Genomic DNA, 57,671 nt, shown 5'->3' with positions numbered 1-57,671 from the left:
GTCTATGCGGCGACTAAAGCGTTTGCTGAATCTATAGAGAAAGAAGGGGTTCCTTTATGAACACGCGAAAAATGGTTATCATGACGATGTTTGTTGCAATAGCAGTTGCCGGCTCGACATTCGTTTCATTCCCCGCAGGCATAGCACGCGCGTATCCAGTCCAGCATGCTGTAAACGTAGTTGCAGCCATCTTGTTAGGACCGATTCCCGCAGTTGTTATTGCATTTTTGACGGGACTTATTCGAGTATTGACTGGCACAGGGTCATTACTCGCATTCCCCGGTGGCATGATCGGTGCGTTATTGGCAGGTCTATTTTATAAACAGTTTGGTAAAGCGTGGCTCGCTGGGATTGGTGAAGTGATTGGTACAGGCGTGATTGCGTCACTTTTGGCAGTACCTTATGCGAAGATTTTAATGGGTACAACGGTCACTGCCTTCTTTTTCGTTCCCCCATTTTTGGTTTCAACGGTGAGTGGCGCGGCGCTTGGGCTAATTCTTGTTGTCCGGCTGCAGCAAACTTCAGCGTGGCATAAAATCGAAAGTGTCGGTGGGCGATTGTAAGAATACGTTTGGTCAGAGGAAGTTAGTTCAAGTGTGAGCGTGGTTCGAAAGTCTCGATATGGTGATAACTTTGGTTATCCGATCGATAACTTTGTGAACTCGATTGATAAGCAAGTCTATTCAATCCATAACTTTTTGAGTCGTAAAAACCGCTCCAGCGATTAGGCTAGGAGCGGTATATGATTTTAGGGAAGCTATTATCGCCAACAATGGTAGCTAGAGGGATGGTATCCAGTTGTACGGTCGGCAAGTATGTAACTTCGACGACTCTCTTTTTGATGCGTTCATTTCATTCAAAAACATGGTCGGATGAATGAGACTCTTCTAGAAGTTCCTCCCGCCAAATTCGCTCTACGTTTGCACCCGCTTCAGTTACATGCACCCGGTACACATCGGGATTTGTCAGTGCCTGCCATTCTGCAAAACCGACGTGTTCGTCATAACATCTTAAGAGGAGCGTCATCAGATTTCCATGTGTAACGAGCACCGTTTTGGAGCCATCTGGCAACTCTTCGACCACATTACATACACGCTCCATCGCTTCGTGTGATGACTCGCCACCTTCATATTTCAAATGGACATCGAGAAATGAATCCTCTAATTTCAACAACCAATCCTCAAAATCATACGAACTTAACGTCCGTTCCGCCAATCGACTATCCTCTTCGAAGTACAATCCTTTCCGCTCTGCTAAAGGTTCAGCTGTCATGCGAGCTCGGACAAAAGGACTTGTAACGATACGGTCCACTTCTACCTCATCAAAAAATGCTGCCAGCTTCTCCGCCTGTACAATTCCTTCCGCTGTCAAATCTGCATGCGGTGATTGACCTTCAGCTGAACAATGTCGAACAATATAAATCACTTTTTCCACTTCGCACACCTCCTACTTATTATTTTCCCTTGCTAGATGAAAAGAAACCTTCCTATCACAAAACATATTTGTGGTGATCCCGTTTGATGCTGTGTAAAAGAATAAACCAGTTCCCCCGACTTGCATGGAGGAACTGGTCGTTCATTTCATATAACGATCGAGAAAATGACCCATTTTCTTTCGATACGTGTCACCTGCTAGTGCATACGCTTCACCATGATTGGCGTTGGCAACTAGAAACAGCTCTGATTCGCTAGCTGTTTTCTGGTGCAGTTCTTCGGCCATTTCGGTCGGAACGAAAGTATCACTTTTCCCATGAACATAAAAGATCGGGATTTCTGTCTTCTGCACTTCTTTTAAAGCGCTTGCTTCCCGGAATGAATAGCCTGCTCTAATTTTCGTGAGCGCACTTGTGCCATCCAATAATGGAAATGCCGGCAAGTGAAACATGCGGTTCATCTGGTACGTGAACAATTGATAGACAGATTTGTATGGACTGTCTGCGATGATTGCTTTCACTTGAGCGGGTAAACCGTCTTCCCCGCTTGCCATCAAGACCGTAGCAGCTCCCATCGATAACCCGTGATAGGCCACTTCCGTATTTGGACCGAGTTTTTGGACAAACATATCCGTCCAGTCAATCAAATCAAGGCGATCCGGCCAACCGAACCCATAGTAGTCGCCTTCACTTTTGCCATGCCCTCTCGCGTCGGGCATAAATATGTTGTAATTCAATTCTTCGTGATAATACTGTCCAAAAAGCCCCATCTGTTTGGCATGACCTAAATAGCCATGTGTCAAAATGACAAGCTTATCCGTTGGCTGTGCAGCAGGTAAGTAATAACCGGACAATTGCAGTCCATCCCGTGACGTTAGGCTCACTAATTCAAATTCCTGATTAGCGACCCATTGCTTCCAATGTCCATTCGTGTACAGTTGCTTCGTTTTCTCTGAGACTTTTAAATCAGCGTTGCCCTGCAAGTATTCTTTCGGACCACGCTTCACTGCCAAGTCATAGAAAAAGAAGCTCCCCGCCACTTGGATCACTAGAAAAACAACTGAAAAAAGCACCAACAACTTCTTCCAATGAATCTTAATCGTACTCATTCCCCTTTTATCTTCTATCTGCGGGCACATCACCCTACTACAAGTATACAAGATAAACAGAGCAACATGTATGGAAATTTTTTAAAAATAATAAGAATAGTAAATTAGTGATTGAATAATGGGAATAGTTCCGGTGCCTGTCCCCAAAACAATTGCGAATTGTTTTGGGGACAGGCACCAAAAAACCGTCAACCTTGTTGGATGACGGTTTATTATCTATTGTTGTTTTTTTACTGCGTCTTGGGCTTCTTTTTTTATGTCTTCAACTTGTTGTTCAGCTCGTTTTGCAGCATCGTTTGCTACTGCTGAATCTCCTTCGCTTACTTTACGATTTTCATCTTTATCGCCAGCATAGCTTTTTGTCATACCGTTTCACCCCTTTGCCGTTACATATAGTATTCCCGAGTGCTAGTAATCCAAACAAAAAGGTATTACGTTTATCAAACTTGATCGTTAGGGTACTCAAACAATAAGAGAGGATGAGTCGCATGGAACTCTTTACAATCGGGCACTCTACACACACACAAGAAGAATTTATCAAGTTGTTGCAGGATGCTGAAATTGAGATGGTGGCGGATATTCGTGCATTTCCAGGGAGCCGCAAGTTTCCGCACTTTCATGAAGATCGTATGAGCGAATGGTTGCCGAAAGCGGGTGTAGACTATGTACATATGAAGAAATTGGGTGGTCGACGGAACAAATCGAAAGAGGTTGATGAAGAAGTGAATGACGCGTGGAACAATCAATCTTTCCACAATTATGCAGACTACACGTTGCAACCGGCTTTTCAAGAAGGTCTTGAATGTCTGAAAGAATTCGCTTGTACGAACCGCGTTGCGATTTGCTGTTCCGAGCGGCATCCTGCACGTTGTCATCGTTTGTTAATTAGCAATTGGCTCGCTCTGAACGGTTGGACAGTGTGCCATATAGTAGACGGTCCAAAAGGAAAGACACTTATCGAACAACACGAACCAGGTAAATGGGGTCCGCCTCCTGAATTACAATTGGACGGCACAGTGGTCTATCCGGAGAAATAGGTAAAGCCACAAACGATTGCAGGGGGAGTCGAAATCGTTTATGGCTCTTCATAATTATGGTCGATTTTTTATATTTTATTCGCGAACAGAGAAAAATTTTCGTAGCAAAAAAGACGAAATTGATCGATAGATTGTGAATAGTGATGGATAGGACTGGAAAAGTGATTGGTAGACTGGATAAACTGATCGTTAATACAGCAAACGTGATTAATAGAAAGACAAAACTGAGGACAGGTGCCTATTACGTTTTATTAACGCGCAGTAAGATTAGCTATCGCGACTTATGTGTTGTCCTATACAGACTGCGGAACGTTGCGTATAGTAAAAGCAGGTGATGATATGAAAATGAAACGATACAAGACGAACGAAAACATTATTGCAGGGACGACATTGCGGGATAGAGGACAAGCGGAAGACAATAATATGGCGCTTCACGCTTGTGTTAACCATGAAGCAGTAATTGAAAACCGAGGAAATTTAGCGACCCAGGTGGATTGTGCACTTACTAATTTTGTTTGCGCGCATCAAACACATAGTGCGAACGTTTATAAAGTGACGCACGCAGACAAAGGCCGCGGCGCTACGCAAGCACATACCGCAATTCCCGACGTCGATGCATTGTATACTGATGAGCCGAATTTGTTGCTATGTACGTTTACAGCAGATTGTGTTCCCGTCATTTTCTACAATGAAAACAACGGTATCATCGGAGTTATTCACTCAGGTTGGCAAGGTACTGTCAAAGAGATTACACGAAAAGTGTTTGAACAGCTTGCGAACGAAGAGCAATGTTCCACTGCAGATTGGCATGTACACATCGGTATGGCACTTAGTCAGGAAAAATTTGAAGTGGATGAAGATGTGTATACTAAATTTCAAGCGCTCGGCTATGCGGATGAATTCATGTATTTTAATGATGCTACAAATAAATACCATATTGATAATCAGCGTACTGTGAAAAAACAATTGGAGCTTGCAGGCGTACCAGCTGAACGAATTACAGTCGATCAAACATGCACATACGTAAGCGAAGATGGCTTCTCCTACAGACAAGATAAGAAAGCCGGTCGCCATTTAAGCTTTATCATGCGAAAAGAATAATACCACCTACCGGTTCATATTAGATGAACCGGTATTTTTCTGAATTTTTTTGGGGACACGCACCAAAACGATTACGAATATTCCGCCACCACCTTCTCTTTTTAGCTGCGAGGAGGATTTTTCCGATTCGTGTCGAATAGAAGCGAGTAGTAGGGAAATTCAGACAGTTGAAGGGAGAATGGATATGAGTAAGAAAGTGTTGATTGTAGCTGGGGATGCAGTTGAAGCTTTGGAGATTTTCTATCCGTATTATCGTTGTTTAGAGGCAGGATTTGAGACGATAATCGCTTCGCCTTCCGTGAAAAAGTTACAGACGGTGAGTCATGACTTTATCGATGGAATGGAGACGTATGTAGAAAAACCTGCGTATGGGCTGGATTCAAATGTTGCATTTGCGGATGTGAATCCTGCTGATTATGACGGCTTGATCATTCCTGGGGGACGTGCGCCGGAGTATATCCGATTGGATGAATCGTTGCCGGGCATTGTGCGTCATTTCTTTGAAGAAGACAAACCGGTTGCAGTCGTTTGCCATGCTGCTCAAGTGTTATCAGTCTTGCCAGATCTCATGAAAGATCGCGAGTATACGGCATACATCGCTTGCAAACCAGACGTCTCGGCAACGGGTGCAACGTATATCGAAAAAGACCTTCATACGGATCGCAATCTCGTTTCCGGACATGCTTGGCCAGACCTGCCAGGGCTCATGCGGGAATTCATGCGACTTATGGACTAAAAAATGGGTGCCTGTCACCAACACAATTTTGGCAATTCCGAATCGTGTTGGTGGCAGGCACCGTGAATTTTATGTGCCGCAGTAGGTGAAATAGGGAGTTTCCGGGTCTGCGGGTTGGATGTATGGTTTTTGGTCTTCGGTGTAGGCGTATGGATTTTCCAAGGCTGCCAAGAAGTGTTCCATGACCGATAAGTCGCCTGTTATGGCGGCATCCAATGCTTCTTCCATGCGATGGTTTCGCGGGATGATGTTTGGGTTATTGTTTTTCATTAATTGCGACACTGCTTCTTCAGATTCCTCTTGTCGTGCACGTCTTTCTTTCCAACGACTGTGCCACGCTTCAAATTTTTCACTTGACGCCATTTGCAATTCACTGAACTCACCAAGTGTTAATGCACGGAACGTATTGGTGAAGTCCGCTTTGTGCGCCTGCATGAGTTGCAATAGCTCTTTTATGAGTTGACCGTCACCTTGCTCTTCATTGAACAAACCGAGCTTGTTTCGCATGCCGGCTAGCCAATGATGATGGAACCGTTCGCCAAATTGGGACAGCAACTGTTCGGCAATGCCAACAGCCTTTTCCGTGTCCGCATCAAAAAGTGGCAAGAGCGTTTCCGCAAATCGTGCGAGATTCCACTCCGCTATGCCGGGTTGGTTGCCAAATGCGTAGCGGCTTTGACGATCAATGGAACTAAAGACAGTTGCGGGATCATACATATCCATAAACGCGCACGGCCCATAGTCAATCGTCTCCCCGCTAACCGCCATATTATCGGTATTCATGACACCGTGAATAAATCCAACACATTGCCATTTTGCAAGCAACTGCGCTTGGCGATCCATCACTTCTTCAAAAAACGCAACGTATGGATTCGCCTGACTTACAACAGTTGGGTAATGCCGCTCAATTGTATAATCAGCAAGTGCTTGCAAATCTTCAACAACTTGCCGTGCCGCTGCATATTGAAACGTGCCGACTCGGATATGGCTCGTCGCCACTCTCGTCAACACAGCACCTGCCAAGATTTCTTCGCGGTATACGGGCGATCCAGTTACAACAACCGCTAAACTGCGTGTTGTCGGAATGCCTAACGCATGCATCGCTTCACTCATAATGTATTCCCTAAGCATCGGTCCGAGTCCTGCACGACCATCTCCACCACGTGAAAATGGCGTTGGACCACCACCTTTTAGCTGTATATCCAAACGCTCGCCGGTTGGTGTCAACTGTTCACCGAGCAACACCGCTCTGCCATCCCCAAGCATCGTGAAATGCCCAAACTGATGACCTGCATAAGCCTGTGCAATCGGTTGTGCGCCATCAGGGATTTTATTGCCTGCAAGCTCGTCAACCCCTTGTTCGCTTTGCAATGCATCTACGTGTAAACCGATCGATTTCGCCAACGCGTCATTGCAAATAATCAACGCTGGGGATGGGGCTTTTTCCGGCAGGACAGTTGCGTAAAACACGTCAGGTAAGCGCGTATAACTATTGTCAAATTGCCAGCCACTACCGTTCTTCGTCATTCTCCCTCGCTCCTTTTGTGTTCCAGTTGCACTCCAGTGTACACTACATCTTGCGAGGATTCACGTTTCACAATTCTACCGTTTTCATTGAGATGAAATTATCCGTTCCAGCCGGGGGCGATTGTATCGTTGGATGATAATGAGGGGCACATTGAATAGAACGGCATACAAGACATTTAGCCATGCCGCCCACAGTGGATTCCACAAGAAAAACAAAAAGCTCGGCACAATCATGAGCCAATGGACATATTCGGCACGGCGCGACTCTAGCAAAAACAAACTGAGCGAAGTGGAATCACGCCCATGCAACTGCCGCTTATTAAAACCATCGCGAACAAACAACGTGCCATCAGGAATATAGCCTTTCCAACGTTTCACCTTACAGAACCGTTGCCAAAACGCACCTTCCCTTTCCCATGCAAATTGAGTAAACCATCGCTCATGTCGATTAAAGAAAGCAAGTGGAATACGTTGGACAGTGAAAGAGAGCACTAGATGCACAACAAACCAAGCTAACACATCCAACACTGCCACCCATGCTAACGGGAGATCAATAACGGGCATCTTGCATGCTCCTTTCTTGGATGAATCAATTTCCTTTTCACACCTGAATATCTCTGCCGCTCCACCTCACCCGCTTACGCCATTTGGCCAAATAGAGCGAGTACATGAACACACCGATGAAGAAGAGGAATAAGACCGGATACAAAGGAACTGTCCAAAAACTGAAATTCCCAGCCTTACGAATGGCTCTAGCAACGGATGCCATGTAACAGATGACAAGGGTTCCTGCTACTAACAGAAAGCCCACTTCCCCACTGAACGCTGCGAATAGTAACAACAACAACGGACTTAGCACGCCGCCGACAATCCATGCATTTATGAGCAACATGACAAGTGGATGTGTCGCTAATGAACCCGAAGCCATACTTTTGGAATACCCTTGAATTAATTGCCGAAAGCCTCCAGGATACATGCGTAGCCATGCAATTCCACGGCCGCTATAACAGCGGACGGGCAGTTGCTTTTCTTGAAATTTCTTTCCGAGAGCAAGGTCGTCCATGACAGCTCCTCTCACGGATTCATGGCCCCCTACCGCTCCATACTCATCTTTTCTACAAAGTACACACGGCCCAAAAGACCCTGCACTTTTTACCGCATCACCAACAACCGTAAAGACGTTCATTCCCATCATGACAACGACTGGAAAAATCGAGGCGAGTTGCTCATACCATCTCTCGGCTTTGTGATCAGGTTGTAACGAGAGTATGCCGATCCCACCCATCTCCTCGTACTCAGATAGATAGGCCAATAAGCTCGTTGGCGAAGAAAATACCGTATCTGCATCTATGAATAAAAGCAAGTCACTGTCAGCCGCATTGGCGCCAGTCCAGCAAGCCGCCGATTTGCCAATCCATCCGTCCTCTAGTGTTTCATTTGTCAATACGCGCACGCCAAACGATTGAGCAACTTCTCGCGTACAATCTGTGGAATGATCATCTACAACGATTGTTTCAATTCGAACGCCTTCTTGAAGAGCTATCGATTCCAATAAAGGCTGTATCCGTTGTTCTTCATTCCGCGCTGGGATGATAATTGTTACTGTCGATGCTAGTTGGAACGTCGGAGGTTGGGTTGTTCGCAAAGAGGGCACTCTCCAAAATACCACCATGCCGGACAATAACCCAATACAAACGACAAGCGCACTTCCAATGAATAAGATTGACACGTCACCCACCTCTTTCGTCATTCTAACGCCACGACTAGTAACGTAATTTCAATCCATCCCGTTTCATAATTGCCTTACACACTTGCTGACCACTTAACGTAACCATCGGCATGCCGCCACCTGGATTGACCGTACCGCCTACGAAATAGAGATTGTCAAAACGATCACTATGTTTTTTATGTTTAAAGCCTTTGTTCTTCTTTTTGTCCGACAATGTTCCGTAAATTGACCCACGATGTGAACCGTACATACGCTCAATATCATGAGGCGTCCACACGTCACGTGTTACAATATTGTCCCTTAGCCCTTCCAGTCCCATTCGTTCAAGCTTAGCAAGTACCCTGTCTTCGAGTTGAAGGTAATCAGAAGCTGTGAAAGGTACATTTTGAATATGCGGAATGTGCGGAAGGATTTTCAAATTTTCATGACCTGGAGGTGCTTGGGAAGCATCTGTCTTGTTTGCATTCACAAGGTAGATTGTCGGATCGTCCGGCAATTCATGGTGTTTAAACACTTTATCCATTTGCTCTTTCAAGTTCGCTGAGAAAAAGAAATTATGATGATTCAGTTGGGGATACGTTTTCTTTACGCCTAAATGTAAAACAAGACCCGAACTGGACGGCGGAAATTTCCGTTCCAACTTGTCAATCTCTTGTCGATCCGTCTCGACCATCTTTTCATAAAACGGAATCACTTCCATATTGGATATAAAATAATCTGCTTCAACTATCGTTCCATCCGCCAACACGGCACCTGCCAATTCCTTCCCTTTCGTCAACACATTGTTGACAGCCACCCCTGTATGGAGTGCAACACCGACCTCCGTTGCCAACGTGCGCAACGCATCCGCTAGCCGATTCATACCCCCAGGGACGTACCAGCATCCTTGTGCATGTTGCATGTAAATCATCATATTAAGGACAGCAGGCGCATCGTAAGGAGACGAGCCGACGTATTTAATGAAATACGCCAACATATCGCGCAAATGAGGATAGCGTATCCGTTTGTCAATCGCTTCATACATCGTTGAAAACAAGTCAAACCCTTTGAGCGAAGCGATGACACCATGCTGTTTGAGGACTTGACCTGTCGTGTCCAGCCCAACTTTGAAATACCCTTCCTCCGTCATGTCATACAAGCCTTTCGCATAGTGAAGAAATGCGGCGTATTCCTTTAAGTCAGAACTCGATAAAAACGGATTTTTCTGCTCCATCTTCTCCAAATCTCCGAACAAATCCAACACTGTTCCATCTGGGAAAAAGGATCTCCACTCCTTTTGCAACCGCACAATCGGCACATAATCAGCCATTCGTTTGCCACTGCCCGCAAACAACCGTTCAAAAATATGCGGCATCGTTAAAATCGAAGGACCTAAGTCAAAACCGAAGCCATCCTGCTCAAGTCGATTCAATTTCCCCCCCAGGTGCGCATTCTTTTCGTACAATGAAACCGCATACCCTCGTTGCGCTAACGATATCGCAGCGGATAACCCGCCTAGTCCACCGCCGATAACGACGACTGTTTTCTTCGTTCGTGACATCTTTGCACCTCTTTCTTCCCGCTCCCCTTCAAAAAGAAGCTTGTGCTGCGATTTTCATCATTTCTAGTTTGGACACAAAATTTTTCTTTCGAAAACAGTCGTAGCCATTCTTCCGGACGCTATCTAAAATGCCTCGATACACCCGTGCAGAAGTAATTACAGCAAACTTACTATCTTCGTCAAACCCTTCACTTTTGCGGATAAATCCCTCATACAATGCCTCAGCCCTTGTCGCTATGTGCTCCCATAACTGAATAAATTCCTCCGTAATTTGTCCATCAGCCAATTGTCTTTCCGTGTAACCAAAAGACGTCATTTCATTTAGCGGCAAATAAATTCTACCTTTGTCAACAAAATCCTCCCCGACATCACGGAGAATATTTGTTAGTTGCATTGCAATCCCTAACTCAACAGCACTCCGTTCGAGCTCTCTAACAGAACCCGTCGCGATAATCGGTAGCAACATTCGACCGACAGAACCAGCTACATACACACTGTACGCTTCCAAATCCGCCAGTGAGCGAGGCGACACAAAATTGATGTCCATCCGTTGCCCTGTAAGCTGGTCAAAAAATGGCTGAATGTCCATATCATATCGATTAAAAACATCTCGAAGTGCCCGCCATAACGGCGTATCCTTCTCCATCCCATGGGCAAAACAGTTCAATTCATGCATCAATTGATCAAGCGCACGCAATTGTTTACTAACCGTTTTGTTTTCGTCTACGCTATTGTCCGCCAACCGGCAAAAAGTGTAGATTGCGTAAACCGCATTCGCCTTTTCTTGCGGCAAGGTTGAAAAGGCATAGTAAAAGCTTTTGGAATATTGCTTAATGACCGTTTCACAATACTGATAATCAGCGGCTAGAGACGACTGATGATTTATCAACATAAACCCCTCCTTTCATTTCGTGTGAAATAAAATGCCTTTGTCATCATGGAGTAACTCCTCTGTCGCAATGCGTGCAGATAACAATACAATGGGAACGCCAGCTCCAGGATGTGTACTACTTCCTGTAAAGTAGAGGTTTTCACAATGTGTAGCTTTGCTTTGTGGGCGCAAATGATTGCTTTGACGTAACGTAGGCTGCAAACCGAAGCAAGCGCCATTGTAAGCATTGAACCGCTCCTCAAAATCTTTTGGTGTAACAAACGTCTCACTGACGATTTCATTCTCAACATTTTCAAAGCCTTTGATCTTTTTCAATGCATCAAGGACGTACGAACGATAATGTGCAATGGTTTCTTCATCCCAATCGTACGTTGAACACGATTTATCCGAAACGGGGACAAGTATATACAAACCATCTTTTCCTTCCGGTGCCAATGAAGGGTCCAATTTTGAACCGATATACACGTAGAATGAAGCATTATCAAGCTTCTCTCCCGCAAAAATGCCGTCAAGATTTTCTCGCAAATGTTCGTTGAAGATAAAATTATGCGCAGTCGGTACCTCATCGTATTTACGATCCATTCCTAAGTACATGAGGAAACACGAGCAGGAATATTCATGCTGTCAATCTTGTCGTCCGTGTATTTGCCTTTTGCTTTTGGTTCTTTGACAAGGTTTTTCATCGCATACGGAAAATCGGCGTTACACATGACATAGTCGGAAGGGATGTATGTGTTGCCCATTCGAATCCCTCTCGCCGCTCCACCTTTAATAACAATTTCATCGACCGGGGAATGATAATGGACAATTCCTCCCAACTCTTTGAATAACCGTTCCAACGACTGTGCCATCGTGTACATGCCGCCCTTGATGAACCATACACCGTAGAGGAATTCAATCATTGGAATCATTGTGTAGAGAGATGGTCCACTGTAAGGAGAAACCCCAATGTAGAGGGTTTGAAAACTGATCATCTGTTTGAGGCGTTCATTTTTAATATATTTACTAATAAATTTGTCCGCATTGTCGAAGGTTTTTAGTTTCAATCCTTGGCGCAACATCGTCAGATTATAGAAATCAGAAGGTTTCCGGAAAGGCCTTTGCAAAAAATGTTCTTTCGCTACAAGAAAGCGCTTGTAGATTTCTTGTAGGTAATCCAGCAATCCTTGTGCATCTTCTTCGCTAACACTTTCAAAAACAGAAACCAATTTTGTCATGTCCGAAGAAATCTCATAGTGGTCACTCGGTTGATCACCAAAAAACACACTATACATCGGGTCAAGTCGCTCCATTGGAATATAATCATCCGGATTGCGGCCGCACAACTGAAAAATTTCCTGATACAACTCCGGCATCATGACAATTGTCGGTCCAAGATCGAACGTATACCCATCTTTTTGAATCTGGCTCATCTTGCCGCCGGGAACAGCTCCTTTTTCATACAGTTCGACGTCATACCCTGCATGTTGGAGTCGTATTGCACTCGCGAGACCTGCAACGCCTGCCCCGATGACAATCACTTTCTTCTTCATGAAGCTCCACCCTCTCCGGTCTATGATTATACAAAACGTTATACAAGTGATAAAATAAAAACAACTAACCTTATACAATCCTTATACACTATTTTTATTGGCAACACAAGTAAGAGCTTACTTGGAAACTAGAAAACAGAAAAATACCCCTGACTCGATTCAGTCAGGAGTAGCAATGGGTACGAATTCAATTTCTTTTTCTTTTGCCTCTTGTAAATAGATTGCGAGCTTTTCTATCATATAGGCAGGTGCATTCTCGTCCGCTCCTGGGTTCGTTCCATCATCGTGAAGCAGTACGATTGACCCATTATCCGGTACATTGCGCAAGCCTTCCAATAAACCATGTTGGCAATGATGGACTTTCCAATCTTTAAACACATGAGACCACATAATGATCCGATAAGGACGTGACACGGAGAGTGTTGCAGCATTCATGAATCCCCACGGCGGACGGTACAACGTTGGATGTTCACCAATGACGTCTTTTATGGCAGCGTCTGTATCTTGCAATTGTATATGGAGCTGCCTAGGGGATAATAACCAACTAGATGTATGCTTATAATGATGAATGCCAATTTGATGGCCTTCTTCTTTCATTCGCCTGACGATGTCGGGGTAAGCCCTCACTTTTTCGCCGACAACAAAAAAGGTTGCTTGAATGTCGTGTTCCTTCAGCAGATCTAGCAATCTCACAGTGTACAGGGGATGCGGTCCGTCATCGAAAGTAAGTGCAATCCCTTTTCGTGCAGGGTACTTTTTCATGACACGGGGACTTGTTATTCGAATGAAGGCTGTCGCTAACATCCCATACGCAATGGGAATGAAGAGAAGCATTCCGATGAGCCAATAAATTTTATTCCTATTCATATGCATCGCTCCATTCAACTTTTAGTAAAGTACAACTAGCATACAATTTATTGCAAGAGAACAAAAATGATAGAATTTGATTACCATACAATTGGCAAGGAGGCCGCTAGACATGAAACGATCCATCTTACTTATCCTAATCACCTGTTTGCTTGCTGCTTGCAATTCTCAACCTTCTACAACAACAGCAGATACGCCTGTCGTGAATCCAGAGGAAGTAGAGGGTTATTTATTGCAAGATGATGTGAAAAATATTAATGAGCATCTCGATTATACAGCGAGCGAACTAAAGACGATCTACTTTGCAGGCGGTTGTTTCTGGGGTGTAGAAGCGTACTTTGCGAGGATTTACGGCGTGGCGGACACCGTGTCAGGTTATGCAAACGGAACAGGTGAAAACCCTAGCTACGAAGAAGTCATTCAAGGTGACAAAGCATTTGTTGAGACAGTGAAAGTGACGTACGACCCTGAACGCGTGTCGCTGGAGGAATTAATCGAACACCTCTTTTCAGTCATTGATCCGACTTCTAAAAACAAACAAGGAAACGATGTCGGCATCCAGTATCGATCCGGTATTTATTACGACGAAGCAATGGATGCCACTACTGTGGAGGAAGCTATAAAGAAGGAGCAACAGCAGTACGACAAACCGATTGTCACGGAAGCGGAGCCATTGCAAAACTTTTACCTAGCAGAGGAGTATCACCAAGACTATCTCGTGAAAAATCCAAATGGGTATTGCCACATTAATCTCCAAACGTTAGACACACTACCCATCAACCCGATCGCAAAAGATGAAATGATTGTTCAAAAACTGAGCAAATGAGGGTTTGACAGCTATCGATTGCTATTTGCAAACTAGGTAGCTGTCAATAGAAAGGGGGGTATCATGGGGAAAATAGGAACCATTCTACTCGTTTTACTGAACTTACTTACAACAATCCCCATATGCATTGCAGTGTATCTGATGACAAGCGCTTCACCTGAAGGCGCGACTTTTCAGGTCATCGTGTTCTTAATTGTCATCAGCATTATTGAACTATTGAAATGGGTGGCTTTTTACTTTTGTATTTTTAAAGAGGCAATGCGGCCGCTCATCTTTTTCGCTTTGTATGCATTCGCATTATCAGTCGCCTATCCAGCATTATTTCCAGTTTCTATCCTTTACGGAGTAGCAATTTTTCTCATCTATCAACGTAATGTGAGTGAAAATGTATAAAACTCGTTTTCATCTCAAGAAAGCAGGAATAGTGGAATGACCGAAAGAATATAGTTCGAGAAAGGAGGATTTGATGAAATCCACAAATAAACGAGTATGGTTGAATACAGTAATCGTTCTTACATATGTCTTAATGATCGGCACCAACGTATTGGCGAACGTCTTACCCATTAATGGCCAAACGACAGGGGAAGTTTCAGCGAAATACGGTAATTTATTTGCTCCTGCAGGGTTTACATTCTCCATATGGAGCGTCATCTATGTCTTACTCTTATTACATGTCTTCTACCAACTCGGTTTCTTTCACAAAAAGCTAAAACCTTCTACAGCACGTCTATTAACACAAGTCGGCATCTACTTTTCAATTTCTTCAATACTGAATACCCTTTGGATACTCGCATGGCATTATGAAAGGCTATTCCTATCCGTTATTCTCATGGTCGGATTGTTACTATGCCTAATCAAAATCAACAAATTGACCGCAGAGGCTTCCCTCTCTTTAAAAGAGAGCTTTTTTATCAAACTTCCGTTTAGTATTTATTTTGGCTGGATAACAGTCGCGACCATTGCCAACATTACTGCTTTCCTTGTCTCCATTGGATGGGACGGATTTGGTCTCTCTGACGTGACGTGGACAATTCTAATTTTGATTATCGGAACGGTCATTAGTGTGGGTACTATGCTTCGCTTACACAACCCTGCATATGGTTTGGCGATATTATGGGCTTATTTCGGCATCTATTCTAAACACACATCAGAAAGCGGGTTCAACAATCAATATCCCGCCATCTCATTGACCGTCATCATCTGCATGATTATCCTCTCGCTAACCATACTCCTTGTCGCCATAGGAAATCGGCGAAAGCCCAATACCTAAGCTGCTAGACTTGGCAAGGGGTAATGATGTTTTTTTGAGAGAATGAGTGATGCATGGCAGTTATGTTGAGGTGCTAGCCGTTTTTGTTGTGTTTACCGCTATTTCCCTTAAAAAAAAGATGTTCCACATGAGGAAATTACGGGTAGACTACGGTTAAAAAGGATGTATGCAAGTAATGATCTATGATTGTGCAATTATTGGCGGTGGGCCGGCCGGGTTAAGTGCGGCACTCGTTCTTGGCAGGGCTCGGAGAAAAGTGATTATCTTTGATGACAATCAACCGAGAAATCGAGTGATTCGGGAAACCCATGGATTTATTACGAGAGATGGCATATCACAAACAGAGTTTAAGCGACTGGCACTTCGCGATCTCGCCCAATACGATTCAGTAGACATTCGAAATGAACGTATCGAAGTCATTCGGAAAAAAGATAAAACCCATTTTGAATTGGCAACAGAGGACGGCACCCTGTTTACTAGCAACAAACTCCTATTAGCTACCGGTTTAAAAGATGCTCAACCAAACATTCCTTCAATCGAGCGGTTTTACGGCACAAGCCTCTTCAGTTGTCCGTATTGCGATGGCTGGGAAATGCGAGACCGACCACTCGCGGTCATCGCGGACAAAAATGTATACAAGCTAGCAAAAGAAGTGTATACGTGGAGCCAAGATGTAGCCGTTTTTACGAATGGTGAAGGACGATTGGAAGAGGACGAACGTAACCAGTTGCTCGCTCACGGCATTCAAGTTTACGAAGACATCATTGCCGGATTGGAAGGTGAAAACGGTCAGCTGCAAAGCATCCGGTTGGAAGACGGCACACTCGTACCCCGAACAGGCGGGTTTGTCACCCCGCTCTGGAGCCATTCAAATGCATTCGGCAAAGAACTCGGCTGTGAGATCAATGAAAACGGCGGGCTACTAACTGATACATACGGAAGAACAACTGTCTGGAATGTGTACGCAGCAGGTGATGCAGCCCACATCGTGCCCGCCCAACTCATTATCGCCGCCGGAACCGGAAGCGCCGCAGCCATCGGCATAAACGGCGACCTCACAAACGAATACTTTAGTAATAAAACGCAATAAAAAAGAAATGACAACCAAACAATTTAGAATTATGGCAATTGATCGGGTGCCTGTCCCCAAAACAATTGGGAATCGCCAAAATTAATCGGGGGACAGGCACCAAAACAATTCTGAACATTACCCGCTATATTCAAAAAGCCAACGAAGGATTGTTCGTTGGCTTTTGGTTATGGTTGGACCGGCTTTGTTTTGGCCCAGAAGAATGTGAGGATGGAGCCGGCGATTAGGACGATGGTGGCGAAGTAGAACGGGTAGTCTACATCGAAGTCAAATAAGTATCCTCCTAAAATCGGGCCAAACACCGTACCAATACTCGTGAACATGGAATTCATGCCGCCGACAAATCCTTGTTCGTTGCCAGCGATTTTCGATAAATACGATGTTGCCGCTGGTCGAATGAGGTCAAAGCCGACAAAGACGATGATCGTTACAAAAAGCACGCTAAAGTACGAATTCACAAGCGTCATCGCACCGACCATCACGGACGAAAATATCAAACTGACTAAAATCAATTTCTTTTCACCCATCAATTTTGTTAACCGATCAAATAACAACACTTGTGCCAATGCACCAACAAGCCCACTGCCCGTGATAATGATGGCGATATCGGTTGGCGTAAAGCCAAACTTGTGGTCGACGAATAGACTGAACACCGCTTCAAACGAAGCCAATCCGAAGGACAGCACAAAAATAATGACGAAAACGATAAAATACATCGGCGCAAAGATCCGCTTGAACCCAGGCTTCTTTCCACTCGCTGTTTCTTCATATTGCCGTTTCGGTTCCCTTAGCATAATTAAAGAGAATATCGCCGCAAAACAGGCAAGCCCAGCCGCGAAGAAGAACGGCACCCGTGTACCGTAACCTGCAAGAAACCCTCCAATTCCCGGTCCGATGATGAACCCTGTAGAGATAGCGGCTGACATATACCCTAACGCTTTCGAACGTGTTTCATTGGTCGTCACATCTGCAATGAACGCCGTCACCGCAGGCATAATGAACGCTGCACTTACCCCACCTAAAATTCGGGATATAAACAACACAAGTAAGTCCTGTCCAACTGCAAACAGCAATTCAGATGCACTAAAGATGAATAACCCGATGACAATCATTATTTTCCGCCCAATTGTATCAATCAATTTCCCAGCAATCGGCGAAACAATAAGCTGTGCAATTGCAAAAAACGCTACCATGTATCCGACAACAGAGCCCGATATGTCCAGTTCATTCATCAACGTTGGCAACACCGGAATAACGAGCCCAATCCCTAAAAACGCAATAAACAAATTGGTTAACAATAATACCAATGTAATTGTTTCTTTTTTCATCTGTAATCTCCTACTGAAGCAAAATCCTTCTTTCTAATATTTCACATCATACCAAGGCCTATCAGAACTTACAAGACGCGAGAACTTGGGGTATTTTTGGTAATCATTTTCGCATCGTCCACCCGCAAAGAGATACGACTACCATGTTAAGAATATGTAAATTCACAGAAATCACACTTACATCATGTTATATTTTTAGTATCGTAACGCAATATCGGTTTTCGTTATCAAGGAGGTGTCTACTGTGGAAGACAAAGTATTGCGTAAGCTTTTTCTCGGTTTCATTCACATCCATATCCTTCACCACGCAAAAGAGCACCCTGTTTACGGCGCGTGGATGGTAGAGGAACTGAAAGAACATGGGTATTCCATCAGTTCAGGAACACTTTACCCCATTCTTCATTCAATGGAGGCAGATGGTTTGCTCGTCCGGGAAGATCGGAATGTTGATGGGAAAATCCGAAAATATTACACGACAACCGAAAAAGGGGCTTACATTCTAACTGAAGCCCGTGTGAAGGCATACGAGCTGTTCAAAGAAATCAAAGACTACTAACAAAGGAGTTCATGATGAATCAAAAAAACGAAAAAAGAGGTTTCCGATCACTTTTAGAAATTCTGTTCGTTTCAACTCGACTTGGTTTAACTTCTTTCGGTGGACCGATAGCGCATTTAGGCTATTTCCACGAAGAGTATATCCGTAGACGCAAGTGGATGAGCGAAAAAAACTATGCAGATTTAGTCGCCCTCGCACAATTTTTACCTGGACCGGCGAGTAGCCAAGTCGGCATCGGTATTGGGGTAATGCGAGCGGGTGTAGTAGGTGGGATTGTTTCTTTCATCGGGTTTACACTTCCATCTGTAATTGCACTTATGATTTTCGCCATGCTGTTACATGAATTTGATGCAACAAATGCAGGATGGATTCATGGATTAAAAATTGTCGCTGTCTCTGTCGTTGCCCATGCAATCATGGGAATGGCTAAAAACCTGACTCCTGACAATAAACGAAAAACGATTGCACTCCTTGCACTTATCGGGACACTCATTTGGCAATCCGCCATGACCCAAATCGGCGTCATCCTAATCGCCGCCCTGCTCGGCTTCATGCTATACAAACGGCACGATGCGGAACAAGAAACAAGTTCACACTTTCCCATATCGAAGAAAGTGGCCACCATCTGTTTGGGACTCTTTTTCACGTTACTTTTTGCATTGCCGGTCATACGAGAACTAACAGGTTCCTATTGGGTCGCAATGTTTGATAGCTTTTACAGATCCGGCTCATTAGTGTTCGGTGGCGGACACGTCGTACTACCACTACTTGAACAAGCCTTCGTGCCGACTGGATGGATCGACGAAGAAGCCTTCCTAGCGGGTTATGGTGCTACACAGGCCGTCCCCGGACCTTTATTCACATTCGCAGCATACTTAGGAACGGTCATGAATGGTTGGTTAGGAGGTCTAGTTGCCACAGTGGCAATTTTCCTACCCGCATTCCTACTTATTCTCGGTGCATTGCCTTTTTGGGATCAATTACGCTCCAACCCGAACATTAAAGGAGCAATTATGGGTATCAACGCGGCAGTCGTCGGTATTCTCATTTCCGCTTTCTATTTCCCAATTTGGATAAGCTCCATCGCGGCACCGATTGACTTTGCACTCGCCGCCGTATTATTTACTATGCTGGCGTACTGGAAACTACCACCTTGGATTGTCGTCGTAACCGGCGCGATTGGCGGCGTACTGCTCGGTCTTATTTAAATAAAAAGCAGAGCCCCCATTATTAAAGGCTCTGCTTTTTCAACGATTCACATCGACTCCATTAACACCGTCACCAGAATCCCTAAAACCATCCCTACCACAATCGCACCCGCAAACAATAAGCCTCTCTTCAATACCTCATCCTTTCCAACCCTTTCTACATTGTATTAATGTGTCGGACAAGATATGAAATAAAACGGGGACAGGCACCAAAACAATTCGGAATTGTTTTGGTGCCTGTCCCCTTATCCAAGTATTTATTTATCCATCATCAATTTTAAGATCCATTCATCAGTTTGACGTGTACCTTCATTGCCTAGTGTACAGAAAGCGTCAATGGACTTTTCGACGTCATCATGAATGAAGCCATCCGTCGATTGAATACCATGATCGGACAACGCCAATAATGCAGATTGAACCGCGACGTTCGAATTCGTGGATACTTTCATGGCACATCCCGCTTTTGCACCGTCGCAAATCATACCGGACACATTGCCGATCGTGTTTTGAATTGCCGCTTTCACTTGCTCTAACGTTCCGTCCAACAAGTACACAATCGCTGCACTCGCGCCCATACCTGCTGTTGTTACGCCACATAATGCTGATAACCGACCAAACTTCGACTAATATGAATCGTCACCAAATGGCTGAGTGCCACTGCACGGATCATTTTTTCATCAGCGACTTGCAACTTTTCTGCCACACCGACAACAGGTAATGTAACGGCAATTCCTTGATTCCCACTACCTGTGTTCGCCATCACCGGTAACGTCGAACCAGCCATCCTCGCATCAGAACCCGCCGCCGCTAACGACATCGCTGCAGTTGCCAAATCATCCGATAACAGACCTCTCTCCACATTTTGGCGGATCGTTTTCCCGACATTTAAACCATAATTCCCTGAAAGCCCTTCAATTCCAATGATGCGATTCAGTTCAATACTTTTCTTAATTAACCCGAGCTCTTCAATATCGACTTTACAAACCCAGTCATAGATCTCATCAATAGACAATTCATCTAACTCTTCTTTGGATGATTTCATGCCGATGTTCTCGCAACCGCCCTTGAACAGCGTTTCCCCGTCCACTTCAATCAACGTAATATTACTATGATTATCCGCAATAATAACACGCGCTGTATGAAGATCCGTTTTGACGATCACTTCAATATAGAGCAACTTTGGTATATCCGCCTGACTCGCTTTCACTTTACCTGCTTCAAGCAACTCCTCCGCCAAACGCTCGTCCTCCGCTGTAAGCCCTTTCAACACTTCCAAACCATAACTCGCATTCCCCGCAACTGCTCCGATCGCAGCAGAGAAATCCAACCCTTTACCAGACATCCCAGGAATCCCAACGGACTTCGCGTTCTTAATAATATTGCCACTTGCACTTACAACGAGCTCCTCAATCATCCCAGGCGCATGACTTCTCGCAGTCGCCGCTGCATACGCAATTGCAACCGGTTCTGTACAACCAAGTGCAATGACAAGTTCTTTTTCTAATATAGCTGAAATTTTATCGTTCTTCATATCGGGTACCACCTTTATTGTAGAATTTTCAGTCTTATCAATTGATAAGCATTCACTGAAGCGAATGTACCTTTTTTAGACGGAGAACTCAATACGTTCTGGCTATTTTGGCACTTTTCAGCACTATTCAGGTTGAAGGTGGAGGGTTAATCGGCAAAATGAGATGTAGTTGTGTGCGTACTGATCAGGGGGAGTGGGGATCATTGAATAGGAAGAGCGTTATCACCGATTTGGAGGAGGTTATCACCGATTCGAGTGGCGTTATCACCGATTCTGAGAAGGTTATCACCGATTCGCTGGCCGTTATCACCGATTCCGAGAAGGTTATCACCGATTCTGGACACTTTATCACCGATTCTCTCTTTTCCGCCTAAATTCTTTACATGTACATCATCTCAAGTGTGAAACAGCGGGTCCCATTGTAGAACTTCGACGTTCCCACGGCTTTATCACAATTCCAAACAGCCCCAGACGCGTTACCACCGATTTAGAGTACTTTACCACCGATTCGAAGGAGGTTACCACCGTTTCCAAGCACTTTACCACCGATTCGGAGGGTGTTACCACCGTTTCTGAGCACTTTACCACCGATTCGCCCCTTTTCACCTATTTCCCCTTGCATTCCAAACGGTCACACTTGCAGGATTTTTGTTTATCACCGCTTAGCTACAGTTTATCACCGCTTGTCGGCCCTTTATCACCGCTTATTCGCCATTTATCACCGCTCAACATCATTTCATCACCACTTACCCATATAATGGATCTTAACTCACCCTAGATAAGTAAACATTACGACAAATCCGCCTCTATGCAAGTAGACATCTCCCCAACTCCACCCCCTTCAATCTTTTACGCTGTATAAATCAAAACCGCCCCACTCTTTTCGCCAATCAAAAAACGACCTCCTGATACTAGGAAATCGCTTGTATATTCCACATACCTATTTCAAATAAAACGACGAGCCATCAATCACTTCCACGTCCGCTCTCCGCCCTACTTCCTTCATCAGCTGAAAGAGTGCTGCGTCCTTCAATTTCGCTTCAATCATGCAATCTATTTGAGGAACAGTCCCTTTGATTTCATTCAAAAACTGAAAGAACATATCGACGTCCACCGTATCGGCGTGGTGGCGGAAAGCGGATTCACTTTTCGGACTGGAAATGTGCATTTTAATGGGTAGCGGCGAAGTGTCCCAAGTCGCAACAACCCTCCCCCAATCCTCAACCCAGTTTTCGTTACGATGATGCGCCAAATGATGATGGTAATCAAAGACAAGTGGAATGCTGAGCTTCTCACAAAGGTAAAGTGTGTCTTCCAGTTTGAACGATGTATCATCATTTTCGAGCATAATGAGTTGTTGTATAGCACGGGGGACTTCAAGCCAATTTGTAGCGAAACGCTCCAACGACTTTTCCGTATCTTTATAATTTCCTCCGACGTGTAAGACACAACGATGGGTCGCATCCATGTTCATTCCTAGAAGCAGTTCTTCATGCATCCGTAAAGTGGTTAAGGAATTCTGCAAGACATCTTTTTTCATGGAATTGAGGACGACAAAATGGTCTGGATGAAAATCAATCCGCATGTTGTGCTTCTTTACAAACTCGCCGATTTCCGCCAACTTTTCAGTTAACGGCTCCATATAGTCCCACTCGCTCAGCTCCTCATGATTTGCCAACGGAATGAGCCGAGAAGTTAACCGATAAAAATGAATTGCATTGAACACATTATGCTTCAGCAACCGATGTGTGTTTTCTAAATTTGCGAGCGCAATGCGTTCCAATTTGCGAATGGCCGCTTCCCGGTCACCAATTTTTTGAAACTGCGCAAATGTCATTGTTTTGGATGGTGATGCATTTTTCAACTCCATGCTCATCGCCACATACCCAAGTCGTACAATCGTCATATGACCACCTCAGAGATAGTATGGGGCGAACTCGGAGTAAGTAGACATTGGCAGTACACGAATTCAACTCATTTAGAACAACAAGTAATCTATGAACCGATTAGTCTCAACACAACTTTCTACCTACTGTAAAATAATACCTCTATTATCCTATTAAATAATAAACTATAATTAGTAGATTAAACATTAACATCATAGGAGGATGCTACATTTTATGAAATTTAACGTAGGAAAAAAATTATGGATTGGCTTCACATCCACTTTAGTTATCATGATGTTGATAGGCATTTCTGGATTATTCGCACAATCATCTATTGATAAAGAATACCAATATTTAATTAATGATAAAATAAAAAAGGTACTGTTGTTTGAACAATTGTCTGCTAATCAAAATCAGATCGCTAGCTTTCTTAGAGCATACATGTTGTATGATGACGTAACGTATCTGGAAGGCAAAGATAAGATTCTTACTACAGGTGACGAGATTCTAAGTGAACTGGATCAACTAGTCCGCACGGAATCCGCACGCGTCACACTTTCCGAGATTGTACAAGGTAGAGAAAGTTACAATGAAACAACCAAAAGAATGATTCAAGAATTTCAAAATGGTAATCAAGAAGAAGCATTGGTAATTGCAAAAGAATCTGCGGTTTATCAAAATCAGATCTCAAATAATATTGAAGAACTCATCCAACATCAAGTTAGCCAACAAGCCGTTACTGAGCAAGATTTACAGAACTTATTGTCTACAATCCGAATGATTACGATAGGATTAATGATTTTTGCTGTTATCTTGAGCATCGTTATTGCTCGTCTCATTAGCCGTAGTATCGCTCGCCCAGTCAGTACGATGACAACTTCATTGCGACAAATTGCAGACGGGAATTTCGCGATTGAACCTGTCACGATTAAAAATCGAGATGAGATTGGTGACATGGCCAACGCTTTTAATGAAATGGTAATGGATTTACGTGCAATCATTACAAATACACGAAATTCAGCGACACAACTTGCTGTTCAAGCTGAGGAACTTTCAGCGAGTTCAGAAGAAAGCCTAGCCGCTTCGGAAATGGTTGCTGAAATTGCGGAGAAAAACTTAACTGCTAGTGATTTGCAAGTAAGCATTGTTAATGAATCGACGACCGCAATGGGAGAAATGACATCAGGAATCTTGCGCATTAACGAAGAGAACGCAGAAATGATGCAATCCACTGAGAAAGTTACGAAGCTCGTTCATGAGGGGGCGACGTTAATGAAAGACTTCTCTGAACAAATGCTCTTAATTAGCAAATCAATGGAACATTCCTCGGAAATTATCGGTGACTTGGCGACTCACTCAGAGCAAATTCGTCGCGTAACCTCTGTCATTACGGCTATCGCAGAACAAACGAATTTACTAGCATTGAATGCGGCAATTGAAGCTGCACGGGCAGGTGAACACGGAAAAGGATTTGCAGTTGTCGCTGAAGAAGTTCGGAACCTTGCAGAGCAATCTAAACAATCAGCAGTCGAAATCGGCCAAGTGATTGACATGATGATTCAGAACGTAGGAAAAGTCGTGACAAGTACGACAGATGGCAATGAACGTGTAGAAGCAGGTCGTGTCGTGACAGAACAGACGAGAGATGTATTTGAGAAAATCGAATGCGCCTCCACTGAAGTGAGTACGAAAGTGACAACAGTTTCTGCCGCGATTGAACAGATTCGCGTGATGACTGACGAGGTATCCGGTGGTGCTAAACAAGTGCAAGAACTTGCTATACAAGCTGCATCGGAAGCTCAATCTACGAGCGCAGCTACTGAAGAACAACTTGCGGCAAATGAAGAAATTTCTTCAAATGCACAAACGCTCTCTCAATTGGCCGAGAACTTGCAAAGTGATATGAGTAGATTTACGGTTTAACTTCCCTAAGGGGACAGCGGATAAAAGAAATAGAGGTAATCGGAATAACCCATCAGAGCTACTCTCCGATGGGTTATTTTTCGTTTATACACTAAAAATTGGCCTTGCTCGGTTTAAAGTCCGTCACCCGTCCAACAACCAAATCGAAAATAGCGAAATGACAAAACTGAAAATGAAGGCCATGCCCCAATCCACCTTACGTCTTTCACGAAAGAGGAAACTTATAAAGCTACATAAGAGGAAATTGATTACGATGAGTACACCTAATGTTAGCATTGTCGCCACGAGAACCCCTCCTTATCAACTTCATTTCCTGGGAAACTACACACGTTAGTTCATCCCACTAATCAACACATACAAGCCTAACGGCGACACACTTACAGCAACTAATCCAACGACCATCCACTTTCCTTTCACCATCCGAACAAAACTATTAAACAAGTTCACACCCATGAGCAGGAATATAAGATAGAAAAACGCATCATTAAAAGTAGCAGGAATGATTAATGCAAAAATACCAATGATTGTTCCATAGTGAATGAATCGCTGAAGCGCAGTATGGTTACCTTTATTCATTCCCATCACTCGCTAGTAACTTTCTCGCAAACACCAACGCCTGCTCCGTCGAATGAATCAAAGCCACATCCCCTTTCTCCATCCTTAACGTCAACGCTCGCCGAAAGCACTCCATCGCTTCGTCAACCTTATGCATTTCCAACAAGCACTTGCCTTTATGTTGCAAAACAAAATCCCTATAAATCGTATCATCCGTTTCTTCACATCGTAACGATGCACGATTGAACATTTCCATTGCTTCCTCATGCCGAACATCGTATTTCAAAGCCTCTCCAAGGCGAATCAACGTGACGATTTCTCTACGAGCAGATCGAGTATTCACAGCATCCCGTAGATTCAATTTCAAATAATGAATAGCCATCTTCGGCTCTCCAAGTATCCGATATAAGTTTCCTAGTGTCCCGTATAGAAAAAAGCGTTCGTCTTCATTCGACTTTACCGCTTGTTCTGCAAGGTCGATGACACGACGCAACTGTAACGGATCAGAGGACTGCTCACGTAAAAAATTCTGTTCGTCAAAATAAATCGTCTCTGTTAGTGCAGCAAGTTCTTCTTTCACCGTTTGGATATCCATGCTTATTCCCCTCGTTCAAGTTGGTCTGCAGACAACCGCTTGCTATCGAGACAATCAAATTGAATGAATTCACCGACATACCCCCATAATTTCTCTCTATCACTCCACTTAGACTCACCACACGAATTACCACTTCATACAATATTATCCAACAATGCAACGGAATTCAATTGAATTTTTAGAATTAAAATCTCTTTGCCAGGAACTATTCAACGTACTCCTTGACCACCAAGACACAAAAACCTCCATGATTGTCACATCCCATTGAAAATTATGTGAAAAGTACGTATGTTACAAGTAGCGAATTACCATGTCTCGGGAATAAAAGGAGAGCGGATTATGCACAACTTATATGAAACGGCATTGGATATCGAGGAAATCGATATCATCCTTCACTTAAAGGAAGAACCTGTAGTTGTACAAAAACGGATGGCGGAAATGAACGGCACCCCTTTCACAACGGAAAACGTAAAACAAATTGAAGCTGCAGTGCACGTCCAACAACAGCAAGTGTTCAACGCAATGAAGTCTATGAACATTCCCTTTAAAAAGTTCCATTCATTTAACACCTTGTTAAATGCCATTGCGACAACCATTCCATCAAAAGATGTAAAGAAACTTTGTAACATACAAGACATCCAATTGATTGAATCAAACTTCAAGGTTTTGGCATCAGGGGCGACTTCGACAGAGGTAGAGTCATCCTTGGAACATGAAATGGACGTCATTTATTCAGAAGTAAAAGCGCTTTGGGCGGAAGGGATAGAAGGACAAGGGGTCAAAGTGGCTGTGCTGGATTCAGGGATTGACAGACACCATCCTGCCATTCAACATGCCTATCGTGGCGGGATGAACTTTGTTGATCAATCAGATCCTGAAAAATACGCACGAACGAGAGATGAAAATGACCCTTCCGAAACATCCCCAGACGAACGTCCTACAGGCGCTCCTGAAAAAGCATCGACGTCTGGCGCACGCTTTGAGACGTATCACGGAACGCACATTGCAGGCATTATTGCAGGTAAAAATGCATTTGGCGTAAAAGGGGTTGCACCGAGAATCGACTTGTACGCCTACCGTATTTTTGGATCCTACACGAGCGGTGACACATCAACCATCTTACGAGCAATTGAAGAAGCAGTCGCACAAAGAATGGATATAATGAATCTTTCATTAAGCGATAATAGCGACATGGAAAACCACGCATTGTCGATTGCCGTAAACAACGCAGTCCTCGCTGGCGTCGTTGTCATTAGTACAGCCGGCAATACCGGATCAGTTCGTGGGTCCGTCCGTGCGCCAGGAACAGCTCGTCTCGGCATAGCAGTCGGCAACTCAACCATCCATGACGAGATTGACAGCTCCAGCTCACGAGGACCGTCACGACCGAATTTTGACATTAAGCCTGATATTTTAGCACCTGGAACAGACATCCTTTCCACGATGCCAAGATACCGTCAAGCAGACGATTATACAGATGCTTATAAACGCGAGACAGGCACATCCCAAGCAGCACCCTATATTACAGGCGTCGCTGCACTCTTAAAGCAAGCCCATCCTGATTGGACGCCATTTGATATTAAAGTGGCCATGGCAAACACTGCAAAAGTACTCGATACAAAAGTGTACAATGTGTTCGACCAAGGGGCAGGCCGCGTTCGACCATATGCAGCGGTTCACCCTACCATTCTTGCTTATGCGCTTGAGGAAATCGATGCAACCGGCGAGGGAGAACTCGTTGAGAATCAAAAAGGGGCTGTGACGTTCGGAGCTGTAACATTATCAGAGGCGATCACCCTTACAAAACCTGTGCTTGTGAAGGATATAACAGGAACTGGTGGGCATTACGACGTAGCCATACACGTCACGCAACCGTTTGACGGTGCAACAATAACTGTCGAACCGCCTTCATTCACACTAGACGGCGAGCAACTGCTCCATGTCACCTTAACAGCTGCCAAAAACGAACAGACGAAATACCGAGATGAGATTCTAGGCTATATCCATATTACGGACCGCGAGCAATCGGTGGACGTATCACTGCCCTTTGCCGCAGACTTTAGCAACGGCGCAACCGTCACGCCAGCCATTGAGGAACTGAGCATAACTCAAAAAGATCTATCGTTTGGCAATGAAGAACAAGCACCTCCAACTGAAATCACATTGTCCATTAACAGTGACTTGTCCTACCCAACCCTAGAAATTACCGACTACTTGTCAAAAGCACCAGTAGACAGCTTGTTCTATGACAACGGATTAAGCCTAGGCACACGCAAATTCCCACTTCTTCACAAGTACACGTCCAGTTGGACAAACGAAGAAGCAACGCTAGCGGACGGCATCTATTCCATCGACTTCACCGGAATGGCCAACGCCGAGCCACTAACCGCAAGCATCGGGCCGATTTTCGTGAAATCGACAAAGCCTGTAATCACTGGAGCAATCCAAGGGGCGACAGTTACTGGACAAGTAACCGACCCATACATCGACTTCGCTAAATCGCTCGCTGAACGCGATGAAGCATTTGATGTGAATGAAAAGTTGAATGCGTCTTATCAATTGATGAAGGATGGCAAACTTGGTAAGCCTGTACCGTTTTTGTTGAATGAAGATGGTACGTTTGAAGTTGAGTTGGATGTACTGGAAAGTGTAAGGTAACGGTTGTGGATGCTGCGGGGAATAAGGGAGAGAGTTTGTTGGAATAAGGGGAAAATGTATGAACTGAAAGAGACCGTACGTAGTGTCAACATTGAATGACTAATGGAATAGAAGGTTACCAAACGAAATTGGCATTGAATAGAAACAACCCATCCTGAGTGAGTTGATCACTTGTGGATGGGTTTTTCATCATAAAATAACAACTATAGCTAGTCAGGCTGAAAATAAAAGAAATGAGAAAAAACATGGCATTTTAACAGAATTATATATCGCACATTATAACTCTTCTATTCCCAGGACTTTACATGGAGACTAGCCAGGATTATTAGTATAGATAAAAGGGAAATTATTACAAAGGTTTCAAATAACCTTTCCCGAATCATCTTTGCCACTATGTTTAACTCTTCACTAAAGATAAGGAATATAAAACTTATTAACGTTGTAATCAGTATGCTAATTATGACTTGGAGATACATTTGGTTTCTTTTCATACAGACAGCCCCTTCCCAAGCGGTAGTACTAACGAGAAATGAGACTCTTCGTCTCTTATATTATTGTAACTTTAAATATAAATAAGATCAAGATCATATCTCTGAAATTTTAAAAATTCTTGTTCTAGAAACTACTAGGAAGATTTAAAGGCAAAGATTTAATCGTGGCTGGTATCATATCCAATAACAATAACAATAGAAGAAGCGGAGAATAAAATACAAGCAAACTCAATACTGATTTCTTCACTTTAGTAATTAAATTCTACTTTTTATGAGGGCATGTAAATCATTAAAGGGTAAATATAAGTCCTTAGAAGAATAACAGCTATCACTAACAATAAAACTTGAGACAAGTAGAATAAGAACTGATAAAAATTAATGATGATTTTTAGATATTGGATCTTGATCTTTTTGTCGAAATAGGTTATAATAAAGAAAATAACCGAAAGGGTGTTCGAAAATGTCTGACAGTAATTCTCTAAAGGTAATTGAATTATTCGCTGGCGTAGGCGGGTTTCGAAAAGGATTAGAGCAAGCCAACTCCCGTCTTTTCGACGTCGTTTGGGGTAATCAATGGGAACCTTCCCGTAAAGCACAAGATGCATTTAATTGTTATGCTGGCAACTTCTCTAGTGGTGAACACAGCAATCAAGATATAGCTACAGTACCAAATGAATTTTTTCAAGATGTTTCTCCTGATTTAGTTGTCGGAGGGTTTCCTTGCCAAGACTATTCTGTAGCCAGAACATTATCTGGAGAAAAAGGAATACAAGGTAAAAAAGGAGTACTCTTTTGGGAAATCAAAAGAATACTGGAAAACGGAAATCCTAAATATGTACTTCTGGAAAACGTTGATAGACTGCTCAAATCTCCATCTTCACAACGAGGAAGAGATTTTGCTGTCATGCTTGCAACATTCCGTGATTTGGGATATGTCGTGGAATGGCGAGTAATTAATGCAGCTGAATATGGTTTAGCACAAAGAAGAAGAAGAGTTTTCATTTTTGCCTATAAAGGCGGTATCCCTTTTGACATTAACCAACGTGAATTGGACAAAAATGAAATAATTTTCAAGGAAGGATTTTTCGCAAAGTCATTCCCGGTAGAATTGGAACCTTACAAAGAGCGCATTTCTGCAGACTTCCTTCCAGAAGATATTATTGAAATCTCTGATGAGTTTTCATTCAATTTCCATACAGCCGGAATCATGAGAGATGGCAAGATATTTACTGCCCATGTCGCACCCATGCAAAAGAAACCCACTGTGCTGAGGGATATCTTAATTGATGAAGAACTTGTAGAGGAAAAGTTTTATCTGACACCAGCCGAAGAAGAAAAGTTCAAGTATTTAAGAGGACCAAAGAAAATTGAGCGAACGTCTGCAGATGGTCATAAATATAACTTCTCTGAGGGCGGAATGTCTCCTACTGATGATTTGGACAAGCCCGGAAGAACAATGCTAACAAGTGAAGGCTCTATCAATAGAAGTACTCACATTGTCGAAGTGAACGGCAAGAAACGATTCCTAACACCAATTGAATGCGAAAGGCTGAATGGATTCCCAGACAATTGGACTGCCGGAATGTCTGATCGTATGAGATATTTCTGTATGGGAAATGCCCTTGTCGTAGATTTAATTGAAATTATGGGACAACGAATTGAAGAAATTGAAATAACAAGTCAACCAACTGATATACAATTAAACTTTTCTTTTAGCTGATACATCTGTATCAGCTTTTTCTTTATGGTAGAATACTGGTAAGAACTACTGGGGGGGATAAGAATTGTTATATCAAAGTGAAAAAGAATTGTTATATAAGGCTCAGCAGGCCGAAGGAAAGACATTTGGCGAAATAGATAAGAGCGGGAGAGTTCAAAATGAACGCTCTAAAGGACACTTAGGTCAAATTATCGAGGAAAGTTTTTTTGGATATCAGGTAAACTCTAATAGCGAAGCTGATTTTGCAGATTTAGGTATTGAGTTGAAAGTCACACCAATCAGGAAAAATAAAAATGGGACGCTATCTGCAAAAGAGAGATTAGTTTTAAACATTATTAACTATATAGAGGAATCCAAAACTACCTTTGAAACTTCTAGCTTTTGGAGAAAAAACAAAGAGTTATTGTTAATGTTTTATGAATGGATCCCCGAATTAAAAAGAGCTGATTATAGAATTATTAAAAGTCATCTTCATAGATATGCTGAAGAAGACTTAGAGATTATTAAACAGGATTGGGCAGCTATTAACGAAAAGATAAAAAATGGCCTTGCTCATGAATTGTCGGAAGCAGATACCAATTACCTTGCTGCAAGTACTAAGGGTGCTAATAAAAGTTCATTAAGAGAACAACCTCACAATAGCGTCCTAGCAATGCAACGTGCTTATTCCCTTAAACAAAGCTACATGACCACACTCATTAGAAAAGTCATTTTAGAGGAGGACTTAGTAAGAATCACATCTCCTGCTGAACTCAAGAAGAAGACATTATTGAAAATCCTCGAAGAAAAATTTCAGCCATTCATTGGAAAGTCATTGGATGAAATTTCAGTAATAGGTCAAATAAAAGTGAACCACAAATCGAAAAGTTTCCTTCAACTCTTTATCAGCAGTCTCCTAGGTATCAAAGGTACGAAGCTTGAACAAATTGAAGAATTCGCGAAAGCAAACATTCACCTTAAAACCGTACGACTGGAACCTGATGGAGTCCCTAAGGAACATACGTCCTTCAAGAATGTCGATTTCGTGAAATGGGCTAATGAAGAATGGGAAGAAAGCTGGCTCAAGGAATACTTCACGGAAACAAAGCTACTATTTGTGGTTTTCCGATACAAGGAAACAAAAAAAGAGAATCCGAATAGAAAACTATATTTCGAAGGGATTACTTTGTGGAATATGCCAATGACAGAAATAGAAGGCAGGCTTAAAGAGTTTTGGGAACATGTTCAACATTTGATTCGAGATGGCATTAGACTTGTACCTATACAGCAAAAGGACAGGGTAATTGTGAACAACAATCTCCCTAAACCTAAATCTAATGGGCTATGTCACATCCGTCCAAAAGGAAGGGACGGAAGCGATCAGGTTCTGTTGCCCGACGGTCGAATGATTACGAAGCAGGCATTTTGGTTGGATAGGGAATTAATTGGAAAAATTATAAATAAGGAGAAGAAGATTTATTAATTTTACTCAATAATATGATTTACCTGTAATATATTCACTATCTTGAAAGAGGCGAAATGTTAATGGAATTTGATGTTTATTCACATCGAAATGGATTATTGGTGATGACACATGATGCAAGTTGTCTTCCATTATGGAAGGAAATAATAGATATTATAGATAGTATTACAGAAAGAGATATTATAAATCTTCATTTCACTAAATATATCAACAAGCAAAAGAGTATTTCTATGGCTTTAAATTATCTATTTAAACAAAGATTTTCAGCAAACAATTGGTTAAAAGAACCTTATATTTTTAATGACAGCAGATATATGAATAAGAATTGGAGACTAGACTTTGCTAAAGAGCCTGTTTCAGTAGAAGTTGCTTTTAATCACTCTGGGAGCGCAGCATGGAACCTTATGAAGCCTGTTATCGCCAGTGAATTGAATCATGTGCAAAAAGCAGTTCAGACTAAAATAGGGGTAATAATTTGTGCAATGGATGAAATGCGAAGTGTAGGTGGGTTCGACAATGCAGTCGGTACTTACGAAAAGTATATTGATTATTTAAAACCATTGAGAGTACAGCTAACAACTCCTTTGGTCATTATAGGATTGAAAATGCCAAAAAGTTTTGAAATAAAAACATATAAGTTATCAGTCAATAAAACATTAGGAAGGATATATCTTCTTCCAAAGAATGTTGAACTAAAAAGAATCACAAGAAACGGTAAATATGTCGTAAAAAGTAAATTTAGATATTATCAAGGCTCTTTGACACCTGTATTATTCATGCCAATGAAATATAAAAGATTACTTTAGAAAAATGCGGAATTAATCGTCCTTGGCAAAATAGATAAAGTGAGCATGAAAATTTCCGCAGCAACTAAGGCCCTCTAAGCTTACGTGTTTTTTTAGTTTAACATTAGTAAATAGCATCGCGATAAGTAAATATAATGCCGATTCATATTCCAATTGCGGAGGTAAATTATGCGCAGTTAAAGATGTTGATTAAGATATCAAAAGCGTTTTGATTGAGTAGGTTGCTTAAGTGAGTCAGGTGCATGAGAAAAATGTGGGTTGGAATGATTGAGGGCTGTCTTTAGGATAGTCCTTTTTCGATAGATTTATTATGTTTATCTACCTTTGGGCTACTCCAGGGAACGTATACTAGTGGGGTATATGTATTTGATAAATAGAGGATTGACTTGAGCCAAGCAAGAAAGATATATGAAGAATTTAAGTTCTAGTGGTAAGAAGAAAATTTTTCGTTTATGAATGGCATTCAATTATAAGTTGATATCATAATCAGCATAACGCATTATTATTGACATTTTCCTACGTACCAATACCGATTTTTATTTAGCTATGCTTCAACTGTTAACTATGTAAAAAAAAATTGTTCACACAATACTCCGTTTCATATTCATGCTTTTTGTGACATGTATTGCACACATATACTTCCTAATTTGTTTCCATGATAACCCTCCTGGAATTCTTGAAAACTTCAGACGAAATTCTTATTTCCATTATATCACCAACTCTTATTTCTGCAGCATAACAATAAAACATTTTAACGTTCTTTCATTTTAATTCCTGCTACATTGCACTTCTTGAGCTATCGTCTTACCATTTCTTTTCCATATTAAGTTAGGCATTCTATCATAATTAGACATTATGGAAAATTCCTATCTATTTGACTTATTACTATGTTATTGGTAGTATGAAAGCGCATTCAAAACTAGGATTGGGGGAAGGATTATGGCAAAAACGATGTATGCGTTGGATTTGAGTAAGCCGATGGAGGAGCAGGCACATCCGGGACACAATCGGTGGCATCCGGATATACCCGCAGCTTTTTCTGTAGACCCTGGAACGTCTTTTAGGATGGATTGCAAGGAATGGACCGATGGACAAATTCAAAATAACGATAGTGCGGAAGATGTACGAACCGTTAATTTGACGCGTGTCCATGTATTAAGTGGTCCGGTGTATGTGAATGGTGCAGAGCCTGGTGATTTGCTCGTTGTAGATATTTTGGATATTGGAGCACATCAGGGGTATGAGTGGGGTTTTAATGGGATTTTCGCAAAGGAGAATGGTGGTAGTTTCTTAGTCGATCATTATCCAGAGGCGGCTAAATCGATTTGGGATTTCGAAGGGATTTATACGACTTCCCGTCATGTGCCTGGCGTTAAATTTGCAGGGTTGATTCACCCAGGACTCATTGGGGTTGCGCCTTCTATGGAACTATTGCAGAAATGGAATGATCGCGAGCAGAAGTTAATTGATACAGATCCAAACCGTGTTCCTGCTCTAGCAAACGCACCTACTTCTGAAAGTGTCGTACTCGGAAATTTAAAAGGCGCTGAATTTGATCGAATTGCAAAAGAAGGTGCCCGGACAGTGCCGCCTCGTGAAAACGGTGGAAACTGCGATATTAAAAACCTATCAAAAGGTTCGAGAATTTACTTCCCGACTTTCGTTGAAGGAGCCAAGTTATCTGTTGGGGATCTTCATTTCTCACAAGGGGACGGGGAAATTACGTTCTGTGGCGGAATCGAGATGTCCGGTTGGATTGAGCTAAAAGTAGATATTATTAAGGGTGGCATGGAAAAGTACAAGATTGAAGAGAATCCTGTATTCCAGCCTGGTCCTGTTGAACCAAATTATAATGATTTCCTTGTCTTCCAAGGAATTTCTGTAGATGACCGTGATGGCAGTCAACATTATTTAGATGCCAATCTTGCTTATCGAAATGCTTGTTTAAACGCCATTGAGTATTTAAAAACGCTCGGGTACACGGGCGAACAGGCGTACATGTTGTTGAGTACCGCACCTGTTGAGGGGCGCATTAATGGGATTGTGGATATTCCAAATGCGTGCTGTACAATTGCGATCCCGACACAAATTTTCGATAAAGACATTCGACCTAAGTGATTGAATGAGGAGGGTTAACCTTGCCTAGTTATACATTCCGATGCGAGGACTGTGGAGACTTTACATTGTTTTTCAAATCCATGTCTGGCAATAAAGAAACGGCTGAATGCCCTCATTGTCATGCTGTTGGATCACGGGTATTTTTGGCACCAAATCTCCACAAACTTTCTAGAGCCGTCAGTTCTAGAATTGAAAAAGGAATGGAGCCCCAACGAATGACAAGGAGCGAGTTAGGTCCTAAGCAGCCTAAAAAGAAGAAAAAGCTAAATCGGCCTTGGCAAGTGGGTTGATTGGACAAGCTATTGGAAATCCACGGAGCATTCGTTTGCTCCTGTGGATTTTTTGTTTATTTCAGAAAGGTTGCTTGGTTTGTGGTAAAATGGAGGCAAACTTGAGGTGGTGAATTGGATGACGGAGACGGACTCTACACATAAATTCATGATTAAGGAAGTCAGTCACTGGGATGGACAATGGGAACTGATTGATGGTGTTCCGTTCAATATGACACCAGCACCATCAGCGACACATCAACGGATTGTGGGCGAGTTGTTTTTTGCTTTGCGAAGTTATTTTGGTACAGATGGATGCGCAGTATTTATCGCTCCTTTTGATGTACAATTGGATAAATCAGATGATTATACAATCGTACAACCTGATGTATCTGTATTTTGCAGGAGGGAACTGATTTGTGAGCATCGGGCAATTGGATGTCCTGATCTACTTGTTGAGGTTCTTTCACCTTCTAGGGCGCTCAAAGATCGAAATCAAAAATTCAAGTTATTTGAACGTAGTGGCGTTCAAGAGTTTTGGATAGTCGATGCGCACAATCAAACAGTTGAAGTATATGGTCTGTCTGACGGTCATTATCGTGAGCGTGCAGTTTTCGGACATACTGATACATTACGTTCCTTCCAATTCCCTGATTTACAAATTGAGTTAAAGCGTATTTTGTTTGCTTGAGTTTGTATAGTCTACACCGTCCTGGACACGCTAACCGTAAACAGGATAGGAGTGGTGGATGATGATGCCGGACCGTGTGCCGCTTGCAGAGTTAAATGCTGAGCAGTTGAAATTGTTGAGTGATTTTGAGGATGAATTGGGCGTAACATTAATCGCCTATGAAAGTTCCATGCATGAGACGAATCATATTGTGGAATCGGATGTTTAATGAGCAAGGGCTATCAGTTGGTAGCCCTTTTTTGTTGATCAACAAGAAAAGTCGATGTTTCGTTTTTCGCATCACAGGTACGGATACAGTTATCACAGGTTTCTGATCGTTTATCACCGATTCGGGCACTGTTATCACCGATTCTCGGCCCTTTACCACCGATTCGGACGCTGTTATCACCGATTCTCGACCAGTTACCACCGATTCGAACATTTACACCAACTTTCCCGCTCCTCTTCTTACAGTACTTCATTGCAACTAAACGACTAAAAAGTTCCCAATCACGCTTTCCAATGAAACATTTTTCTAGCAGCAATCGTTTTAATTATTAGATAATCCCTTTAGAAGGCGTGAGAGAAATACATACGGCACTACTCTATTATAAAATACATAAAATGACGGCAGAACCGAATGATTATGTTTGTTGGGCAATTGGCCTAATTGAAAACAACCAAACTTCTCCCTCTTTACTTATGCTCGCTTCTTTACGTACACCGCTTAATCCGTTTGAAGTGGAAAACTACTTTCATCGGGCCGTTCGTGAATTAGCGATACAACGCCCCTCCATTGAAGCATGCAGTATGCAGGTTACGCGTTGTTTATTATCAAAAGTTGTTGAAGAAAACGAGAAAGCACTTGACCATGCATACACGCTCTATCAAGTCTTGCGTGATGATTTTCCTGATGCTGATTCTGCTACTTGGTTTGCGTTGAGCGAACTCATAGATGATTACCGTTATGGGGATAATATTGAGAAGTTGACGGAAGATGAACTCATTAGAAGGATTGTCGAGAAAGCGAAAGAACAGTTAGATGCAATGGATAGTGAATGAAAGGAGTGACTGATCGTGAGAAAGATTGTGCTATTGTTAGCACTGATAACCGTCGTCATTGGTGTCGTTGTGTATATGAATCGGTTTCCAGCTCTCCCCTTTGAAGGAGCGAAAGGAAAAGAGGTTATAGAAGCACTTGAACGCTCCGAAGATCGATTGGTGAAGGTCGGTGAGGATGAAGCTAATTTTTGGTATATGACACGATATGGAGATAACGGAATGGCCGGTGTCGATGCAGAGGTGAAGGTGTTGCTTGAAAGAGATGGTTGGGAATTCGTTGAGAAAGATGGCAGCGGTCTATTTTTTACGAAAGACGATGAACGCTTAATCGCCACGACTCAAATGTGGACGAGTGATTATGTACTTGTGAAGATACCGAACACATTTCCGCAGTAAACCAATAATCGCCATCATACTGTAACCCGCGCGAAGCTACAACTTTCCGCGGGTTACAGTTTGATTCATTTGTCATTCACGTTCTAACGGCATTGAGCAACACCGAAAAGAGCCTCCGGATTTGATAATTTCGGAGAAGTCAATTTCGATGACTTCAAATCCGTGAGCGCGCATCGCTTTGTTTACTTCTTTGTTTTGAGGCTGGCTAAACACTTTGCCGTCCCCGATGGATAATACATTTGTACCAAGTGTAAACTGTTCCTCTTTTGACACTTCAATGCATGTGTATTTCTCCGTAAGCATCTCGACCATTTCTGCTGGCAAGGCTTCAGGGAAAATGAGTGCTGTCGTTGGTGATAGAATGTTGAACACGCAATCCAGATGCAAGTATTTTTCATCAAATGGTACGCGGATAATTTGGTGATTGGGCAAATCGCGTTGTAGATTGCGGACAGCTTGGTCAGATGTACGACTGCTAATGCCTACGTACACCTTGTCGCGATCAACAATCACATCACCACCTTCTACCCGATCGACTGTTGTTTGGTAGTCAATATTTTCTTCTTCCAGAAACTCTTCTAACGCTTCCTCTTCGCCTTTTCGGATGTCACTTGCCATCTCGGCAACGAACACTTCATCACCGACTGTGAATCCGATATCACGCGTGAATACTTGTTCCGGGAATTTTTCGGATGCGGGCAGTGTAATGACTTCCACGCCATGCTCCCGTAACAGTTTTTCAAATTCTTTATGTTGTTTCATCGCAATTTCGACGTCAATGTTTTCGTCTTTGTACTTTTCTTGTACGTCATTGATGACGTCTTCTATTGCCATGTATTTTGGTTGGCATATGATCACTCGCTTTAATGCATCATACTCTGTGTTGCATTGGGTTGCTGATTTATCTTCCACTGGGGAGCTCATCGTTTCATCCTCCACATCTATTTTTCTCTCCATACTGTTATTCCCTATCCAGATTGAAGTAAACGTTTTGAATCCATTTAAAAAGGACCCCAAGCAGAGGTCCTTTCAGCGTTTATTTCTCTTCACGTTCCAACTCTTTGTAGTAAGTGTCTACGATTGGATGAATGTCTGGATTGGTGTCATAGTAGGTGTCCCCAATTTGATGTAAAGTAAATTTGAATTCTGTTTGACCGTCAATAAGCGTAATCGCATAACGCCAGCCAACGCTGCCTTCTTGGTTTTCTTGAGGTGAATACTCAATAATTTTTACTCGGGATAGGAAATCATCAATTTGCTGTTCGTCAACCAATTCTTTTGAGTAGCCCGTCGAACCGTCTTGGATGATGACTTTATCGACGTGTTCAATATTTGCGTCTTCAAAGAACGCTCCTAGCTTTTGTGTTTTTGCATCTGAACATGCTGACAAGAGACATAAGCTTAACAAAAGTATGGCTAAGACATCATTTTTCACACGAGCACCTCCAGCATACGTACTTAATGAGTAGACGAATGATTGCGGAATTTCGTTACAGATTCTTTACGTTGCTGGAAGAGATGAAAGTTGAGCTTCTGATGGCACTGTTAGACAATAATTTTTGTTTTCCGTAAATTATTTCCCTTATCTTGTCGATTTCCCGGGAAATAGCGATTATTTCCTGCCAATTCCGTAGTATATATCCATTTCGGTTTCTGGGACCATGCTTCCGCCTGTTGCCCATACGAGATGGGTCGCTGATGATGAAGCAGCATTTTGTATGTCGTTTTGTATTGTGTGAATGGGGCCTGTCATGCCCGCTAATGCAGAAGGTTCTAGGCGGATTCCCTCTGTATCTGCCGTCATTGTCAGAAGTTTGAACATCGTGTCGTCTGAAATGGTGTAGCAACCTGCAAGCAGCGGTTCCATCTTTTTACCGACAAATCCTGACGGTGTGCCAACAGCGAGTCCATCCGCTGCAGTATGATTGTCTAATCCGAAATCTGCGACAGAAACTTTATCGTGAAGCTGTGTCATCATTCCGATTGTCATGCATGGCGCGTTTGTCGGCTCAGCAAAGAAGCAGTGGACATTGTCTCCAAATTGCAGCTTTAATCCGAAGGCAACGCCTCCAGGTCCTCCACCAACTCCACATGGCAAGTAGACGAATAGTGGATGATCCGCATCTACAACTCTTCCCTGTTCTTTTAATTGCGCAGCTACCCGTTCCCCCGCAACCGCGTATCCAAGGAACAAGTCGAGCGAGTTCTCATCATCGACGAAATGACATAAAGAATCCGATTCCGCTTGGCGTCTACCTTCCTCAACCGCTTTACTGTAATCGTCTGCGTATTCGACAACTGTAACTCCTTTTTCACGCAATAAGTCCTTCTTCCATTGTTTTGCATCTGCGGACATATGCACGGTGACATTGAAGCCGAGCTGCGCACTCATGATACCGATGCTCAATCCAAGGTTACCTGTCGAACCAACGGCAATTTTATGTTTGGCAAAGACATTACGGAATGCGGGTTCTGCGAATTTTGCGTAATCGTCTTCCGGTGAGATCAGTCCCTGTTCTATGGCAAGTGTTTCAGCATGTTTCAACACTTCGTAAATCCCGCCACGGGCTTTAATAGAACCAGAGATAGGCAATGCATTGTCTTGTTTGATCAGTAACGTACCTGGTATATCTGTGTTATACGTATGGGCTAGCGCTTGTTTCATTTCCGGAATTGCCGTTAATGGCGATTCAATGATTCCATGTGCTTCAGTTGTTTCAGGAAAAACCGCTTGTATGTAGGGGGCAAACCGTTGTAAACGATCACTTGCCTCTTTGACGTCTTTGAATGAAATGCCGGATTGCTCAATACCTTTCGCACTGTTTCCGTTTAAAGGGTTTACCCAAAGGACTTCCTTTTTATCGACGATTTGTTGAAGAAGCGGCAATTTCTTAATCCATTGTTCGGTTTGTAGCATGTTATCGACCCCTTTGCTATGTGAATGATTTGTTTCAGTATAGCATGCAGCGGCGAATTTTTTATTTATTCAACACATATGAATCAATTAATTCACGTGTTAAATCAAATCGGGGTGTCGTCGTGTCTTTACCATCCGCTTCGACACCGATGACGACGGTAATAATGCGCTCTCCATTAAATATTCCGGTACTCGCAAAGCACGATTCGGCAATTTCCGTGTAACCTGTTTTAAGTCCATCCAAACCCGGCATTGCTTCAGGCATCCCAGGAAGCATGAGGTTTGTAGACCATCTCTTTACACCTTCATCAGTTGTGAAATCGGTCATACGTGTGAACTCCAGAATCTCCGGATGCTCGTTGAGTACTGTTCGGGCAATAGCAGCGACATCTCGTGCAGTAGCTTGATTGGTCTCGTCTGCATCCAACCCTGTCGCATTGACGAAGTGTGTGTTTTTTAAACCTAACTGCTTGGCACGCTTGTTCATCTCAACGACAAATGCTTCTTCAGAGCCGCTAACCATTTCTGCGAGTGCTATTGTTGCGTCATTTGCGGAAATGACCGTCATTGCTATGAATAATTCTCTCACGGTGTATGTGGAGTTTGTGTCCATCCCCAATTTCACGGCATGCCGGTCTTGGTTCATTGCTACTGCGGACGGCTCGTACTTGTCATCCCAAGATAGATCGTTATTGGCGAGTGCCTCTAAAATAATATATTGTGTCATCAGTTTTGACATGCTGGCGATAGGAAGTGCTTGTTTGCTGTTTTTTTCATACAATACCTTTCCTGCTTCATTCATAACAATTGCAGCTTTTGCATCGTAACTTAAAGGAACTGCTTCCTTTTTCGACGTTTTGTCGTTCATGAAAAACAATGCCGCTCCCAAAACGGCTAGTAAAATGAGTACTCGTTTTTTCATAGAATCCCACCTTTTTCGTAGTGTTTTTATTGTCTACAATGAAGATGAAGATTTATGCATCTTATTTCTGAAGAATTACTGAAGATTTTCATTGCTAGGCATGCAGTCTAAGTGCACACACCACCTTGCCTCATGCAGAATATTCTAAGTATACAACGTCAATGATGGTGGTGATTTAGTATTTCCAGTCATCATAATGGTGAAACGATACTATATTGTGATGAGGACCAATTTATTTTTGATAGATGGTTGTAGGGAACGCTCATTTAGTAAGACTGGTTGGAATTTATCCGCAAACTGGCGCAGTCCATTGTTCGCCTTGCTTTTTGTGAAGTAAGTGCGAGCGAGCAGGCTTTGTGCATAGTGGGCAATCCAAGGTTGGGGCAATGAGTCACAACGGTTCGGGGAGGGGTTCCTACAGTCGATGAGAAATCATTTCGACGGGTTCATTGCTAACTAAACTGAAAATGGAGGTTTTGGCCAATCCGGCTGTGGTTCTGTAGATTGGTAATTCGTAGCGCCCACACAGCGAACTGCGCTATCTTTAGTAATACCATTGTGTTAAGAGACAAGGCTCTGCCAACGGAGTGAGTTGGTGGAGTTTTTTGTTTGGAGGGGTATGCGGCGTTTGGCTGGGTTATGCGGCGTTTGGCTGGGTTATGCGGCGTTCTGCTGGGTTATGCGGAGTTCTGGAGAGTTATGCGGAGTTCTGGGGAAGTATGCCGCGTTTCGATGATATATGAGCCGTTTGAAAGAAATTTGCGGCTTTATAAAGAGTTATGCTTAGCTTGATGAAATTTGCTTGTTTCGCGGGTAAGTGCTTCTACCGAATTGTTTTTGTCGCGCTAAATGCCTTTCACACTTTAACGGGCTGCTTCGAGGGATAGGCCGTTCGTAACAAATTGTTTATTAGAATTGTGAAAGTGATTGATAGACGTTAGAAGGTGAGCAATAGAACGCAAATGCTGTACTTCTCTTTATTGCAACGCAATTTCTAACACAGAAATCTCCTTGTCACTATTACCTGTTAGGCTTACATAACAGAAGCTGCCGAGATGACATCGGCAGCTTCATTGATATATTCATAATTTTGTTCGTACGTCCCATAGTTCAGGGAAAAACTGATGATCCAGTACAGACTTCAAATAATTGACGCCTGAGGAGCCGCCTGTGCCGGCTTTGAATCCGATGATACGCTCCACCGTCTTCATGTGGCGGAAGCGCCATTGCTGGTGGCTGTCTTCGATATCGACGAGTTTTTCGGCGAGTTGATACAAATCCCAGTATGTGTCGACATCACGGTAGACGTCGAGCCATGCTGCCGCAACCGTTGGATCCCCTTTGTAAGTAACCGAGAAATCCCGGTTCAACAAGTCTGGATTGATGGCAAAGCCTGCTCGTGAGAGGGCACGGATGGCAACATCATAAATCCCGGGTGCTTCATAAGCTGCTGTTAATTCGCGGGCGAGCGCTGGATCTTTCTCGTAAATTTTCAAGATATGTGGCTGTTTATACCCTAACGCAAATTCGATGAGACGGTTTTGGTACGATTGAAAACCTGATGCACGGCCGAGGCTATCACGGAATTCCATGTATTCAGCTGGCGTCATTGTCGCAAGGACATCCCATGCCTGGATGATTTGTGATTGCACTTTTGAAACACGGGCAAGCATTTTGAACGCTTCTGGTAGTTCATCTTCTTCAATCAATTCAATTGCCGTGTTCAGTTCATGTAAGATGAGCTTCATCCATAGTTCGCTCACTTGGTGGATGACGATAAACAACATTTCGTCATGATGACCCGACAACCGTTCTTGGCTCGATAAGACTTTATCCAGGCGCAAGTACTCGCCGTATGTCATGTTCTCTCTGAAATCTGTATGAATCCCTTTTTCACTCATCGTCTAGTCTCCTTATAACAGCGCGCACTGGACTTCCATCCGCTCCCGCAATTGGCAATGGTAATGCGATTAATTCATAAAAGCCTGGGTGGATTGTATCGAGTACGATATTTTCCAAAATGAGCACTCCATTGTCATGGAGGGCATGATGCGCGTCTAGTGTCTTGCTCGATTCGGGGTCAACGGATGGCGTATCTACACCAATCAGTTTTACACCGCGTTCTTTCAGAAACGGACCAATATCTGCTCGGAGCACTGTAAATGTTTCTGGAAATATAGTTGGATCTGGTCGACTTCCTGTTTTTAATAAAATTCGTTCTGCTCCACCGAAATCGTGCGCTTCCAAATCGGAACGACCGACGCTCTCAAGACCCGTCACATCAATGATTTTCGCCCGACCGATATAGACGTCAAGCGGCAATTCATGTACTTTCATTCCCTGATCATCATAATGAAACGGCGCATCAATGTGCGTCCCCATATGCGTACTCGTTGTCAGTTTTCCGATATTAACCGAACCGGTTACTGCTTTCGGAAAAGCGACTTCATACGTAAATGGCGTATCCCCTGGCCATTCTGCAATGCCGTTATGCAACGGCTGTGAAATATCGATCCACTTCCCTGTCATGCGACGACACCTCTCTTATTTTCAAATTGTTCATAGCGTTTCTCATCCATGATGACTTTTAATTTTTGAACGGTATGCCAGACGTCTTCGAATGTGTTATATAGTGCAACGGGTGCTAGCCGAATGCCGTTTGGAGCTCGGAAATCCGGGATGACGCCATCTTGCTTTAACGCTTTGCAAATCCGCGCTGCTTCTGCATGTTCCAGTAAAAGATGTCCACCGCGAGATTCATCGATTGGATTGCCGATCGTAAAGCCTGCATCTGCTAATTCTTGTTCAATTAACGCCAACATAAAGTTTGTCAGTTTCAATGACTTTTCACGGATTGCTTCGATGCCAATTTCCTCGAACATTTCAAGCGAACCGATCACGGGAGCCAAACTCAATACGTGAGGGGTACCAATCTGGTATGCACCGACATCTGTAGCCGCATCCATTGTATGTGCCATATCAAATTGTGATGCCTTTTTCGAACCGAACCAACCAGCTAGGCCTGGCGCTTTGCCAAAATGCTTTTCGTGAATGAACAGCCCTCCGACGGAACCGGGTCCACCGTTTAGATGTTTATACGTGCACCAAAATGCAAAGTCCACGCCCCAGTCATGCAGTTCATGCTCAACGGATCCAACAGAATGACAAAGATCGAACCCGATTGGAATGTTTCGTTCATTTGCGGCTTTCGTCAACTTTTCCATATCCAGCACTTGGCCACTGCGATATAAAACCGCTGGTAAAACGATAAGCGCAACTTCTTCCGTCATCGCTGCAATAATGTCATCTTCTCGTAAATACCGACCATCCGGGCTAGCCACGCGGATAAAATGCTCATCCGGCTCGTACCCTTTTAGCTGCAACTGACTTTTCAACGCATAAATATCCGAAGGGAAGTTCAATTCGTCCGCGAGTATCTTTGTTTGATTCCCAATCGGCTTATAAAAAGTCGCAACGAGCTGATGCAAGTTTGTTGTCGTTGAGCCTGTGGCGATCACTTCGTTTGCTTTCCCACCAACGAGCGGTGCCATTTTCTTACCGACTTCTTCGGAAAGATAAAACCACGGATGCTCCCCTTCCGTCCACCCGTCAATGCCGAGTGTCTTCCAAGAATCAAGCAACTGCAGCAGTGTGCGCTCTGCTCGTTTGGATAATAAACCGAGTGAATTGCCATCCATGTAAATCGTATTTTCAAGTATGTAAAATTCGTCCCGATACGTGGCAAGTTTGTCTTCCCGATCCCATTGTTGTGCTGTTGACAGCGTGTGTTGTCTCATACAGATTCCCCTTTCTGTTCGTTGAGAAAAGCATAGCATATGACAGCCTGCCCACGATACACAAAAAGACCAGCGTTCCGGCCAGCCTTTTTCGATTCTTTACTGGAGACGGTTGATGAGTAATGAGTCAGATACCTCTTCGAGCACCGGTAGGTTGTTCAAAGTGTTATCACCGACTTCTGACTCGTTATCACCGATTCGAAGCACTTTATCACCGATTCGCCGAAAAACACTAACCTACAAACGTCCCGCGAAAGATTCAGAATCGTTTTGGGGACAGGCACCAAAACAATTCTGAAATCTTAACAAAGGGTGAAATACACAAAAGAAAAAACAACCTACTCTCACACGCGTTGTTAGAAGAGATGGTTGTTTATTTGGATAGTGAATGTTAAGGAAAACGTATTATTTAAACCAACCTTTTTCCTTAAAACGTGAAATTGCTTCAATGCGATTGCCGACTTCCAATTTCTCGAGTATGGTCGAAATGTAATTCCGCACGGTTCCTTGGGTCAAATATAGTTCTCCGGCAATTTCTTTTGTCGTCTTTCCTTCGGCTACTAGTTCAAGTACTTGGCTTTCGCGATCCGTTAATGGATTGACCGTGTCGTCTTCGTAGGCGATGTCGACAAGCTCAGGGGCATAGATGCGTCGACCATCTTGAATGGCGTGAATGGAAGTGACAAGCTCCTCGATTGGGCTATCCTTCAGTAAATAGCCTCTTACACCGGCTTTTCGTGCGCGTTCAAAGTATCCAGCTCGAGCAAACGTCGTGAGAATAATAATCTTGCATTCCATTCCTACAAGCTCTTCTGCTGCATCCAAGCCGGTTTTCACAGGCATTTCTATATCCATAATGCAAATATCAGGGGCGTGTGTCTTGACGAGTTGCACGGCTTCCTCGCCGTTCTTCGCCATTCCCACGACTTCCATATCGTCTTCCATGTTTAATAAAGATCCGAGTGCGCCCAACATCATTCCCTGATCTTCCGCGATGACAATTCGAATCATGACAAACCCTCCTCTACTTGATGAGTAATCACAACCGGCATATTAATCGTCAATTTTGTTCCTCGATCATTTTCTGTTTGCAATGAACCATTGACAAATTCCAATCGTTCTCGCATGCCTTTCAACCCACTACTCACTGATTTCTGCTCTTTCATTCCGACACCGTTGTCATGCACAATAATTGAAATCGAATCACCGGTTTGCTTGAAATGAATGATACATTCCGTTGCTTCACTATGTTTAACAACATTTGTGACGGCCTCTTTCAAACACATACTCAATACATTCTCTACGTTTGAAGGAATTGAGGTGACAATCGGATTGCCTTCTAATTTCATGTCAATTTCTGCAGCTAAGAGGATTTGACGAACCCGAAGCAATTCATCCGAAAGCTTCGTCGCGCGCATATCCGCTACAAGTTCTCGCACTTCTTTTAGTGCTGTACTCGCAGTTTGCCGAATATCATTCAGTTCCTTCTCCGCATTCTCAGGATTTTTGTGAATCAATCGCTTCGCCAAATCACTTTTCAAACCAATCATCGACAGCTTTTGTCCAAGTGTATCATGTAAATCACGCGCAATCCGCTCACGCTCTTCTAGCAGGATTAATTCGGAAATACGATCTTTTGCATCTTCTAGCTGTCCTTCCAAGTTCTCGCGTTTACTGCGATTGTACAAGTTAAACGGCAACAAGATTACCCCGATAATCGTGATAATAATAAAATGCACTTGCGGCAGGAACAGGTTAAGATCAATGAAGAAGCCCGCCACTACAGCCCCGATCGTAAACGCAATATGTAAGCCGTACATGATGAAAAAGCCTACAGGGTTCCGGATGTTCCCGATGAAAAACGCGGTGAAAATGGAGAAATATACATAACCAAACAACAGCGTCATGACGACATTGATGGCCATTTCAAAGCTGAGCCACATATAGACAAGCCCGCTCTTTGATTTGAATGAAAAGAAATAGGAAATGAAGAACAGTAGCAATAAGCTAATACCGACCGAAATTTCAAGAGCAGCCCATGATTTGAATATGAAAAAGAACGGAAGGAGACAAAAAATGATCCAGGCGTAAATACTAAGCCACGGACTTTTCGGGATAATACTGTACCATTTTTGCATCAACTTCACCGCCCTTGTTCCATTCATTGTATCAAAAACGCGAATAATGAAACAACCACCCCACAACGGAGATGGTTGTAATGTTTTATTTACTGTCAAAGCTCGTACGCTTCGGTTTCAAATCAATTTTGGGTGTCGGCAGTTTAACGGCCTCTTTAACTTCTTTAAATGTAATGAACCGCTTGTTTGCTGGATCATACAATTTGTAACGAAGTGACTCTAAGCTCGTTTTAATCGTAATTGTTGTTGCTTGGTGTAATGGTGGTGTCGATTCATGCGCCATTTCCAAGTTATAGTTCGGAACGCGTGGCGCCAAATGATGGACGTGGTGGAAGCCGATGTTGCCCGTCGCCCATTGAAGGACTTTCGGCAATTTATAATACGAACTGCCTTCCACAGCCGCTTTCACATAATCCCACTCCGATTCTTCTTCAAAATACGAATCCTCGAATGTATGTTGAATATAGAATAACCAAATACCAAGCGCTGCCGCTACAAACATGATGGAACCTTGCACAATCAAAAACGCCTGCCAGCCGACAAGCCAGATCATCAACGCGTAAAGTGCGACAAGCGCAACATTTGTTAAATACGTATTGTAACGTTCTTTCGAGCGTGCATCTTTCCGGTTAATGCGCCCGGTAATAAGCACTAAATACAACGGTCCAAGTCCAAACATCACAAGTGGATTTCGATATGCACGATACTTCCAACGTTCCCATTTCGACGCTTCCACGTACTCTTCTATCGTCATAACCCAAATGTCACCGACACCGCGCTTATCCAGGTTGGAACTCGATGCATGGTGAATGGCATGCTCCCGTTTCCACTTTTCATACGGGAATAACGTTAAAATCCCTGTAATTGTCCCGACAATATCATTGGCTTTTTTATTTTTGAAAAATGAACCGTGCGTGCAGTCGTGGAAAATGATGAACGTCCGAACAACAAACCCCGCTGCAATGACTGCAATCCCAATTGTTAACCAAATAGACACTGACAAACTTTGATACGCCAAAAACCACAAAATGAATATGGGCGGCACCGTATTAATTAACTGAATAACACTCTTTTTCAAATCCGATTTGGCAAAAGGTGCAACATTCTTATGCAATTGCTTCGTCTTTTCCTTGCTCATTTTTTTACAGCCTCCTCGAAGTTTTTCCTTGTTTACAATACTAAAGCGTTTTCGAGGCGAGCAGAATAGATGAACGTCATGAATTTGCATATGATATCTGTCATTTATTGTGAAGTTTTTCACAAAGATGGCGTGTTAGGGATAGTTATCGATCGAGTTCACAATTTATTCGATTGGATAGCATGCGTTATCGATTGTATAGCTGAAGTTATCAATCGTATAGACAAAGTTATCGCCATATCGGGACCTTTGACGCATCAACTTTACCGCCTTGCTAACAGAGCATGTATTGCAAAAAGCATTTCTGTGCGACAATAACTCGCAATTGAATTGATTACTCCCGCAGTCTCAGCTACGTTCTCTACAAAGATTCTTTTCATCAAAAAAAAGACCCTGCTCGAGGATCTTTTTGGCAAGCCGTTCTCTTACTACAGAAACTTTTCATTTCCCTAGAAAGTTAGCTAAAAGAGGTAGGGAAACCAACACTACCACACTTTGAATAAACGTCAGCAACAGATCTTTTTTCCAACTGTTTCTTTGCGGATCGCGATACAGGATTCTTTGAAAAACAAGAAATGCGCCCCACCATATGACTAAACTGAATATGGCCGAACCAACACTACCGTACATTTCACTATACAAAACCCCATCCCCTTTCATTCAAAAAGCACAAAAAGCATTATTGAATGGCATCTACAGCGGTTTGAATCGTCATTTCACTAATTTCATAATGACTGCCGTGCCAGGTCACCTGCCCCTCATTCAACAGAAAGAGTTGTGGGCTCTCATGCCGAATCCCTAAATCACGTTCAATTTCATTGGAAACGGGACGGCTTCGTTGAACAATGACGACATACTTTGGAATGGATGTACGAAATGCTTCGAACACTCGATAGCCAGCTGCACTAATTGGGCATGTCGAGCTATGTTTAATGACGAATACGGGTGTCGACTTTGATTGCTCATGTACAGCTTTCCATTCTTCGATAGATTGTATTTCTTTCATTCTAATCGCTCCTCTCCCATTTCCATCCATTATAGACAACTGCACAGCGGCTTCACAACCGTTTACCTCGCATTGCCTATTTCCCAAGGAATAATCCTCATTTCTTCCAATTTACACAGGTGCTTCATGGCGATTTCTAACACATAACAGCAAGGCAACTAGCACTGCAGCTAGGCCCACTTGTGCCCAATCCTTTGTAAGCAAGAATAAAAACAACGGCGTAAGGGAAATTGCCGTAAACCCCGTTGCCGAAAAGGTTTTCAAGAACGGTTGCAGGATGAGAAAAGCAAGGACAACGAGACCCACTGCAAATGGATTGAATGCTAGCATCCCTCCGATGAACGTCGAAATGCCTTCGCCCCCTTTGAACTTGGCGACAACGGGAAAAATATGTCCAAGCATCGCCGCCAACAAACTGATCAGTTGTATGCTTTCAGATAATCCTAGAGACTTCGCGAGCAACACTGCGACAACGCCTTTCATCGCATCGCCGAGAAACGTAATCACAAACGCTTTCTTACCAAGCACCCTCCCCATATTGCGTGCGCCTGGATTCCCACTGCCCTCAACCCGAATATTTCTTGCATAGAATAACTTACCTACTACAGATGCCGTTAAAAAGTTGCCAGCTGCATAGGCGCACATTATGACGAGCACTACATCCATTCACGCTCCCCTTTCTACATTTACTGGTAGATATTTTGGCATTACTTTTTTCCGTGCGACATGATGAAAGAACGTTCCGTGAGATATGGGAAATTCCAGGAACATTCTCGTCGTGCGACATGCTGGTACTCTTCACTCACTAGTTCTAAGATCATGAAATGGCGATAACTTTGTGAATTCGATTGATAACTTCGCTTATCCAATCGATAACTTCACGTATCCAATCGAATACGTTGTGAACTCAATTGATAATGAGGTACCATGACTCTTTTGAGACATACCTTGCCAGATAAATTCTCTTAAAACACGCACACTTATTATGAAGTGCAATCTCCACCCATTTCTTGTACAATAAAGCGCAGTAGAAAGGATGAATGGGATTGAAAGGACTACCTTCGCGCCTACTTTTAGCTTTATTATTATGTATACTCTATGGCAGCACGTTTGCTTTTATTGCAAGTAACATTGACAGTACCCTCATTACACAATTTGACGACACCGTAATTTCTGTCGTTCAAGGATGGGAAGCGGATTGGCTCACTCCGATTATGAAAACTTTCACGTTCATCGGGTCAACAAAAGTCGTAATTCTGCTTGTTCTTATCGGATTTGTCATCTTGTTTTTCGGATTGCGGAACCGTTCGCAAGCTTTTTTCTTCCTCTTCGTCATGGCCGGAACAGGGCTGTTAAACCAATCTTTAAAATTTGCGTTTCAACGGGCACGTCCCGATACAAATCGATTAATTGACATAACAGGTTTCAGTTTTCCAAGCGGACATACGATGCTTGCATTCAGTTTGTACGCGGTGAGCGCATACATTGTTTGGCGTCACATTCAGACAGCTACTAGTAAAGTTGCCCTTGTCACGTTCGTCATTTTCATGTTCGGAATGATCGGAACGAGCCGTATTTACCTTGGTGTGCATTATCCAAGTGACATTGTCGGCGGCATAGCGGCAAGTGCATTTTGGGTCATTGTCGCGACAGCCGTTTATGGATTTATTCAACGACGCCGGCAACGAAAATTTGGGCAATAAACGAACGTATAAACAACGGCTCCTCAATCGAGTGGAGCCGTTTAATGCCTACTCCGTATACTTTTTTGCTTCATCTTCCGTCAATACACGCGGCTTGAAATTGCCAACTTCGACGTACTCCACCCGATCATCGACAACCACTTTAAATATATACGCATCACTTGTCTTCTCAATCGATGTATACATTTGACTCTGTTCTTCATAGTACCCTTTCAATTCCGTTTCTACCCAAAACGGTACGTCTTCCTTTCGAACAACTTCCTTTTCTTCTTTCTCTTTCTGCCATTGCTGCTCAACTTCCGGATGTAACCTGAAATAGATGCGTTGCAAAAAGTCAATCACTTCACCAAATCCGATAATCAGAATGCCGTACAGCGCATGTCTCGCCAGAATACTAATAAATCCGAAGAAAGCTCCACCTGCAAGATAGCTTGAATACTGCATTTCTCCCCATTCATCTACAAACTGGCCGCCTAATTGCGCCGCCCCACCGAGGAAAAACATTGCGACAATAAAGCCCCATACCATCACAACAATACCAGCAATTTTAATCAGATAACCAATTGTAGTCTGTTTCTCTAAAAGTTTTGGCATGTCATCAACCCCTCTCGTTTCAATTTTCGATTTATATAATGTACGATACAACTAGCACAATAGTTTCAATAGAAGGAGGATAAAATGGTTCCGTTCACAGAACGAGTTGTCCAAATTATTTCAGAAATTCCAGCAGGACACGTCATGACATACGGACAAGTCGCGCGAGCTGCTGGCAACCCTCGAGGCGCAAGGCAAGTCGTTCGTGTGCTCCATTCCATGAGCGCGAAACATAACTTGCCATGGCACCGGATCATTAATGCACAAGGCGGAATTTCTACACCTTCCGACCGGGCGGATAAAGGAAATAGGCAACGTGATTTACTAGAAGCGGAAGGCATCGTTTTTGCAGACAACGGAAAAATTGATTTACACTGCTATCGATGGTTTCCAGAAGAGGAATATATTTGAGGATTTGTTTGGTGATTTACGGTGTTTAGTAGTGTGGATAGAGGATTTTAAAGTAATGCGTGAGTAGGTGTTTAATTGCTAAACTCTCGCTGTGTGTGGGGATATACAGAATTCCGGGGTTAACCCCTTAAGAAGGATTCATTTTAATGTAGCCAATCATGCTCTTTGCTTGCGTTTTTTGTTTAATCGCGACTGATCAGATCGCTTCAGATTCATAGTGTCGGACGCGCCATAGGGACAAAACACGTTCCACTTTGAATGTTCGTTGTGCTCTACGTAAGTAGCAATACGCAATAAATGAATCGCGATGGACCGATAGAATTTTAAGTCGTCTTTTCGTCAATGTTCCATCCGCACACATATAAATCATTTCTGCTACTTCACGACGCTCACACATTTTCAACACTTGGTTCCTCATACAAACGCCTCCCGTAAAGAACATTTGTTCTCATTATATGCAAACACACAATAAAATACAACTCAATTTGTACTCGAAAGGAAAGATGTATGATGTGGAAAGATTTTAAGGAATTCGCTTTTAAAGGCAATGTTATTGACCTGGCGGTAGCGGTCGTCATCGGTGCTGCATTCGGAAAAATTGTATCTTCGCTCGTTGAAAATATTATTACACCCTTCATCGGCATGCTAACAGGAAAAATTGATATTTCGAAGTTACACGTAGAGATTGGCAACGCAAATTTTACATACGGTCTATTTTTGCAATCCATCATTGACTTTTTAATTATTGCGTTCTCCATCTTCCTGTTCGTCCGTATTCTTATGAAATTCAAACGCAAAAAAGAACCGACAAAGAACGAAACACCTGCAATCGACGCAAAAGAGGAGCTGCTAAAGGAAATTCGAGATTTATTAAAGGAAAAGAACGGAATCTAACACATTACTATAAACCGCAAGCATCCATTTTTAGCTGGGTGCTTGCGGTTTTAATATCGGTGTATACATTATTCAGCCCCGGCTCCTCCCCCGCCGCCATCTCCTCCACCACTATATCCACCGCCTCCATCATACGAGCTACCTTTCGTTGTGGAACTACTACTTATCGATTTTAACTGTCCCCATGTCGAGTATGTGTAGTAGAGGGGATCTACTGCTAAGGTGAAAAGCGGTGCTAGCGGAGCAGCTGCCGGTAGATCATTCTTTAGTTTTGGGAGTCTTTTCTTGGATCTATTCAATAAATACGTACGGGTTATCCAGCTGTCATATTCATCTGGCGACAACTCAGAAATCAACCCTTTCTTTTTCATCCTGAATTTATTAATACTCATTTTTGTATAAATTGCAGTGATTGATCTCGGAAGGGCAATCGGGAGAAGAAAAAAGAACACCGCACTTACAACGACCATGTTTAGTATGGCTAGTTGCAACTCAGGATGTACGATTTGCGCGCCAACAGCAAACATACCGATGAAAAACACAATGGATGGCCACTTCTTTTTCGGGTTGGATTGATCCAGCATATAGCAAATAACGGCCACAATGATCGGAAATGAAATACCCCAGAACCCAGCAAGATCTACATAATACGCGAAACTCGTTACACCCATTAAGCCAACAAAAATGAGCAATTTGAGCGCTTTTGGCAGATTCGTTGAAAGTGCCCCAGCCTCTTTCATGAGTTGAAGCGTATCTTCATGCCAGATTTTGTGATTTTCTTGAAACCGAATTTGCTTTCGTACATCATTTCGATTGTTCCGATCAGCTTTCTTTGCAGACCCCGCAATGTCATGTAAATGAAATTTTCGATGACCTGCTCTCCCTTTGAACAACCAAGTGAGTAAATATTGCTCATGTGGAAGTATTTTTTTGTTCACATTCTTTGCTTGCCGGAAGACAAGCGTTTTGTCAGGCGCGCCTTCACTGTCTTTGAAGCGCGAGGCAGATTCCGACATTTCAACATCAAGAATGCCTCTCTCAACGAGCGCAAATAGGCCAGCGAGAAAACTTTTACGATTGAACTTCCCACTCTGATCAACATGCATTAAATAGATGGGATCTGTTTGTAAAATGAGATGAGTGTTTCCAAAAAAAGAAAAGATGCGTTGCTTGTATAGGACAAGCAAACCGATGAGCACAAGCATTACTATACTTCCATTATCGACGATTTTTGTCAGTACAGGGATGACGGCTAGCTTGGATAACATCTTTTCAATAGTCGCCGTTTCGTTTTCTACTACTTCTGAAAGTGATAGCGGTGCTGCTATTTTTGGCTGTTCGGTCATTAAAGTCGACGGGAATAGTAAACGGGTACTTGTCTCTGTACTTGCGGACGAAATGGGCGTTGTAAAAATGATCCCGTCGCGATAAACAGCAGGCTTTTGACCTTTTCGATCGTGCATAAATCCATGGATGTTGTTAACTCCCGCGTCACCAGGCAGCACGTACGATATCGTTACATTGTGCAAATCTGTGTCGTGATTTGGTCCGCTTTCAAAGTATGTGATCGCCATATCGCTATATGTATCGTATGAGATGACGGTGTTTTTCATCGTGTACGTGTAGAGTACAGAGACCGTTCTACTCCCGCCAGTATGCGTGATTTTATATGTTTCATTTACTCGTTTGCTCGATGCACGCGTTAAATCCTCATTGTTCAGTTCTCCAACAATCGGATCGGGTCGAGTGATTGTGTATGCTTCAAAATCAATTATTTGGTTTAGGTGTTTTTCTGGGAATGAACTTGTAAAATTTTTATACTCCCCGTCCAACGTATAAGTAAAGATTTCATTCACAAGTACATCCCCATTTGGTTGCACCCAGCCTTTAATTTGTACACGATCTACCGTAAAAGACTTGGCCGAGACATTCATCGGGACGATAAACAGCAAAATCATAAGAAAACATGTTAGTCTCTTCATTTCACAGCCTCCCTCGTTGTAAGAACATACGCAGAATGTCTGCAGATGGTTTCGTTTTTCAAGGATGAATTGTTTTATTGATTGGATTTGAATGGTATCAATCAAGTTCACATCTTATTCGATTGTATACGGGGAGTTATCAATCATATAAGCAAAGTTATCAATCGAATTCACTAAGTTATCGCCATTTCGTGACCTTTGAACCACGAATGAAAACAGATAGTTTGTTAAAGGCATTTGGCGCGACACGGATTACACCTGAATATGCCCGATTCCGCGGAGGAAGTGTCGTTTCAAATTTGTATCTGTCGCGCAGCAAGCACTTCACCAACTAGCAAGTATTCAACACCGATCTGTGTCAGCTTCGTGTCTCTCGTTGCCACCAGGGACAACTAATGCTACAATGGGAGGTAGGATTATCGATTAAAGGAGTGAAGTCTTCATGTGGTTCATTTACATCATGTACGCATTGTTTGCATTTATCCTTGTCGGCACAACATTTGGTCTTGTGAGCACGTTCAACAATCATAAGTGATTGTTGAGGTGCTTTTTTTATTTTATAAAATAAAGGAGTCCCTTCGCCAGAAACGGCGATGGGACTCCTTGTTTTATAAATTAAGTTTGAGGGGGTAAAATAGTCGGTGGTGCGAAATTCTCTCTGCCTTTTGCGAAGGTTTTCATTGCGTCATTTGGTTCCATCGCCATGGCACTTCCTGCTCCAGCAAATGATGCAAACAAAGCTGTCAATAATAGGACCGATACTGTCTTTTTCAAGTTTCTTCGTCTCCTTTGACATAATAGTACAAACTATATTTCTCCATTTTCTCTTCATCCCCAATGGAACGATAATAGTCTGCCAACTTCCAGGCTGTGCTTCTTGCTTCCTTTATATAACCATGTTTTGAGAGAAAAGGGAATGCTATTTCTTCACAATAGTCAAAAAGCTCTTGTTGGGAAATTTGAGCCTTTCTAAAGTAGGTAGTTAATATGGAAAGATATGCATCGTTTTTCCTAGCTGCAATCACTTCCAATTCCTTTAACAACTCTTCAGTATCAATATCTTCTTCCACTGCCGTGTGCAATAAATGAATTAAGATCGCTTGATAATAATCCGTTCCTTGCACGATAAGCGCGCGCAATTCCATTAACAACTCAAATGCCGACTCGTGCAAGCCTCTACGATTTTGTAGTTCCGAGTAATTGTATAAGGCACCTTGATACAATTCGTCTAGTTCCATCATCTTCGAATTGCGCAGCACAATTTTAAACAGTTCCTCCGCCTGGAGAATCAAGTCACGATTTGTGTAGGTGATTGCTAGTAGTAATTGAGCATGCAGCAATCGGATATAGTTGCAGTCTTTCTGGAAATGCTCCACGGCGAGTTCTGCAAAATAGGAAGAACGACCGTATTGAGCGCGCGTATGTAAGAGATACGCTTTTTGATAATATAACTCGCCTTCAAACAGGAACGGGATTCGCTCACGATACGCTTCAATTTGCTGGAGTCTTCGTTCAGCTTGCTCGTATTTTTGCGAAAAGATGTCGTACATGAAATAAAGGACTTTAGAAATCCCCTTTTCGTAATCATCAAATGTCGCTTCCAACTTATTTAAGACCGTCATTTGCTGAGTGGCCTTTGGCATATCACGCTTGTACAAATTGTAACGTAACGTATACAATTCATAACGGTTGAGCAGGTCCGTCGACTGTAAGTATTCTTCATTGCCAATTAACTCTTCATAGAGGTTCTCCATCGCTTTCCAATTGTAGTAAATTGAATGCCGAATAAAGTTCTCCAACTTTTCTTTCCATAGCGTATACGTCTGAACTTCCTTTGCCCACTCAACGTTCATCCGTTTGAAAAGCTCGTTCATCGTCTCCGTATGCGGTTCATACTTATTGGACTCGATCTTACTTAAATGGGATACAGAACAAATCCCCTCAGCTAATTCACCTTGCGTCATATTATTTTTCATTCGGAAATACTTCACGATTGACCCAACATACATCCGCATCGCCCCTTAACTATCTAATTATTCAAACACTATCATGTTTACAACTCAATTACATGAGAAAACAGTCCCAGGGGAGTAGAGGACTGTTTTCTCGATTCGGGATTTTAGGGAGGTTGCACTTTTAGAAGCGCTACCTCCTTTACTATAACAGACATTTCAACTATATGATATTGGGAAAATTCATTTCCCGAAAGACTCTCATTATTTTACTATATAAGTTAAAAGACTTATA

At 42.9% G+C, this 57,671-nt stretch carries 60 protein-coding genes and 1 pseudogene (1 of these 61 running past the window's edge); 26 read left to right on the top strand and 35 right to left on the bottom strand.

Annotated features, from left to right (window positions below; all coding sequences use genetic code 11):
• A protein-coding gene (gene thiE / locus NRI27_RS08735; protein WP_371390482.1) for a thiamine phosphate synthase crosses the window boundary here: on the top strand, nt 1-60 show its final stretch. 561 nt of this gene lie to the left of the window's left edge; only the last 60 of its 621 coding nucleotides appear in the window; its start codon lies beyond the left edge, outside the window; its stop codon occupies nt 58-60.
• Nucleotides 57-563 carry an energy coupling factor transporter S component ThiW gene (thiW, locus tag NRI27_RS08730; RefSeq protein ID WP_371390378.1) on the top strand — a complete coding sequence of 169 codons (507 nt, stop codon included), beginning with the start codon at nt 57-59 and terminating at the stop codon, nt 561-563. The genes thiE and thiW overlap by 4 nt, the downstream gene beginning before the upstream one ends.
• Before the next feature lie 289 nt (nt 564-852).
• Here the strand turns inward: thiW and NRI27_RS08725 are convergent, their stop codons facing one another.
• The 3 genes from NRI27_RS08725 to NRI27_RS08715 all read right to left on the bottom strand — a co-directional run bounded on the left by NRI27_RS08725 (nt 853) and on the right by NRI27_RS08715 (nt 2,907).
• Nucleotides 853-1,434 (bottom strand): histidine phosphatase family protein, encoded by a 582-nt coding sequence (locus NRI27_RS08725; RefSeq protein WP_317943787.1) that lies wholly within the window; start codon nt 1,432-1,434, stop codon nt 853-855.
• Nucleotides 1,435-1,575: 141 nt separating this feature from the next.
• Nucleotides 1,576-2,541, bottom strand: a complete 966-nt coding sequence (locus tag NRI27_RS08720; RefSeq protein ID WP_317943789.1) for an alpha/beta hydrolase — start codon at nt 2,539-2,541, stop codon at nt 1,576-1,578.
• A 216-nt stretch (nt 2,542-2,757) separates the two neighbouring features.
• Nucleotides 2,758-2,907: a hypothetical protein gene (locus NRI27_RS08715; RefSeq protein ID WP_371390376.1), complete on the bottom strand. Its 150-nt coding sequence runs from the start codon at nt 2,905-2,907 to the stop codon at nt 2,758-2,760.
• A gap of 122 nt (nt 2,908-3,029) precedes the next feature.
• Between NRI27_RS08715 and NRI27_RS08710 the strand changes: the two genes are divergently transcribed.
• The 3 genes from NRI27_RS08710 (at nt 3,030) to NRI27_RS08700 (ending at nt 5,415) form a co-directional block, all read left to right on the top strand.
• On the top strand, nt 3,030-3,578 hold the full coding sequence (locus tag NRI27_RS08710) for a DUF488 domain-containing protein (RefSeq protein ID WP_371390375.1): 549 nt from the start codon (nt 3,030-3,032) through the stop codon (nt 3,576-3,578).
• Between the two features lie 339 nt (nt 3,579-3,917).
• Nucleotides 3,918-4,679: a peptidoglycan editing factor PgeF gene (gene pgeF / locus NRI27_RS08705; RefSeq protein ID WP_371390374.1), complete on the top strand. Its 762-nt coding sequence runs from the start codon at nt 3,918-3,920 to the stop codon at nt 4,677-4,679.
• 184 nt (nt 4,680-4,863) lie between these two features.
• A complete protein-coding gene (locus NRI27_RS08700; protein ID WP_371390373.1) occupies nt 4,864-5,415 on the top strand; it encodes a DJ-1/PfpI family protein in 552 nt (183 codons plus the stop codon).
• A gap of 69 nt (nt 5,416-5,484) precedes the next feature.
• Here NRI27_RS08700 and NRI27_RS08695 read toward each other — a convergent pair whose 3' ends face one another.
• The 8 genes from NRI27_RS08695 to NRI27_RS08660 form a co-directional block, all read right to left on the bottom strand.
• On the bottom strand, nt 5,485-6,942 hold the full coding sequence (locus NRI27_RS08695; protein ID WP_371390372.1) for a protein adenylyltransferase SelO: 1,458 nt from the start codon (nt 6,940-6,942) through the stop codon (nt 5,485-5,487).
• A gap of 84 nt (nt 6,943-7,026) precedes the next feature.
• Complete coding sequence (locus NRI27_RS08690; RefSeq protein ID WP_371390371.1) at nt 7,027-7,506, bottom strand: glycosyl-4,4'-diaponeurosporenoate acyltransferase CrtO family protein; 480 nt, start codon at nt 7,504-7,506, stop codon at nt 7,027-7,029.
• 37 nt (nt 7,507-7,543) lie between these two features.
• The gene (locus tag NRI27_RS08685) at nt 7,544-8,692 is read right to left on the bottom strand and encodes a glycosyltransferase family 2 protein (protein ID WP_371390370.1); all 1,149 of its coding nucleotides are present in this window, start codon (nt 8,690-8,692) and stop codon (nt 7,544-7,546) included.
• Between the two features lie 13 nt (nt 8,693-8,705).
• On the bottom strand, nt 8,706-10,211 hold the full coding sequence (locus tag NRI27_RS08680) for a phytoene desaturase family protein (RefSeq protein ID WP_371390369.1): 1,506 nt from the start codon (nt 10,209-10,211) through the stop codon (nt 8,706-8,708).
• A 28-nt stretch (nt 10,212-10,239) separates the two neighbouring features.
• Nucleotides 10,240-11,100 carry a phytoene/squalene synthase family protein gene (locus NRI27_RS08675; protein WP_371390368.1) on the bottom strand — a complete coding sequence of 287 codons (861 nt, stop codon included), beginning with the start codon at nt 11,098-11,100 and terminating at the stop codon, nt 10,240-10,242.
• A 15-nt stretch (nt 11,101-11,115) separates the two neighbouring features.
• Nucleotides 11,116-11,697 (bottom strand): phytoene desaturase family protein, encoded by a 582-nt coding sequence (locus tag NRI27_RS08670; protein WP_371390367.1) that lies wholly within the window; start codon nt 11,695-11,697, stop codon nt 11,116-11,118.
• Nucleotides 11,688-12,635: a phytoene desaturase family protein gene (locus NRI27_RS08665; protein WP_371390366.1), complete on the bottom strand. Its 948-nt coding sequence runs from the start codon at nt 12,633-12,635 to the stop codon at nt 11,688-11,690. The genes NRI27_RS08670 and NRI27_RS08665 overlap by 10 nt, the downstream gene beginning before the upstream one ends.
• Nucleotides 12,636-12,794: 159 nt before the next feature.
• The gene (locus NRI27_RS08660) at nt 12,795-13,502 is read right to left on the bottom strand and encodes a polysaccharide deacetylase family protein (RefSeq protein WP_371390365.1); all 708 of its coding nucleotides are present in this window, start codon (nt 13,500-13,502) and stop codon (nt 12,795-12,797) included.
• A gap of 112 nt (nt 13,503-13,614) precedes the next feature.
• Between NRI27_RS08660 and msrA the strand changes: the two genes are divergently transcribed.
• From msrA to NRI27_RS08640, 4 genes are all read left to right on the top strand, one after another.
• A complete protein-coding gene (msrA, locus tag NRI27_RS08655; RefSeq protein WP_371390364.1) occupies nt 13,615-14,328 on the top strand; it encodes a peptide-methionine (S)-S-oxide reductase MsrA in 714 nt (237 codons plus the stop codon).
• 63 nt (nt 14,329-14,391) lie between these two features.
• On the top strand, nt 14,392-14,721 hold the full coding sequence (locus tag NRI27_RS08650; RefSeq protein WP_371390363.1) for a hypothetical protein: 330 nt from the start codon (nt 14,392-14,394) through the stop codon (nt 14,719-14,721).
• Nucleotides 14,722-14,794: 73 nt separating this feature from the next.
• Nucleotides 14,795-15,598, top strand: coding sequence for a tryptophan-rich sensory protein (locus NRI27_RS08645; protein ID WP_371390362.1), 804 nt, complete (start codon nt 14,795-14,797; stop codon nt 15,596-15,598).
• A gap of 175 nt (nt 15,599-15,773) precedes the next feature.
• A complete protein-coding gene (locus tag NRI27_RS08640) occupies nt 15,774-16,688 on the top strand; it encodes an NAD(P)/FAD-dependent oxidoreductase (protein ID WP_371390361.1) in 915 nt (304 codons plus the stop codon).
• A 167-nt stretch (nt 16,689-16,855) separates the two neighbouring features.
• On the opposite strand, the gene NRI27_RS08635 is transcribed toward NRI27_RS08640, so the two are convergent.
• Complete coding sequence (locus NRI27_RS08635) at nt 16,856-18,016, bottom strand: MFS transporter (protein ID WP_371390360.1); 1,161 nt, start codon at nt 18,014-18,016, stop codon at nt 16,856-16,858.
• A 244-nt stretch (nt 18,017-18,260) separates the two neighbouring features.
• Between NRI27_RS08635 and NRI27_RS08630 the strand changes: the two genes are divergently transcribed.
• Both NRI27_RS08630 and NRI27_RS08625 read left to right on the top strand, forming a co-directional pair.
• The gene (locus tag NRI27_RS08630) at nt 18,261-18,572 is read left to right on the top strand and encodes a PadR family transcriptional regulator (protein ID WP_317943522.1); all 312 of its coding nucleotides are present in this window, start codon (nt 18,261-18,263) and stop codon (nt 18,570-18,572) included.
• Between the two features lie 14 nt (nt 18,573-18,586).
• Nucleotides 18,587-19,780, top strand: a complete 1,194-nt coding sequence (locus NRI27_RS08625) for a chromate transporter (RefSeq protein ID WP_371390359.1) — start codon at nt 18,587-18,589, stop codon at nt 19,778-19,780.
• 257 nt (nt 19,781-20,037) lie between these two features.
• Here NRI27_RS08625 and NRI27_RS08620 read toward each other — a convergent pair.
• Nucleotides 20,038-21,122: pseudogene (locus NRI27_RS08620) on the bottom strand (L-cysteine desulfidase family protein).
• Nucleotides 21,123-21,514: 392 nt separating this feature from the next.
• Between NRI27_RS08620 and NRI27_RS08615 the strand changes: the two are divergent.
• On the top strand, nt 21,515-21,685 hold the full coding sequence (locus NRI27_RS08615) for a hypothetical protein (RefSeq protein WP_371390358.1): 171 nt from the start codon (nt 21,515-21,517) through the stop codon (nt 21,683-21,685).
• Nucleotides 21,686-21,798: 113 nt separating this feature from the next.
• Here NRI27_RS08615 and NRI27_RS08610 read toward each other — a convergent pair whose 3' ends face one another.
• On the bottom strand, nt 21,799-21,933 hold the full coding sequence (locus NRI27_RS08610; RefSeq protein WP_371390357.1) for a hypothetical protein: 135 nt from the start codon (nt 21,931-21,933) through the stop codon (nt 21,799-21,801).
• A 318-nt stretch (nt 21,934-22,251) separates the two neighbouring features.
• Nucleotides 22,252-23,217: a UV DNA damage repair endonuclease UvsE gene (uvsE, locus tag NRI27_RS08605; RefSeq protein ID WP_371390356.1), complete on the bottom strand. Its 966-nt coding sequence runs from the start codon at nt 23,215-23,217 to the stop codon at nt 22,252-22,254.
• A gap of 214 nt (nt 23,218-23,431) precedes the next feature.
• Between uvsE and NRI27_RS08600 the strand changes: the two genes are divergently transcribed.
• The gene (locus NRI27_RS08600; RefSeq protein WP_371390355.1) at nt 23,432-25,120 is read left to right on the top strand and encodes a methyl-accepting chemotaxis protein; all 1,689 of its coding nucleotides are present in this window, start codon (nt 23,432-23,434) and stop codon (nt 25,118-25,120) included.
• 123 nt (nt 25,121-25,243) lie between these two features.
• Here the strand turns inward: NRI27_RS08600 and NRI27_RS08595 are convergent, their stop codons facing one another.
• Genes NRI27_RS08595 through NRI27_RS08585 form a run of 3 tightly spaced genes read right to left on the bottom strand, consistent with a single transcriptional unit; the run spans nt 25,244 to nt 26,270 of the window.
• Nucleotides 25,244-25,405 carry a hypothetical protein gene (locus tag NRI27_RS08595; RefSeq protein WP_371390354.1) on the bottom strand — a complete coding sequence of 54 codons (162 nt, stop codon included), beginning with the start codon at nt 25,403-25,405 and terminating at the stop codon, nt 25,244-25,246.
• 45 nt (nt 25,406-25,450) lie between these two features.
• Nucleotides 25,451-25,696 (bottom strand): hypothetical protein, encoded by a 246-nt coding sequence (locus NRI27_RS08590; RefSeq protein ID WP_371390353.1) that lies wholly within the window; start codon nt 25,694-25,696, stop codon nt 25,451-25,453.
• The gene (locus NRI27_RS08585; RefSeq protein ID WP_371390352.1) at nt 25,689-26,270 is read right to left on the bottom strand and encodes a tetratricopeptide repeat protein; all 582 of its coding nucleotides are present in this window, start codon (nt 26,268-26,270) and stop codon (nt 25,689-25,691) included. Before NRI27_RS08585 ends, NRI27_RS08590 begins: the two co-directional genes overlap by 8 nt.
• A 339-nt stretch (nt 26,271-26,609) precedes the next feature.
• On the opposite strand from NRI27_RS08585, the gene NRI27_RS08580 reads away from it, so the two are divergent.
• From NRI27_RS08580 to NRI27_RS08535, 10 genes are all read left to right on the top strand, one after another.
• Nucleotides 26,610-28,928, top strand: coding sequence for a S8 family peptidase (locus tag NRI27_RS08580; RefSeq protein WP_371390351.1), 2,319 nt, complete (start codon nt 26,610-26,612; stop codon nt 28,926-28,928).
• Nucleotides 28,929-29,879: 951 nt separating this feature from the next.
• Nucleotides 29,880-31,139, top strand: coding sequence for a DNA (cytosine-5-)-methyltransferase (gene dcm, locus NRI27_RS08575; protein ID WP_371390350.1), 1,260 nt, complete (start codon nt 29,880-29,882; stop codon nt 31,137-31,139).
• Between the two features lie 64 nt (nt 31,140-31,203).
• Nucleotides 31,204-32,601: a Sau3AI family type II restriction endonuclease gene (locus NRI27_RS08570; RefSeq protein WP_371390349.1), complete on the top strand. Its 1,398-nt coding sequence runs from the start codon at nt 31,204-31,206 to the stop codon at nt 32,599-32,601.
• 62 nt (nt 32,602-32,663) lie between these two features.
• A complete protein-coding gene (locus tag NRI27_RS08565; protein ID WP_371390348.1) occupies nt 32,664-33,407 on the top strand; it encodes a BglII/BstYI family type II restriction endonuclease in 744 nt (247 codons plus the stop codon).
• A gap of 939 nt (nt 33,408-34,346) precedes the next feature.
• Nucleotides 34,347-35,525, top strand: coding sequence for a formamidase (gene fmdA, locus NRI27_RS08560; protein WP_317943489.1), 1,179 nt, complete (start codon nt 34,347-34,349; stop codon nt 35,523-35,525).
• A gap of 20 nt (nt 35,526-35,545) precedes the next feature.
• Nucleotides 35,546-35,815, top strand: a complete 270-nt coding sequence (locus tag NRI27_RS08555; RefSeq protein WP_371390347.1) for an FmdB family zinc ribbon protein — start codon at nt 35,546-35,548, stop codon at nt 35,813-35,815.
• Between the two features lie 118 nt (nt 35,816-35,933).
• A complete protein-coding gene (locus tag NRI27_RS08550; RefSeq protein WP_371390346.1) occupies nt 35,934-36,485 on the top strand; it encodes a Uma2 family endonuclease in 552 nt (183 codons plus the stop codon).
• A gap of 61 nt (nt 36,486-36,546) precedes the next feature.
• Nucleotides 36,547-36,693, top strand: a complete 147-nt coding sequence (locus NRI27_RS08545) for a hypothetical protein (RefSeq protein ID WP_317943484.1) — start codon at nt 36,547-36,549, stop codon at nt 36,691-36,693.
• A 350-nt stretch (nt 36,694-37,043) separates the two neighbouring features.
• Complete coding sequence (locus NRI27_RS08540) at nt 37,044-37,526, top strand: hypothetical protein (protein WP_371390345.1); 483 nt, start codon at nt 37,044-37,046, stop codon at nt 37,524-37,526.
• Between the two features lie 15 nt (nt 37,527-37,541).
• Nucleotides 37,542-37,922 carry a type II toxin-antitoxin system HicA family toxin gene (locus NRI27_RS08535; protein WP_371390344.1) on the top strand — a complete coding sequence of 127 codons (381 nt, stop codon included), beginning with the start codon at nt 37,542-37,544 and terminating at the stop codon, nt 37,920-37,922.
• A gap of 72 nt (nt 37,923-37,994) precedes the next feature.
• Here NRI27_RS08535 and NRI27_RS08530 read toward each other — a convergent pair whose 3' ends face one another.
• The 12 genes from NRI27_RS08530 to NRI27_RS08475 form a co-directional block, all read right to left on the bottom strand.
• The gene (locus NRI27_RS08530; RefSeq protein WP_371390481.1) at nt 37,995-38,846 is read right to left on the bottom strand and encodes a dimethylarginine dimethylaminohydrolase family protein; all 852 of its coding nucleotides are present in this window, start codon (nt 38,844-38,846) and stop codon (nt 37,995-37,997) included.
• A gap of 112 nt (nt 38,847-38,958) precedes the next feature.
• A complete protein-coding gene (locus tag NRI27_RS08525) occupies nt 38,959-39,357 on the bottom strand; it encodes a hypothetical protein (protein ID WP_371390343.1) in 399 nt (132 codons plus the stop codon).
• A 177-nt stretch (nt 39,358-39,534) separates the two neighbouring features.
• Nucleotides 39,535-40,839, bottom strand: a complete 1,305-nt coding sequence (locus NRI27_RS08520) for a D-serine ammonia-lyase (RefSeq protein WP_371390342.1) — start codon at nt 40,837-40,839, stop codon at nt 39,535-39,537.
• Between the two features lie 61 nt (nt 40,840-40,900).
• A complete protein-coding gene (locus NRI27_RS08515) occupies nt 40,901-41,761 on the bottom strand; it encodes a D-alanyl-D-alanine carboxypeptidase family protein (protein ID WP_371390341.1) in 861 nt (286 codons plus the stop codon).
• A gap of 1,082 nt (nt 41,762-42,843) precedes the next feature.
• Nucleotides 42,844-43,662, bottom strand: coding sequence for a tryptophan 2,3-dioxygenase (gene kynA, locus NRI27_RS08510; RefSeq protein ID WP_317943473.1), 819 nt, complete (start codon nt 43,660-43,662; stop codon nt 42,844-42,846).
• The gene (kynB, locus tag NRI27_RS08505; protein ID WP_371390340.1) at nt 43,655-44,290 is read right to left on the bottom strand and encodes an arylformamidase; all 636 of its coding nucleotides are present in this window, start codon (nt 44,288-44,290) and stop codon (nt 43,655-43,657) included. The genes kynA and kynB overlap by 8 nt, the downstream gene beginning before the upstream one ends.
• The gene (gene kynU / locus NRI27_RS08500) at nt 44,287-45,558 is read right to left on the bottom strand and encodes a kynureninase (RefSeq protein WP_371390339.1); all 1,272 of its coding nucleotides are present in this window, start codon (nt 45,556-45,558) and stop codon (nt 44,287-44,289) included. Before kynU ends, kynB begins: the two co-directional genes overlap by 4 nt.
• A gap of 405 nt (nt 45,559-45,963) precedes the next feature.
• On the bottom strand, nt 45,964-46,569 hold the full coding sequence (locus NRI27_RS08495) for a response regulator (protein WP_371390338.1): 606 nt from the start codon (nt 46,567-46,569) through the stop codon (nt 45,964-45,966).
• Nucleotides 46,566-47,696, bottom strand: a complete 1,131-nt coding sequence (locus tag NRI27_RS08490) for a sensor histidine kinase (RefSeq protein ID WP_371390337.1) — start codon at nt 47,694-47,696, stop codon at nt 46,566-46,568. Before NRI27_RS08490 ends, NRI27_RS08495 begins: the two co-directional genes overlap by 4 nt.
• Before the next feature lie 85 nt (nt 47,697-47,781).
• A complete protein-coding gene (gene desA, locus NRI27_RS08485; protein ID WP_371390335.1) occupies nt 47,782-48,834 on the bottom strand; it encodes a Delta(5) desaturase DesA in 1,053 nt (350 codons plus the stop codon).
• Between the two features lie 679 nt (nt 48,835-49,513).
• The gene (ytxJ, locus tag NRI27_RS08480) at nt 49,514-49,840 is read right to left on the bottom strand and encodes a bacillithiol system redox-active protein YtxJ (RefSeq protein WP_371390334.1); all 327 of its coding nucleotides are present in this window, start codon (nt 49,838-49,840) and stop codon (nt 49,514-49,516) included.
• A gap of 111 nt (nt 49,841-49,951) precedes the next feature.
• Nucleotides 49,952-50,506 (bottom strand): glycerol-3-phosphate acyltransferase, encoded by a 555-nt coding sequence (locus NRI27_RS08475; protein ID WP_317943461.1) that lies wholly within the window; start codon nt 50,504-50,506, stop codon nt 49,952-49,954.
• 380 nt (nt 50,507-50,886) lie between these two features.
• Here NRI27_RS08475 and NRI27_RS08470 point away from each other — a divergent pair, with 380 nt between their 5' ends.
• Nucleotides 50,887-51,543 carry a phosphatase PAP2 family protein gene (locus NRI27_RS08470; protein WP_371390333.1) on the top strand — a complete coding sequence of 219 codons (657 nt, stop codon included), beginning with the start codon at nt 50,887-50,889 and terminating at the stop codon, nt 51,541-51,543.
• Between the two features lie 48 nt (nt 51,544-51,591).
• Here the strand turns inward: NRI27_RS08470 and NRI27_RS08465 are convergent, their stop codons facing one another.
• Nucleotides 51,592-52,137 carry a hypothetical protein gene (locus tag NRI27_RS08465; protein ID WP_371390332.1) on the bottom strand — a complete coding sequence of 182 codons (546 nt, stop codon included), beginning with the start codon at nt 52,135-52,137 and terminating at the stop codon, nt 51,592-51,594.
• A gap of 84 nt (nt 52,138-52,221) precedes the next feature.
• Here NRI27_RS08465 and NRI27_RS08460 point away from each other — a divergent pair, with 84 nt between their 5' ends.
• Nucleotides 52,222-52,548, top strand: a complete 327-nt coding sequence (locus tag NRI27_RS08460; protein ID WP_371390331.1) for an MGMT family protein — start codon at nt 52,222-52,224, stop codon at nt 52,546-52,548.
• Between the two features lie 196 nt (nt 52,549-52,744).
• On the opposite strand, the gene NRI27_RS08455 is transcribed toward NRI27_RS08460, so the two are convergent.
• Nucleotides 52,745-52,966: a WYL domain-containing protein gene (locus tag NRI27_RS08455; protein ID WP_371390330.1), complete on the bottom strand. Its 222-nt coding sequence runs from the start codon at nt 52,964-52,966 to the stop codon at nt 52,745-52,747.
• A gap of 92 nt (nt 52,967-53,058) precedes the next feature.
• Between NRI27_RS08455 and mscL the strand changes: the two genes are divergently transcribed.
• On the top strand, nt 53,059-53,442 hold the full coding sequence (gene mscL, locus NRI27_RS08450; RefSeq protein WP_317943450.1) for a large conductance mechanosensitive channel protein MscL: 384 nt from the start codon (nt 53,059-53,061) through the stop codon (nt 53,440-53,442).
• A gap of 68 nt (nt 53,443-53,510) precedes the next feature.
• Here mscL and NRI27_RS08445 read toward each other — a convergent pair whose 3' ends face one another.
• The 3 genes from NRI27_RS08445 to NRI27_RS08435 form a co-directional block, all read right to left on the bottom strand.
• Nucleotides 53,511-55,424 carry a DUF2207 domain-containing protein gene (locus NRI27_RS08445; RefSeq protein WP_371390329.1) on the bottom strand — a complete coding sequence of 638 codons (1,914 nt, stop codon included), beginning with the start codon at nt 55,422-55,424 and terminating at the stop codon, nt 53,511-53,513.
• 615 nt (nt 55,425-56,039) lie between these two features.
• Nucleotides 56,040-56,198, bottom strand: coding sequence for a hypothetical protein (locus NRI27_RS08440; RefSeq protein WP_371390328.1), 159 nt, complete (start codon nt 56,196-56,198; stop codon nt 56,040-56,042).
• Nucleotides 56,195-57,433 carry a helix-turn-helix domain-containing protein gene (locus NRI27_RS08435; protein WP_371390327.1) on the bottom strand — a complete coding sequence of 413 codons (1,239 nt, stop codon included), beginning with the start codon at nt 57,431-57,433 and terminating at the stop codon, nt 56,195-56,197. Before NRI27_RS08435 ends, NRI27_RS08440 begins: the two co-directional genes overlap by 4 nt.
• Nucleotides 57,434-57,671: the final 238 nt, after the last annotated feature.

Origin of the sequence: Sporosarcina sp. OR05, assembly GCF_041414805.1 — a bacterium.
Lineage (GTDB): Bacteria > Bacillota > Bacilli > Bacillales_A > Planococcaceae > Sporosarcina > Sporosarcina saromensis.
Note: the sequence above shows the minus strand (reverse complement) of the source record. Positions and strands in the feature narration are given on the sequence as shown.

Bases quoted from the DNA above. Each gene is read 5' to 3' on its own strand.
- thiW (WP_371390378.1), top strand. From the start codon at position 57: ATGAACACGCGAAAAATGGTTATCATGACGATGTTTGTTGCAATAGCA.
- NRI27_RS08720 (WP_317943789.1), bottom strand. From the start codon at position 2,541: ATGAGTACGATTAAGATTCATTGGAAGAAGTTGTTGGTGCTTTTTTCA.
- NRI27_RS08715 (WP_371390376.1), bottom strand. From the start codon at position 2,907: ATGACAAAAAGCTATGCTGGCGATAAAGATGAAAATCGTAAAGTAAGC.
- NRI27_RS08710 (WP_371390375.1), top strand. From the start codon at position 3,030: ATGGAACTCTTTACAATCGGGCACTCTACACACACACAAGAAGAATTT.
- pgeF (WP_371390374.1), top strand. From the start codon at position 3,918: ATGAAAATGAAACGATACAAGACGAACGAAAACATTATTGCAGGGACG.
- NRI27_RS08700 (WP_371390373.1), top strand. From the start codon at position 4,864: ATGAGTAAGAAAGTGTTGATTGTAGCTGGGGATGCAGTTGAAGCTTTG.
- NRI27_RS08695 (WP_371390372.1), bottom strand. From the start codon at position 6,942: ATGACGAAGAACGGTAGTGGCTGGCAATTTGACAATAGTTATACGCGC.
- NRI27_RS08690 (WP_371390371.1), bottom strand. From the start codon at position 7,506: ATGCCCGTTATTGATCTCCCGTTAGCATGGGTGGCAGTGTTGGATGTG.
- NRI27_RS08685 (WP_371390370.1), bottom strand. From the start codon at position 8,692: ATGACGAAAGAGGTGGGTGACGTGTCAATCTTATTCATTGGAAGTGCG.
- NRI27_RS08680 (WP_371390369.1), bottom strand. From the start codon at position 10,211: ATGTCACGAACGAAGAAAACAGTCGTCGTTATCGGCGGTGGACTAGGC.
- NRI27_RS08670 (WP_371390367.1), bottom strand. From the start codon at position 11,697: ATGTACTTAGGAATGGATCGTAAATACGATGAGGTACCGACTGCGCAT.
- NRI27_RS08665 (WP_371390366.1), bottom strand. From the start codon at position 12,635: ATGAAGAAGAAAGTGATTGTCATCGGGGCAGGCGTTGCAGGTCTCGCG.
- NRI27_RS08660 (WP_371390365.1), bottom strand. From the start codon at position 13,502: ATGAATAGGAATAAAATTTATTGGCTCATCGGAATGCTTCTCTTCATT.
- msrA (WP_371390364.1), top strand. From the start codon at position 13,615: ATGAAACGATCCATCTTACTTATCCTAATCACCTGTTTGCTTGCTGCT.
- NRI27_RS08650 (WP_371390363.1), top strand. From the start codon at position 14,392: ATGGGGAAAATAGGAACCATTCTACTCGTTTTACTGAACTTACTTACA.
- NRI27_RS08645 (WP_371390362.1), top strand. From the start codon at position 14,795: ATGAAATCCACAAATAAACGAGTATGGTTGAATACAGTAATCGTTCTT.
- NRI27_RS08640 (WP_371390361.1), top strand. From the start codon at position 15,774: ATGATCTATGATTGTGCAATTATTGGCGGTGGGCCGGCCGGGTTAAGT.
- NRI27_RS08635 (WP_371390360.1), bottom strand. From the start codon at position 18,016: ATGAAAAAAGAAACAATTACATTGGTATTATTGTTAACCAATTTGTTT.
- NRI27_RS08625 (WP_371390359.1), top strand. From the start codon at position 18,587: ATGAATCAAAAAAACGAAAAAAGAGGTTTCCGATCACTTTTAGAAATT.
- NRI27_RS08610 (WP_371390357.1), bottom strand. From the start codon at position 21,933: ATGCAAGGGGAAATAGGTGAAAAGGGGCGAATCGGTGGTAAAGTGCTC.
- uvsE (WP_371390356.1), bottom strand. From the start codon at position 23,217: ATGACGATTGTACGACTTGGGTATGTGGCGATGAGCATGGAGTTGAAA.
- NRI27_RS08600 (WP_371390355.1), top strand. From the start codon at position 23,432: ATGAAATTTAACGTAGGAAAAAAATTATGGATTGGCTTCACATCCACT.
- NRI27_RS08590 (WP_371390353.1), bottom strand. From the start codon at position 25,696: ATGAATAAAGGTAACCATACTGCGCTTCAGCGATTCATTCACTATGGA.
- NRI27_RS08585 (WP_371390352.1), bottom strand. From the start codon at position 26,270: ATGGATATCCAAACGGTGAAAGAAGAACTTGCTGCACTAACAGAGACG.
- NRI27_RS08580 (WP_371390351.1), top strand. From the start codon at position 26,610: ATGCACAACTTATATGAAACGGCATTGGATATCGAGGAAATCGATATC.
- dcm (WP_371390350.1), top strand. From the start codon at position 29,880: ATGTCTGACAGTAATTCTCTAAAGGTAATTGAATTATTCGCTGGCGTA.
- NRI27_RS08565 (WP_371390348.1), top strand. From the start codon at position 32,664: ATGGAATTTGATGTTTATTCACATCGAAATGGATTATTGGTGATGACA.
- fmdA (WP_317943489.1), top strand. From the start codon at position 34,347: ATGGCAAAAACGATGTATGCGTTGGATTTGAGTAAGCCGATGGAGGAG.
- NRI27_RS08550 (WP_371390346.1), top strand. From the start codon at position 35,934: ATGACGGAGACGGACTCTACACATAAATTCATGATTAAGGAAGTCAGT.
- NRI27_RS08545 (WP_317943484.1), top strand. From the start codon at position 36,547: ATGATGCCGGACCGTGTGCCGCTTGCAGAGTTAAATGCTGAGCAGTTG.
- NRI27_RS08530 (WP_371390481.1), bottom strand. From the start codon at position 38,846: ATGAGCTCCCCAGTGGAAGATAAATCAGCAACCCAATGCAACACAGAG.
- NRI27_RS08520 (WP_371390342.1), bottom strand. From the start codon at position 40,839: ATGCTACAAACCGAACAATGGATTAAGAAATTGCCGCTTCTTCAACAA.
- NRI27_RS08515 (WP_371390341.1), bottom strand. From the start codon at position 41,761: ATGAAAAAACGAGTACTCATTTTACTAGCCGTTTTGGGAGCGGCATTG.
- kynA (WP_317943473.1), bottom strand. From the start codon at position 43,662: ATGAGTGAAAAAGGGATTCATACAGATTTCAGAGAGAACATGACATAC.
- kynB (WP_371390340.1), bottom strand. From the start codon at position 44,290: ATGACAGGGAAGTGGATCGATATTTCACAGCCGTTGCATAACGGCATT.
- kynU (WP_371390339.1), bottom strand. From the start codon at position 45,558: ATGAGACAACACACGCTGTCAACAGCACAACAATGGGATCGGGAAGAC.
- NRI27_RS08495 (WP_371390338.1), bottom strand. From the start codon at position 46,569: ATGATTCGAATTGTCATCGCGGAAGATCAGGGAATGATGTTGGGCGCA.
- NRI27_RS08490 (WP_371390337.1), bottom strand. From the start codon at position 47,696: ATGCAAAAATGGTACAGTATTATCCCGAAAAGTCCGTGGCTTAGTATT.
- desA (WP_371390335.1), bottom strand. From the start codon at position 48,834: ATGAGCAAGGAAAAGACGAAGCAATTGCATAAGAATGTTGCACCTTTT.
- ytxJ (WP_371390334.1), bottom strand. From the start codon at position 49,840: ATGAAAGAAATACAATCTATCGAAGAATGGAAAGCTGTACATGAGCAA.
- NRI27_RS08475 (WP_317943461.1), bottom strand. From the start codon at position 50,506: ATGGATGTAGTGCTCGTCATAATGTGCGCCTATGCAGCTGGCAACTTT.
- NRI27_RS08465 (WP_371390332.1), bottom strand. From the start codon at position 52,137: ATGCCAAAACTTTTAGAGAAACAGACTACAATTGGTTATCTGATTAAA.
- NRI27_RS08460 (WP_371390331.1), top strand. From the start codon at position 52,222: ATGGTTCCGTTCACAGAACGAGTTGTCCAAATTATTTCAGAAATTCCA.
- NRI27_RS08455 (WP_371390330.1), bottom strand. From the start codon at position 52,966: ATGAGGAACCAAGTGTTGAAAATGTGTGAGCGTCGTGAAGTAGCAGAA.
- mscL (WP_317943450.1), top strand. From the start codon at position 53,059: ATGTGGAAAGATTTTAAGGAATTCGCTTTTAAAGGCAATGTTATTGAC.
- NRI27_RS08445 (WP_371390329.1), bottom strand. From the start codon at position 55,424: ATGAAGAGACTAACATGTTTTCTTATGATTTTGCTGTTTATCGTCCCG.
- NRI27_RS08435 (WP_371390327.1), bottom strand. From the start codon at position 57,433: ATGTATGTTGGGTCAATCGTGAAGTATTTCCGAATGAAAAATAATATG.